Here is a 45,413-nt window from a genome sequence, read left to right on the forward strand (position 1 = left end):
ATGATGCAATTATTCAAATATTTTTCCGCAATTTCCCTTCTTTGTCTTTGTACTTGTAAGTCGACTGAAAAAGATCCGGACGATCCTCTTAAAAATTCCAAAAAATTAATCAAAGAAGGACATAGCTCTCTCTTTATGCAAGGAGCACTTCCCGTAAAAGGAACTAGTATAAAATTTATTCCTCCCGGAGAAGAAGCGGAAATATTTATTCTGGGAAGAAGAGTAGGTTTCGCCAAAGAAGAATTTTCCAAGTCGTGGAAAAGAGCTGCCGAGTCCGTTGTTATCATTAAGGACGGAACGAAGTTCAGTATATCCTTGGCAAATGACATTGATGATAAAGGTAATGAAACGATCCAACTGATTCAAAAGGAATTGACCCAGCCCGGAATTTATATTATGGAAGAGTCGGTTGCAAAGTCAAAGGGAATCACGGGGAACTCTTGGCAAAAAGGCAAACAAGCTCATGATGATATCATAAAAGAATCCACAACGCTTAGGAAAGAATGGGACGAGTGGGCGGATGAAATATTAAAGGAAGATAGCACTCCTGTGGAAAAAAATTCCGATATTTCAAAAAGGATGACAGGATATAAAAATACTTTCAAGGGAACCTTCTCCTCGTTTGTACAAGGTTATGTGGACATAGACGATTCTTTCAAATCGGCCTGGGATGAGTCTTTTACCGAAGTTAGCGGAGGAGGTTGGAAATCCGCTTTTAGCGATGTGAATGAGGTTCGTTCCAAAGTTTCGAAACAAGTGAAAAAAGCCTGGACGGAGACCGTTTTCAGTTACGGGAAGGATACAAAAGAAGGACTCCGTGACGCATCCAAGGACATCGAATCCATCGCTGACGGCGAAGGGTTTTCATTTTCTTTATTGAAGGCTTTTGCCAAAACCACAAAAGCGTTGTTTTACGATGGAATCATAGAGCCTGTCGGCAAAATTGGCGTTTTATCGATAGGATATATCGGGATAAACGGAGTAGTTTATCCCGCAACAGTTGCAACCGTAACTGCCGGCACGGGAGTTTACTTTCTTGCGGAAACGTTTACAATTGCCGGAAAAGGGATCGTATACATAGTCGCTCCAAATTTAAAACTCGCATTAGGTGCTCTTTTGGGAAGTACCGAATTCGTAACTTATGAATCTTACCATTCTTTAAAGGCGGGAGGGCAGACATCGGCTAGACTTATAAAAAAATCCTCCGGTTATTCATTGAAAGGAGCGGCCATAGTAACGGAAAAATCCGGGAAATACATTCTGGCTCCGGCCTCGCTTATGGGAGTCTCTGCATCGCAAGCATTAGTTGGCGGAGGTGTTGCTGTGGGGGGAGTTACGGCAGGAGGAGTAGTGACAACTTCTTCTTTTGCTGTGCAGACCGCTACTTTTGCAACGACCAAGACTGCGGCAATTGCAACCGGAACTACCGGAACGATAGCTTCTTTAGGAGTCGGAGGAAGTTACGGAATATATCAGGTAACAAAAGCAGTCGGTGTTCCTACAGGAGTCGCTTTGGGTAGTGGGGTTGTGATGAGCTACGAAATGACTGCCCAACTATCCGCACATTCCATCCTTGCAGTTTCGGATTGTTCTTATCTTGTGTTGTCTATGGAAGGTGGAAAATGGATTGTATATGGAGTAAAAGACGTAACCAATAAAGCTAACGGGCTTTTGGTTGGTGCTGTTGTTGATTTGGATCAAGCAAAGAAAGAAGGGAACGTGATTGTAAAAGTTCCTCTAGAGAAAGATGAGGCCGATAAAATATTCGAGCCTAAGAAAAAAAAGTAATAAGGCGAAATAATGAACAATAAAATACTAATTGTCGAAGATTCAATGTTACAAAGACAGATATTGATTCGCTGGCTAACCAAACATAGCTATATTCCGATCTCTGCAAATAATGCAAAAGAAGCACGTGAGATTATTTCTAAAGAAGATATAGAAATCGTGCTTTTGGACTGGGAACTTCCGGATGGAACCGGAATAGATCTTATCAATGAAATATTATCCTCTTCTCCTACGGGTTGGTTGCCTATCATCATGGTAACAAGCCATACGGAACCTGAAAAGATGAAGGAAGCGATTGAAGCCGGAGCAACAGATTTTATCCGAAAGCCGGCGGAAGAAATAGAATTATTGGCTCGTATTTATAGTGCGTTAAGGATCAAAACCCTCCAGGACTTGTTGCGTGACACCGCCATTAAAGATGCATTAACCGGTCTCTATAATAGACGTTATATGGACGAAAGGATAGACCAGGAATTTCAAAGATGCAAAAGGCATAATCATCCTATGTCGGTCGCTATGATAGATATAGACTATTTTAAAAAAGTAAATGATACATACGGTCACGATGTGGGAGATCTGGTTTTAAAAACTTTGGCTACCGAATTAAAAACAAAACTTCGTAAATCCGACATCTTATCAAGATACGGCGGGGAGGAGTTTGTAATTGTCTTGCCGGAAACCGGTCTTCTCGAATCTAAATATGCTTTGGATAAAGTGAGAGACCATATTTCCACTCATGCCATTCAGGACGAGACGGGCAAAACGTTTCAAATCAGTTTTAGCGGCGGAGTGGCAGGTGGAGATTTGAGTTCCGTCACCTCTCCATTTGATTTACTAAAAATTGCAGATAAAAATTTATATGATGCAAAACACCAGGGAAGAAATAGGATTATAGAATCCTAATATGCATGATGCCTCCTTTCTTAGTTTAAACCCGGATTTAATTCTTTCCTCCGTTGAAAGCATCGGCTATATTCCTACAGGTCGTTGTGTTGCTTTAAACAGCGTAGAGAACAGAGTGTTCGATATTGAAATCGAAGGAGGTGAAAGGATTATTGTAAAATTCTATCGCCCGAATCGATGGACAAAATTACAGATCCAGGAAGAACATGATTTTTTATACGAATTGAAAGAAGCGGATATTCCGGTTCTTGCTCCCATCTTGGACCGTCAGGGAAATTCTTTGCACGAATCACAGGGATTAACATTTGCTATTTGGCCATTACGAACGGGAAGAATCATCGAAGAATTATCCGAATCGGACTTACCTCAATTAGGAAGATTAATAGGCCGATTGCATCTTGTCGGCAAATCGAAGAAAACAAAATATCGTTCCTTCTTGACTGTTCCTGATTATGCAGAAAAAGCATTGGATTTGATTCTTGCCGGAGGATGGATTTCAAATGCCCATCTAACGGATCGTTACAAAAAGGCAGCTTATTTTGCATTTGATCGATTTGAAACCGTTTTGAAAACGAAACAGATTCCGTTTCATCGAATTCACGGGGATTGCCATAAAGGAAATTTGATCCGATCGGAAGAAGGATTTTCCATTCTGGACTTTGATGATTTTTTAGAGGGTCCTGTTGTGCAGGATTTTTGGATGTTACTACCGTTTGGCGAGAGGCGATCGGAAAGTGAGAGGGAACTTTTCTTTGAAGGGTATCGTGAGTTCAGCGAATTTTCATTAGGTTGGTTGGACTTGATCGAGCCTCTTCGTGCGATTCGATATGTTTATTATGCTTCTTGGATTGCAAAAAGATGGGAAGACCCGTCATTTCAAAACCTATTTCCTCATTTCGGAACGGATGAATACTGGTCTAAAGAAACCATGGACTTGGAATCGATGGCAAAAGGATTTCAAAGAGAGAGTGAAGAAGAGTCGCCGATTGCAAAGACTTCGGAAAAAGAAGAAGAACTTTCCAATAAAGATTTTTTTTGGGATTGGGAAAACTAAAATTTATAGCACCAAACGGCTGAATGCCAATGCAACTGCAAGGGAATGGGAGACATTCAAAGAATCGACTCCATCCTTCATTGGAATGTAAATCAGATGATCGCAAATATTTTTCAGTTTGAAATCGATCCCTTCCGCCTCATTTCCAAGAACTAACAGATATTTCTCTGGGAATCGGAATGTAAATATCTCCGACTCCAACTGACTTATGTTATTTGCTTTATCAGGTAAAGCGAGCCCTATGACAGGTATGTTTTCCTGTCGGTATTCTTGTATAAGGTCATAAAGGGAATCCGGTTGGAAAAAATGAAGAGGGAAACCGTTTCCCATGGAAACTCTTACGGATCTACGTAGATAAGGAGAACAGGATTGTTTATCGTAGATAATGGATTTGATTCCAAAAGCGGCCGAAGTACGAATGATAGAACCGAAATTTTCAGCATCGGAGATATTATTGCATACGACGATGGGAAATTTCAGATCTTTTTGTGAAACAGGTAGCGGCTTTCTTCCGAGAGCCATGATCCCTTGGTGAACGGAAAATCCTATCGTCTTTTCAAATATCTTTTTTTCCGCATAAAATACGTTAGTCGGCTCTATTTCTTTTTTTTGGATCAGGAATTGATGTTTCTGTATGAATCTTTCGGTGGCAAAGATACTTACTACTTCCAGATCTGATTCCAAAAGTCGAACCACGGTCTTTTCATTATCAGCAATAAAACAATCGGAAGTTTCTTCTTTGGATTTAAGAAGAGAGTAGGGGGAAACGCGAGAATCGGATGGATCTTGGATTAAAATCATTATGTCACATACGATAGAGTACCAAAGCCCCCACCCTGAATCGGGTGGAGGGGAGTGGCTCGTGGGCCTCCCCCAAAATCCCTACCACAAAACAGAAAATCTTTCCATCCGAAACATCAATCTTAGAAAAATTTCTTCCGAAAAGTTCGCCTTTTTGTCGTTTGTCGGAAGCTTTGCCCGCCTCCGACAAAAATGAAATTCTTATTTCATGTAATTTCGAGCTAGGTTTGCCCAGGTCTCCGACTGAGGGATTCCTGGTTTACGCTTACCAAACAATTGTAGAATCAAGAGTTCGTTTTCTCCGAAAAGCTCAAGTGAGGTCACATAACCATCCTTAGTCGGCTTTTCGACAACCCAAGTTTCCAAAATCAAATCAGCCCGTAAGTGCAAATTGAAAATAGGATCCAAAACGTTAAACCAAGGTCCCATCACTTCCAACTTGGAAACCGGTCCCGTATGGATTTGAATCATTCCGTCATTTCCGACAAAGATCATGATCTCTTGTCCTTGGTCACGGCATTCGGTTAATAACTTTTGAAATACATCATTATCAACTTTTTTAGTGAACTTACCTTGAGCGACTTCCAAGGCGGTTTTTCTAGACACATTGTACTTACGAAGCAAAGGAAAAAAATCGTGTGTGTCTTGTAATGCAGCCCAGTCGTTAAGAAAATCAGGAACGGAAATAGAAACAGGGGGCTGTGGTGCTGCCGGCTGTTTTTTCTCGATCGTTTCGGGAAGTGTCAAATCCGCAACTGCGAACTCTTCTTTTACTTCGGCCCAACCTTCCAAATTCGACTTGTCCGTTGTATATATCTTATGAATTGCTTCACCGTATTTATCAAAAAATTGAAAACTCTTAAGAACAGAATCTCCTTTGTTTTCTTCAGAATAAAAACCAAACTTCCATTGGCTGAGAAAGATCCTTAAATCGATATCTTCTCCCACAACAAGCCCCATCATTCCATTGACGGAAATATCTTTGTATTCCCCCTTTCTTTCATGAACGCAAGGCTCGTTTCTCGTAAGGGCCATCACATAACCGAGTTTTGGTGTCGCAGCCAAAAAACCGGCCCAATCTTTTTTGAGAAGACTTACCCCTTTTCCCAATTTAGTTGCAAGAAGCTCAGCTTCGCTCACTCCTAAAATTTTTCCCGCTTCGCGGATCCGCAAATTAGGCGTTTCTGTTTTCAACTTTTCCCATGATTCTAATAATGCTGTGCTCATTTTATTTGTCCTTCTTGATTAATTTCGGAATGATGATGTTTCCCTTCGGAGTCTTTAATACAAACATTTCGACGTCGAAAATCCGTTTGATATTCTCTTCTGTTAATACCTCGGCCGCCCCACCCGTAACAACCAATTTTCCGTCCCGTAAAAGAGAAATTTTGTCTGCAAATTGGTAAGCGGTATTGATATCGTGTAAGATCAGTAAAATCCCATAGCCTTGATCCGCCATATGACGGGTGACTTGTAATAATTTCATTTGGTTGGGCAAATCCATACTGGAAGTCGGTTCGTCCAAAAGCAAAAATTTAGGAGGGTCCCCCCAAACCTGGGAGAGAACCCGAGAGTATTGCGCCCTTTGTTTTTCTCCCCCCGATAAGGTCGAATAACTACGATTAGCAACATGAAGCGTATTCGTGATCGACATGGATTCGTCTATGATTTGTTCATTTTCCGAGTTTGTGGATTTATGAGGAGATCTTCCCAATGCAACTATTTCCCTGGTGGAAAAGGGAAATTGAAGTTCGAAATCCTGCGTGAGAACGGAACGGAATTTTGCTAAGTCTTTTTTTTTCCAAACTTCGATCGACTTGTCGTTTAAAAAAATCTCACCGTTTGTAGGAGGAATATCTCCGCATAATAATTTGAATAAAGTCGATTTGCCCGCACCGTTTTTTCCCATCAAAACATGAACTTCGCCAGGATGAATAGTCAATGATATGTCCGATAGAAGCTGGTGGGAACCAACGGAGAAACTCACTTGTTTTGCCACCAAACTCATGCTAATCTCCTTTTCCTTTGATTCAATAAGAATAAAAAAACCGGTGCTCCGATAAATGCAGTGATAATTCCGACGGGAATTTCGGCAGGAGCGATTACGGTTCGGCAAAAGCCGTCCCCGATAGTCAGCAATGCACCTCCCAGAAAAAAGGAAGAGTAAAGCAAATATTTATAATCCTGTCCGATGATCAACCTAACGATATGAGGAATGGCAAGTCCAACAAAACTTATATTTCCGGAAAGAGATACACATGCCCCGACACTCACTCCGATCAGTAGAACCAAAACCGATTTTAAAACTTCCACGGAGATTCCCAAATGCATCGCTTCTCTTTCTCCCAAAGCGAATACGTTCATGGGACCGGCAAGAAAAGGACTCGCAATCAAAGGAATCAGCAGTATCGGACCAAGCCGGAGTAGGGTAGTCCAACTTGCACCGCCCAAACTACCCATATTCCAGAGTGAAAGATTCCGTAGCTGCGCATCATTGGCAATATAACTTAAAATTCCGATACCCGCAAAACAAAGTGCATTGATGGCAATTCCGGTTAACAAAAGCGTATTGATCTCCGTCTTTCCATGGACCCTCGCCAATAGATATACCAAAAACCCGGTAGTAATTCCTCCGATAAAAGAAAGAATGATCACTCCCCAAACAGGAGGGAAATCCGGGATATTAGTACCGAGCACAATTCCTACCGATGCAAAAAAGGCGGAGCCTGCGGTAATCCCGACTAACCCGGGATCAACGATCGGATTTCGGAATAAACCTTGAGCCAATGCGCCCGACCAAGCCAAAGTACCGCCGAGCAAAGTAGCAAGTATAACACGAGGAAAACGGAGATTCCAGAATACTTCTTTTGCCAAACTACCTTTTTCACCGAAAAAAGCATCCGTCAAACTAACGGTAAACGCCCCCCAATTCGAAACAAATAAAATCGTGACGACGGAAAGAACGATTGTGAATGAAAGGAAGTATACTCTTCTTCTCCCTATTTGAGAGATTTCCATTTATTTGAAAGCTCCTCTAAGGCAGTTCCAATCCGCGGACCAAACCCAAGTAAGAGCAGATCATCCATAGCAAGATAGTTTTTCTTTTTTCCGGCAGTAGTCAATTGAATGCCTGGCAATTCCCAAAGACCTTTTTCTCCACCTAATCCTTCCAAGGAGATACTTGGGATCAAAATAATATCCGGTTGTGCTTTTACAATCGCTTCCGATGTGAGAGGTTTGAATTCAGCAAACTCGGTGATTGCATTTTCCGCACCGGAAAGTTTGATGATGGCGTCGGCAGGTGTTCCCGTACCGGAAACATACACATTGGTAGCACTGCGGGAATAAAGAAACAAAACCTTTACGGGTTTTTTGGGGCGGGTGATTTTCAATCCTGCCACTTGTTTTTTCAATTTTGCAATCATCACATCCGCTTCTTTTTCTTTGGAAAGAAATTTACCGATCAATTCGATTTTCTCGGAAGCTCCTTCAATGGTAAGTTTTTCCGGAACGATCAACATAGGAATATTCAGCAGTTTCAATTGTTCGATGGTTGCAGGAGGACCGGCATAATTGGTTCCGATGATCTTTGTGGGATTTAAAGAGAGAATGCCTTCCGTAGCAAGCGTTCGCTGATAGCCGATTTTGGCAATCGACATGGCTTCTTTCGGATAATAAGAACTGGTATCAACGCCTACGATATCAGATTGAACCCCTAATCCGAAAAGGATTTCGGTAACAGTTCCGTTCAAAGAAACGATTCTCGTTTTGTCTTGGGCATGTAAGGAAAAAGACAGTACTGATAGCAACAGGACAGGGAGTAAGTTTTTGAATCTTCTTACCCCGGAAAAGAGTATTTGAGAAATAAACATACTTACTGTTTCCGCGGGAAGGGGGCTTTTGTCAAATTATAATGAGAATGAGTCTCGGTTAATATGTTTGACAGAAATAGGCCCCATTTTCAAATGAGATTTAGACTCAATTACTTTGGAGACCAAATGAACAATCTCAAAAAAATCGGAGCAATCGCTCTCATCCTAGGACTCGCACTATCCTCTTGCAAAAAAAAAGAGGAAGATGATAATACCGGAGTATTAGCACTTCTTTATGCAGCAACTGCGACTGACCCTACTAAATGTGAAACACCAGGAGTTTCTGTTTCTGATCTTGGATCACCTTCTACAACAGCAGTTTGTACCCCAAGTGCTGGTTCCGCAAAACATTTCGTTGTGGAAGGATTGGAAGCAAGTGGGCATGTTTTTTATTTTAGCGTTGGGAACTTAGCAACTGATACTGCTGCTACAGTTACTGCCTCTTCTTTAAGCGCTACGGCAAACATTGCTCGTTTGTATCTTTATCCTTCTTTCGCTACTCCAGCTCCAATCTACGCAGTTCAGTATTCACCCAACAACGCAGCTTCTGGAACTAGATATAATATCACAGGACTTTCAAATACAGTGACTAAGACTGCCGCATCTACTATTTGTTTTGATGTAAATGACGCAGCACCTTCCAGAATTACATTATGGGCAACTGGTTTGAATGGGGCAGATTGCTCTGTTAAAACTTCTCTAACTGCTGCGAATTCAGTAATGAATAAAAAAGATTGGAATAGCACAGTGAAGTTAGATAGCCGAACTGCATTCATCTCTTTCAAAGATGGTGGAAACAGCGGAACAGCTAAATTTACAAAAGTTACAGCTTCCACTGTACTCGCGGTACAAGATTAATATACTTTCTTATCTCTTCCTGTAGCTTTGAAAATACGAGGCTACAGGAGGTTTGAAAAAACTAATCTCAATTTTTTCTTGCTTAAAAACCCTCTCATTTTTTTATGAGATTGAGTCTCATTTTTGAGGCTGCATTCAATTTATTTCTGGAGATTCCACCCATGAAACCTGCAAAACGAAATCCATCTTCCCTAGTATCGAAGAAAAATTTATCCATAGCTTTCGCTCTTCTCGCAATTGGTTTTTTAGCTCAATGTAAAAAAGCAGAAGAGGACGACAATATGCCTGCCATTATTGCACTTCTTGCAGCAAACGGAGCTACTACTTTAACAACTGCTTGTACTACCAACGTAGATGGAACGGTAGATTCTACTTTGTCCAAGTTTACAAAAGCTTCTTTCCCCATTTGCAAACCTGCTTCCGGGATTATCAAACACTATCGAATTGAAGGTTTGAAAGTTTCCCTTTCTCATTTGGCTTTATCTATTTATGCAGGGTTTCCCGCAAATTACACTGCTGCACCTTCGAATAACTCGTCAGGGACAAGCACTTTGGCAACAGGGCAATTCTCTTTCGATTTTTACTCTGGAAGTGGTAGCACCTCTCCTGTTCCCGGTTTTTCCTATGCTACCTTCGGAAGCTCTGTTAAAAATCTAACTAGCAATGGAAATACGACGACTGCAACACCTGCAGGAACAAGCTTAATCGATTTTTTTTCATCGGCAATTGATGTTTGCTTTGACCTGACTACCAGTACTCCTCCCCGTTTCACTGTTTGGGTGACTGGACAAAACGGAGCTGTTTGCAAAACAAAAACAAATCTCACTTTGGGAACCGCTGTAGTAACAGAGTCATCATGGGGATCTTCTACTTCCGCACTTGCTACGCAAAATTCTTATTTCGGGATCAGCTCCAATTCAGGGGTTACATTCACAAAAATAGTAACTTCTTCCGATTCCGTTCTCCCTTGATATTAGGATGAAGTATAAAATGAAATTTTTAAACATAATACCGATCGTTTTTTTCGGATTGTTTGCAATCAACTGTCCGAAAGAAAAAGCCGCAGACGATGGATCTGCTGCCGCATTACTATTATTAGTAAGCGATGTATCCAAATCCATACCGGGAATCACGATCAATGCCACATCTTCATCTGACTGGGCACATGTGAATTTAAAATCGGTGGATCCCAGCGTAACGGTTACAAATTCGGATGCTTGGGATGTTCGATTCAAAAGATTTGTGGTTGCAACGAATAGCGGAACGAGTGGAACCAAAAGCGGGGGTTCTTGCGAAACATCAACAACCAATTACGATGATCCTACCATTTCTTCATCCTCTTGTACAATCGCTGTAGATTCTCTTCAGTCACAGACAGGAGACGGTGGTTTCGGAAGTGCGAATGAAAATGCAAGTCCGAGTATGTTTCTTTGGTATTCTTACGATGGAAACACTCATATACTTTCCAGCAAAAAGAAAGTGTATCTGATTCGTGGTTCCGATGGAACCAGTTATTTTAAATTCCAAATGTTGGATTATTATAGTTCTGCAGGAACTTCCGGGTATCCGAAGTTTCGCTTTCAAAAACTATAATCACCTGCTTTGATATTTCCGCTAATATCCCCAACAAAGGGATGTTAGCGGGAACGACGAAAAATTCCGCCTTCACAAACACGAAACATCCTTTCTTTTCAAGATTCATTTGCTCGCAAGTTATGTCAGTTCAACTTGAGACTAAGACTCAATTGGACATTGACAAAGAACATCCAGATTAAATCCTTGGTAAACAAACACTGGCCACTCACTTCCAGTGTATTCTAAACATGAACAGAAATATCTTTGGCCAAAATTTCTCTATTTTTCTAATCATTCTGATTCTTTGTTTCTCCCAAAAGGACTTATTTTCTCAAAGAACCAAGCCAAGAAAGGAAAAAGACCCAGCTCCCATCACTACTCCTGAAACGCAAACTCAGACCCAGACGGAAAATAAAACTACTCCCACGCCACCGGTTACCAATACCGAATCCGGAAAACAACCAGAGGAAACCGCAGGCAAACACGGGGATTCGGGAGTTCAGCCCGCTGATAACAATCAAACGGATAGAAACAGCATTATCACTGTAACAGGCACTAGACGAAGAAATCTATTAAAAGATTCCACGATTACCACGGAAGTCATCACCCGAAAAGACATAGATGATATGGGAGCAAGAGATCTTTCCCAAACATTGGGAAATGTTCCCGGGATTCAAGTAAAACCGGCCGCGGCTGGTGAACGCGGTCAAACGGTTCAACTACAAGGTCTTTCGTCCCAAAGCGTACTCATTCTGGTCGACGGGCAAAGAACTACCGGTCGTTTTAGCGGTTCCATCGACTTGACAAGATTTAAAGCGGAAGATATCGAAAGGATAGAGATTGTAAAAGGCGCATCTTCCGCATTATACGGGTCAGACGCTATCGCAGGCGTTATCAATATCATTACGAAAGAAGCCAAAGAACCTCTCTACGCCGAATTCAGAACTCAAGGAGGAACCGGGAGTCCACAGTATTACGGCCCTTATATGGAGTTCAGAAATTATGCGTCCGTAGGCGTGAAACAGGAAAAGATTTCAACAATCTTTACGGTAGGATGGCATAAAGGGGAAGGTTATGATCTTACCAAAGACGCAACACAAGGACCAAGAAACGGTAGAACCGCTTCCAATGCATCCGGATACAATCCTTATCCTTACGGTACAGCATCGACTACGGCATATTTTTTAGCAACTAGAGTTCCCGGTTATACTCCTCCTTTGGAATCCACTTCAGGAAGCGCGTTCAATGATATGAACCTTTCCAATAAAACAGTTTACCGCGCGACCGATGACTTGGTGATTACAGGGCAATTTTATTATCGTTATTTGGATCAGTCCGCAGTAGACGCAACTCCACCGAGAACCGTTTACGACAGAAGAAACAAAACCCATGATTTCATGGGAGCGCTAAACATGGATTATGCGCTTACGCAAAAAGTCAATTTCAATCTAAACGCAAACTATTCCCGTTTTCAGGATTTATACACAACCGATCAACGCAAATCCGATGAATTGGATTCCCAACAAAGAACGGATAACGCGGTTTCAGAGTTCCGCTCCAGAATGGATTATAAGTTTTCGGAATCACATGTAACATCCGTTGGAGCGGAGACATTGCACGATAGAATCTCTTCAGCACGGATTTCACCGGATTGTAAAAGAAGTTTTCCGAATTTCTGTATCGATGACTTTGCTCCCGGTTTTATGCAAGGCCAAACTGTGAATGGAAACGCTGCCCGTTTCAGAAATGCATTTTATATCCAAGATGAATGGAGAATTTCGGACAAACCTAGAATTCAAATCGTTCCTGGAGTTCGTTATGATAATGACTCCATCTACGGCGGGCAAATGCTTCCTAAACTTGCCATTCGATATGATGTTTCCGACAAATTCAGATTCCGTGCTGCCAACGGATTGGGTTACCGCGCGCCTAGTTTTCAAGATTTATATTTCAACTTTCTTAACCCCGGTGTGGGATACAGAGTCGCGGGAAATCCGAATTTAAAACCTGAACTTTCCCGCAGTTATAACTTCGGTTGGGAATGGGACATCACAAAACGAATCTGGTATAGCACGAACCTATTCCATAACGATGTGGATAATTTGATCGGATTCAGAACCAACCCTGTAAGAGATCCGTCGGGTTTACAAATCTTTCAAACATCTAACTATCAGAAGGCGAGTACGCAAGGTATCGAGTCCTCAATCAATTTCAGAATTTTAGATCAACTTTCCGCAGGAACGGGTTATACATATACGGAAACCAGAGATGAATTGACCAACTTGCCTTTGGAAGGAAGAGGGCCTCATCGATGGAATTTCAATATTCGCGCCGAAGAAAAGAAAACAGGTTTGTCCTTGTCCGTGTTTGCGGTGGTTTTCGGAAAACAGGCATATTATTGTGTGAAAAATCCTTTTTGGTGTAATCCCGATCTACCGGATTCACTTTCCGGTATAGAAACTGCCATCGCAGCACAAGCAGCAGCAAACATGCAAAAGGCGCTCGGTGCAATTCCGGGTTATGTTTCGGATTATTGTACGGAAAAAAACTTATCTTATTGTACGACGAACCCTACTTACGGTTCCAGAATGGTAAATCCGCACACCAATTTAAACTTAAGAATTTCTCAAAAATTTTTCGGACATTTTCAATGGTTTATAGGTGTGGATAATATTTTAGATTCTTACGATTTGGTTTATAATCCGCAAAGACCAAGATTTTATTACTTCGGATTGGATGGAAAATTCTCCATCTCGGAGAATGATAAACCAGCAGCACCAAAAGAGCAGCCACAAACTCCTCCTCCCGGTTCCTAAATAAGATCAATCATATGAGAAGTTATATTACGATTAACCTCTCGCTATTGATTACGATCTCCCTTTATTTCTTTCTCAATCAGTCAACCTATTCCTGGACTGATTGGGAACCGGCATCTTGTATGCCAAACCATTGTTTCTGTGAAGATACAAGTGAGGCATTCATTCGCCAACCGTCAAACACCTGGTCATCGCTTAGCTTTTGTTTTGTGGGATTTTATGTGATTCTGGTCCATATCTTTCAAAAATCCAAAGGAGAGAGTAGATTCAATCGGTCCGCTTTATTTTCCTTCTTATTCGGCTTTTCTTTGATTCTGATAGGATTTGGAAGCGTATTTTTCCATGCTTCGTTATCCTTTATCGGGCAATTCTTTGATGTCACAGGGATGAATTTTCTTGCCGTCTTTATTCTATTATTTCATATCCATCGGGCTCGGGCATTTTCCAATTTCAGTTTTTTAACCGGTTATTTCATTATCAATCTTATACTTGCTTACTTATTGTATGCATATCCTTCTCTCAGACGCTATTTATTCGGAATGATTCTTTTGGCTTCCTTGGTTCCCGGATTTATCATCGGATCCACTCAGTCGAAAACCGATTCGAAATGGATCATCTATGCACTTGCGGTACAATTACTTGCCTTTCTGATCTGGGCTCTGGATTTACAGAAGATCATTTGCAATCCTCATTCCTATCTACAAGGGCATGCCGCCTGGCATATCTTAGGTGCTACTGCCAGTTATTGTTTGTATCGATTTTATCTTTCAGAAAAACGAAAAGTTTAATCGATTTTTAAAATTTCTCCATCTTGGAGGTGAACTCTCTTTTTTGCTGCTTTCGCATAGTCCATGTCATGTGTAACAAACATAATGGTCGTACCTTCCTCCTTATTGATTTTTCTGAAAATATCAATTACCTTGTCTCCATTGGATGTATCTAGGTTCCCTGTGGGTTCGTCTGCGAAAAGGAATTTAGGTTTTTGAATCAATGCTCTTGCGATCGCTACCCTTTGTTGCTCTCCGCCCGACATTTGACTGGGAAATTTATCCTTACAGTGAGAAAGAGAGAATTCTTCCATAAGATGAAGTGCATACTCTTCCGCCTGTTTATGTAGATTCCGTTTTCTAGCCGGCATAGTAATATTTTCAAGTGCACTTAATTCCGGCAAAAGATAGTGAAACTGAAAAACAAATCCGATAGCTTGATTTCGAAGTCGATGTATGGAAGCATCATCAATTGAGGTTAAATCATAGCCTCCTAAAAAATTTTTTCCATAGGTAGGATTATCCAATCCGCTAAGTATATATAATAATGTCGACTTGCCAGATCCGGATTTTCCGACCAAAGCAACGAATTCGCCCAATTCGATTTCGATCGAAATATTTTTCAATATTTGTTGGGGTGGAGTTCCGAAGGATTTAATGATATTTTCCGCAATAATTCCGTCTTTGATCATACCGCACCTCGAATGATTTCCACAGGGGAAAGATGGCTAGCCATTCTTGCGGGAATAAAACTCGCAATACTTGCACTTGTTATCGCAATTAAAAATGCTTTAATATATATGGAAACACTCCATGAAATTTGCATGGTTCGAATGACAGCCTTTATTTCACCTTTGGATGAACCGAGTGGAATACCTTCGATCATATAACAGCCAAAAGCACCCAACGCAAGACCGATAATCGCTCCTACTGTCCCTAGAATGATACCTTGAATTAAAAATAATATGATCGTATCACGGCCGTCAAATCCGATGGATCTTAATATCGCTACTTCTTTCTTTTTCTGATTCACAACCATATTCAAAATATTGTATATTCCAAAAGCAACTACGAGTATGATTGTAAAAGTAGTTGAATTCCTAACAATATCCTGCGTTTTGAAAACGGACAAAATACTCTCATTTGCCTGATCCCAACTTTCTACTTTGTCTTTACTATAGAAAGACCATTCGTCTGCAATGGAAGCTGCTTCCCGAATATCCGCAATTTTCACAACTATCTGCGAAATTTCGCCACTGGACTGGGTAATATTTTGGACAGATGCAATCGATGCATAAGACGAAACATCATCTACCAACCGGTTGCCTGTCCTCAATATTCCGACAACTCTCAACGGATTTGAAGTCCCCAAAGGGGTAATCACATTGATTGTATCTCCTACTTTTGCACCCAGTTTTGTCAGAATTCCGTCTCCAATGATTCCGAGCGAGCCTCCCGTATTTAAATCCTTTAGCTTACCTTGAACCAGATAATCTTCCAAATTTGTTACGTTCGCTTGACGAAGAGGATCAATACCAATGATTCTCGCGGGAGAAGAAGATTTACCATGAGAGTAAATAACCTCACGAGTAAGTTGCGGTGTGTAAGCAAGCACTCTCGGGTCCAGGCTTAATTTCTCCATCCACCCAGGAACATTCGTTAGACGAGAGCTGTCGGTTCTTCCGGAAGGTGGGGAAAGCCAACGAACCTGATAACCTTCAAAAAAAATATCTTCGAATGTTTTTTCAGATATGATCTCGTCTCTAGGAGAAATTTTGATCTGGCCATCAGAATTGATCAATTGTTCCGTAATCACCGTTTGGAATCCTAGCATAATTCCGGAAAACATAACATATCCTGCTGTTCCGAGCATAATCCCGATAATCGTCAGAATCGTCTGCTGTGGTCTGGAAAAGATTTGTCTAATCGCTAAAAAAACCATCTTATTTTCTGTATGCTAACACTTCATCAGCTTCAGACAGATCACCGACAATCAACTCGCCAAACTCCGAATTGATGGCTCCCAACTTAATCTCGATTTTTTCCTGTTTGCCATTTCTGATTCTGATTACCTTACCTTTATCTACTGAAATAAGCGGAACAAGAATGACATTCTCTTTCTTACTCACTTCGATAGCTACATCAGTTGTCATCTCTGCCAGAATTCCTTCCGGTAACTCGGGTGCTATAATCCTAACTAAGAATTGGCCGTGAGACGGATAAATCCTCTCCACTTCACCCTTATATACATGTCCACGCAACGATTCGAAACTCAATTGAACCTTTTGTTTTGGTTTCACTCTGAGAGCGGATTCCTGGTCAAGCGAAACCGAAATATAGGATTTTTGCATATTAATAAGATCTAAAATAGGAATCCCCGGCATAACTATCTCGTTTTTGGAAAGATTCAAATTGGTAATTGTTCCGGAAAAAGGTGCTTTAAAAATAATGCCGGAATCATTGCTAAGAAGCGGAGCTCCTTGATTCACAGTTTGCCCTTCTTCAATAAACAGCTCTCTTACAGAAGCCGCAATTCCAAATTTTAATGAATAAACTTGTCCGGGTTTGACCGTACCTAAAGCATATACAGCTTCTACGATCGAACCTCTATTGATATGAATTGTTTTTTTATTAAATGGAATTAATGAATAACCCAATAAACAAAGGATTAAAACTATTCCAAAACCAAGAGCAAAATATTTTTTCTTCTGTCTCATGCGGGAAACCTTCCTATATTGAATAAAACTGACTAGTGATTAATCAAAGGATCATCCTTACAAAACCAAGACATTTGTCAATCTCAGGTTAAGGCTTCAAAGCAAACAATCCCCACTTAAAAGGCCATAGTATAGGTTTCTGTCGATAATTCCAAAAACTATCCGAAAAATAAGTTTTTTCCAAAGCCTACGCAGGTTTTGAAGAACGGATAGGTTTTTTACGTCTTATTAAAAGTCTATGAATATTGATCCTAAAACAATCATAATCATCAATCTTATAGGATCGTTTTGTACGGGATTAGGACTTTATTTTGCTTCCAGAGGACAGCTAGGACGGCTCAAGGAAGTAAGGAACTGGGCTTTTGCAACATTAATCCAATGTGCCGGATGGTTAGTCTACGGGGTTCTCCGAAACATCCTTCCTTATCATCTGTCTCTTATTGTGGGAAATCTACTCCTAACATTTTCACTTCTCTATTATTATAATATCATATTGGTTTTTTTCAGAAAAAAATCAATATGGAAGATAAGCTTTGTAATATTACTTTTCGAATTAATTGCTCTTCTATTGCTCGTAATCGATGATTCTCCACAAAGCTACAAAGTTTCTTTAGTATCGTTGATTGGATGCGTCCCTCTTTTAGGTAGTGCCTATGAGATATTTAAAACCAAAGCCCATCGAAGCAAAAGCAATGTATATACCGGAGTACTTTTTTCAATCCTCGGGTCTTTTCTGATTTTCAGATCCATTTATTATCTAACAGGAGATATCAAGCCGGATGAAAGTATATTCTGGAAGAGTGCAATTCAGGATATTACATTTTTATTATTCTACTTAATGTCCGTTATGCTTACATTCGGGTTTATACTTATGTGTATTGATCGGTTTGTAAACGAGCAAATCAATGACGAGAAAAAATACAGATTGCTCGCTGAAAATAGTTCGGATGTTATTTGGGTGTACAATCTGAATCTAAGAAGGCTCACATATATAAGTCCTTCCGTATACCAGCTAAGAGGATTCACCGTTGAAGAAGCTATCAAAGAAACTATCGAAATAGGCCTCACAAAAGAATCGGCAGAAAGAATTAAGTCCATTTTACAAGAGAGAATCGAAAAATTCGAATCCGAGGGATTTGTATCTTCGTCTTATTTGGATGAATTCCAACAACCTTGTAAAGACGGTAGAATCATCTGGGTGGAAGCGGTCACGAGCATTCGAAAAGCGGAAGACGGATCGCTTGAAGTATTAGGAGTATCGCGCAACATAGATAAACGAAAAAAAGCGGAACAGGAAATTCAAACATATCTATCCGAATTGAAAGAATTAAATTCCACGAAGGATAAATTTTTATCCATCATTGCCCATGATCTTAAAGGTCCGGTCGGAGGAATGAATACATTCATTAAGATAATATTGGAAGAACTGGAAGTTCAACCTCTCAAAAAAACAAGAGAAGAGCTATTACTTTTGGAAGAATCGACAAAGGATGTTCTATCGCTCTTGGAAAACCTTCTAACATGGGCTAGAGCACAACAAAAGGGCGGATTGAATTTCGAACCAGAACTCCAATCTTTATATGCGACCGTTGCCACATGCCTTCAAGTCTTCACATCAATTGCGGAAAATAAAAAAATCACTTTGGAAAACAAAATATTAGCGAACGAAGTGGTATTTGCAGATGAAAAAATGCTTCAAACCATCATTCGTAATATTTTAGGCAACTCAATCAAGTATTCAAAAGAAAATGGCAATGTGACGATTTCAGCAAGAAATTTCTATGAGTTTACCGAGATTTGCATCAAAGATAACGGAATCGGCATGTCCGAAAAAACCGCATCGAAGCTTTTTAGGTTGGATGCAAAACAAGCGAGTCTTCCCGGAACAAAGGGAGAAAGAGGAACAGGCTTAGGGCTTATTTTATGCAAAGAATTAATAGACAAACATGGAGGTAGGATTCGGGTCGAAAGTGAAGAAGGCCGAGGTTCGGCATTTTATTTCACATTACCTAAAAATAGAAACTAAAACAGATTTTCTAGGGTATAATTGCAGAACACTTTAAAACAACGAGGCCGATCATGTCTTATCCCAGAATCGCTCAAAAAAGCCCCTATATGATTTCGATGAAGGAAGGTGAAAAAAAGGCATGGTGTAGTTGCGGTGCATCTTCGACACAACCTTTCTGCGACGGATCACACTCCAGAGAAAACACCGGAATGAAGCCTGTTATCTTCAAATGTCAAATGACGGAAGAAGTATTTCTTTGCGGATGCAAACAAACAAAAAATCCACCTTATTGCGATGGCACTCATAATTCATTATAAGGAGAAAATATGCAGCTCTACCTAATCGCCTACTTTTTGTTATGCGACATAATGTTGATTATGGGAAGTTGCATATTGCATCACGAAATAATCTACTTGAAACCATGGTCATTGCATCAAACGGCGAATCATAACATAGGTTTTCCGATATAAAATTAACCCTTATCTTACTTGGCATGCCCATATACATTAAAAAAGTATACCTTCGTAACGATCTGAATTAAGAAAATGAAAGCGGAATCACAAAGATACAACAAGCTCTCACGTATTCTCAATTCGAATTATTTAGCGTATTGTACAATGATCGGGCTTACAGTCGGGTTCTTAAGCTTTCTTTTTTCAGAGGAATGGTGGAATACAAGTCTGGGAGGATTTGATTGGGACCAACATTTTTTCTATCTCGAGTCCACAAGAAAACCTATTCTTGAGTTTAAAGAATTTCCTTTCTGGAATCCTTACTACGGTGGAGGCATGCCCGTTTTGGAAAATCCTCAGGTGAAGTTTTTCTCTCCGACCAATTTATTTTCTTTCTTCTTGGGTCCGATCATAGGACTTAAATTCTCCATCATATTTTATCACTTGATCGGGACTTTGGGATGCGTTTATCTATTTCACAATGTACTAAAACTTCACACGATCCCGACCCTTTTTTCTTCCATATTATTTATGTTTTGCGGCTGGCATTCGCAACATGTATTTCCCGGACATAGTCAATTTTTCTCCACTCCGATACTTCCCTTTATCATTGCATTTCTGATTCAATTCATCAAAAAACAAAAACCCATCTATTGTTTTTTGTCCTCCTTTTCCGCGGCTATGTTACTATTCGAAGGTAATATATATATTTTCTTATACTTGAATCTGTTTTTATCACTTCTTTCCGTTTACTATCTTTTTCAAAAAGAAACAAGAAACATAACTTTCCATATCTGGAAATTCCTAACTTTAACGTTATTATTGGCAAGCTATCGTTTACTTCCGGAAATGGATTATTTTTTTCAATACGGAGCTTTCTATAAAGCGGACTCTTTATCTTTAAATATCATAAACGTATTCGATATATTTACCAACTCATCCCAACACCCCTTCCTTGCTTTCCCTATCCCCAATCAGGAATACAGATGGTGGGAATATGGAAATTATATAGGATATTTGCCCTTTATTGTTTTTTTCTCTCTGGTTGGCTTTACAAAAAAAACAGACCTACCTTTTCTAATACTTCTGATTTTGAGTTTGTCTCTTATGTTTGGAAATTTCCATCCCTTCTCCCCTGCAAATATCCTCTCTCAAATTCCCGGATTTTCAAATACCAGATGTTATGCGAGATGGGGGATTGTTTTTGTTTTTATATTCTCAGTTTTAACCGGAACCTATTTGAATCGACTGATTGCGAAGCTGAGCTCTTCGGGTCTTTTCAAAAAATCAAATTATTTCAAACTATTATTTTTCATCTTTATGTGTTCACTTTGTATCTTTTTATATACGGACATCCGCAGGAAAAATGCAAAAAACTTCAAAGATATATTCATTTATCCTGCCATAACCCTCGATGTATCGGGAAAATTTGAAACCTACGCTTCCTTCCCTTCTTATGGAGCGGACTCTTCCCTACTACTTGGAATTTTTCAAAATAAATCGACAAGAGATTCTTATGAAAATCTACTAAGTAACAAAAGCCTCCCAGCTGCAGGAGATGAAAATTATAAGGGGGAATATTATCTTAGCAATGAAGGAAAAATCGAACAAACTCATTGGTCTCCGGGCGAATTACATTTTCATGCAAATCTTCCCGAAAAAAACACTCTCATCATCAATCAAAACTATAATCACCAATGGAAGACACGCTCCGATCATATTATAAAAAACGTTAACGGACTCATCGGAATCGAACTGAACAAAGGAGAAAACAATATCGAACTTTACTATAAGAGCAATTATTTCCTGTTAGGTTCTCTTTTGGGAGTCATCGGGCTTTTGTATTCTTTTTTTGGGCGCTTCGGATGCCCGTCTGATAAATAACTCCTTTCATTCCCCCGACCGTGCTCTCCGCTCCAATCTTCACGTTCCGTGAAGGATTTCCGCTTCGATCACTAGCGCGGAAACTGTAATCGATTTCACATATCCATTTAAAAAAAGCAAAAACGATCCAATTCTTTTTTCATTATCCGATAGAATGAAATCATAGGAGAAAATATGAATCCAATCAGCATTCAAAAAGGAATCATTACCAAGAAATTAGAAGAATCAAAAAAGTTTTACAGTCAGTGGTTAGGCATGGAAGTAAAGTTTGAAACCGATTGGTTTATACTTATGTGCCTTTCCAAGAAACCCGATTTCGAATTGGCTTTTATGTTACCGGACCAAAAGAACTTACGCAAAGATTACTTTCAAAGACCTTACCAAAATCAAGGGGTCTGGCTTATCTTTGAAACTGAAAATGTAAAAAATTTTTATGACGAGTGCAAAAAACAAAAAGCTCCCATCGACTTGGAATTGATCGAAGAGGAATGGGGAGATATTCATTTTACCATGTTGGATCCTAACGGAATTGGAATCGACATAGTACAATTACGCACTTAAATTCCCTTGAAATTCCCATAACCTTGCCATCCAATACACTGGATGGCGAAACAGACAAAGGACAAATTATATCCTGTTTGGGAGTATATCGAAAACAATCTGGAAGTAAAATTTGGATTGAATCAACTGGCATTTTTTAGCAATTTCTCTCCTTGGCATTTCCATCGTTTTTTCAAAAAACACCAAGGCGAAAATGTACAAAGTTACATCAAAAGGCTAAGAATAGAAAAAGCCGCTTATGAATTGAAGATATCCGATTTTCCTATCTTGGAAATCGCCATGGAAGCAGGGTACGAATCAAACGAAGCTTTCACAAGGGCATTCAAACGTTTTCTGGGAAAAACCCCTTCACAATTTAGAAACGATTCGAAACAAACAAAAACTAATAAAGGCAAAACAAAATTGCTTTTCCAATCGATAGGACTCGATGAAAGAGAATTCCGAATGAAGGAAATTCCGGAATTTCGCATTGCTTACGTTCGTCATATAGGACCTTACTCAAGTTTACCGGGACCGATTCCCGGTTCTATTGAAGTAAAATCCATCCTTCATTTTCTAAATTCGATCGGAAGTGATCCCAAAGACCATAAATGGATAGGCATCTCTTTGGATGACCCCGCCATTTCACCGGAAAATAAAATTCGTTTTGATTTGGGAGTCACGGTAGGAACGGAACATTCTCCCGAAGACAAATTAGGAATACGAACCGTATCAGGCGGAAAGTATATGCAAGTCAGATATAGAGGAAGCTATACAAACCTTCCTTTCATTTACGAATTCCTACTACAAGAATATATCCCGGCAAAGAAAATAAGGATTAGGAATATCCCCCCTTTCGAAATCTATCTGAATCCGATAGGAGGGTTATCAAAGAAAAAAATCACCGATATCTATATTCCCGTAAAAAGTTAATTATGATATTAAATATATGAACAACAATAATCCGTTACTTTCGTTACCTTAAGCTTGAATTTCTCTTTGGCAGGAACTTCAAAAACCCCTTCTCCCTGGAAATGAATCCAATCTTTGGATCCCGGCAAAAGCACTTCCAAATCGCCTGCCAATATCTCCATAATCTCTTTTACATCCGTACCGAATTCATAATCTCCAGGCATCATAATACCTAGGGTTTTTTTCTCTCCGGACGGGAAGATTACCGTTCTACTTGTAACTTTACCATCATAATAAATGTTAGCTTTCTTTAAAATTGTGACATTTTCAAATCGATCCATTGTTTTCCTTTCGTTTTAAAAAATAGTTATACTAACCAATTCACCCGGTCTTTTCCAAAGAAAAATCTTTTTTTAAAGCCTTGATAAAAATATATTTCTTACATGTTTTTCCTGGATTGTATTTTATTTTCAAATACAGCTAAAACCAATTTTTTACCCCGGGTCAAATGTTCCCTATCTTCATCTAACAAATATTCAATAATTACTCCTTGTACCAAGTATCTGAAAAGATAGGCTTCATCCTCATCATCATTTCCGGTATAACCTTTAATGATTTTCTGCTCCTGAATTACCAGAGATTCCAAACTGGACCAATTCTTTGCCAAAATCTTTTTCAATCCGACTGCGGATTCGCAATGCAAAAACAAAGAAAACAATAATTTCATTTCCTTCGAATTGGAAAACAAATGAGAGAACAGAAAGTCCACCCACCTAATGAATCTTTCACGAGGAGACTGGATAAACTGAACGGATTCGATCAAAGAAGAAAGTGCTTCTCTTTCCCGTTTGATGATTGATTCCAAAAGAGCTTCTTTTTTCGGGAAATAACGAAACACCAAAGCCTTGGAAACTCCGGTTTTTCTTGCAATATCCGCAATGGACGCGCCTTCAAATCCTTTCTCAGAAAATAAATTGAGTGCCGCTTTCTCAATGATCCTAATGGATTCCTTACGAATTTCTTCGTTTTGCTCTTTAGTCCTAGGCATAACGATAAACATGGTTTACAATAACCCTTCGGTCAACGTATAAAACAAAATAAATGCTAATATTTTAAGCAATTCCAACAGTCTAAAAAGTGTTTGATTTATGTGATTACTTACGAAACGTATCTTTCAAGTGGCAAAAGGTATTATGACAAAGGTTGATAATAAAAAGCAGATAGCTCGGGAGAAGTCAATCGAGAGGATTAGAAACTCTGCGATTCACCTATTCTCTAAAAACGGGTTTTCTGCAACCACGATGGAAATGATCGCAAAACACGCGAAAGTCTCCAAAGGCCTTGCCTATAATTACTTCAAAAGCAAAAATCAAATTTTCGAATCCATTTTAAACGATTATCTCTCCAAACAAGAGGCTTTGAACGCCGGAATTTCAACAAATCAAGCGGCAGTGGATTATCTACGGGAATTGTTTCAAAAAACACTCGAGTTCTTAGTACAAGAACGCAAAACTTTGATTTTATTAACAATTTGCAAATTTCAGCCGAATTCTTTGATTCTTTCCAAAAAAATGACTGAAAATATCGAAAAACGTTTCGCCCCTTACCACGAAGCGATGAAAGATCGATTCAAAAAATTAGGGATCGCTGATCCCGAATTGGAACTGTTATATGTAAAAACATTCTTCCACGGCCTTATTATGAGCCAGTGCACCGACAGCGACATATATCCGAAGCACCAAATCGTAGAAATCTTCCTCTCCCGCTACACAGGGAAATAAGAAAACAAAAACCCTGTTCATTCGTTTATTACCCCTTTCGGATCGGGATTTTAAATTTAATAATCTTGACTGACTAGTCAGTTATTAAATTTTAGGCAAAGAGGTACTCATGATAACTTTTTTTATCTGGGTTGTTTCTTTTTTTGCATTTTTGCCGGCTCTTGACGACCCTTCTTCCTTTTTCCCACAAGGCGACGAAATCATGCACATTCGTACAATTCGAGAGAGCCTAACAACCGGTCACTGGGTTTTGCCTCAGGTTTCCGGGTTTCCGAATCCCTACAAGCCACCGCTATTGTTTTGGTTGGGCATTGCCTCCGATCGGTTATTTGGTATTAGTTTTTTTGCCGAAAGATTGGTTTCTGCGGCATTGGGTGCTAGTTCAGCGACTTTGATTTATCTCTTATCAAAGATGTTTCATTCTTCCGGAAAGATGAGTTTGATTTTAGCGACCAGTTTTGCATTTTCTTTCGGAACTTGGAAATTCTCACGACTGGTAATGATGGAAGAAGCCATGGTATTCTTCTTTCTCCTCTATATCTATCTTTTCTTAAAATACGACTTAAGTAAAAAGTATTCCTATTTTCTTGCGGCGAATTTCATATTAGGAATCGGATATTTACTCAAAGGCCCTATTATAATCATTTACGGCGCAATTGTAATATTAAGTTTCTTTTCGGTCGACTTTTTGAGAAACCGAAAAGGTAAATTCCAATTGGAATACGCGAATTTACTTCACTACATAAAATTAATTCCCGGATTTTCATTCGCACTATTAGCGCCTACCGCTTGGACTTTCTATCTATACTTCTTCAATGAAAACGGGAAAGATCTTATTAAGTTCTTCTTTGTTGCAGAGAATGTCGGGAAATTCAATGTCGCAAATCAATCAGCTTTACGGATATTAGGCGGATGGATTTTGTATTCACTTCCCTTCACTGTAACCTTTTTATTCGGTCTTATAGAGATGGTAAAAACAAGAATCTCTTCTCCGAGACAAAGAACCGGCCGCGCATTACTCATTTCCTTATTTTTACTGAGTTTGCTCCATCTATTACCCAGTAGAAAAGACCCCTACTACGTCTTACCTTTTTTAAGTGTTCTGTTTTTTCTCCCGAGCATTTACTTCAGTTCCGAAGAATGGTTAGAAAAAATAAACTCGATTGCAAACAAATTTTTTATAGGGACGATCATAGTTCTCGCTCTATTTGCAAATTTATATTTCGGGAATATTACACTCTTCGCAATCAGCTTGGCAACATTATGCCTGATGATTTATTTTTGGAAAATTCATTCTTCACAAGGGGTCTTTTTCATAAATCTCACCATTATTCCTATGGTTGCATTTTCCATTTTACAACCGTTACAAGACCCAAGGATTGAAGATTACCTTACTGATACCTCAATCAATAAACTTTGTGTCGTAAGTGAGAACCCTTGGGCCGCCATGGAAATGGCAAATAGAATGCCAAAGATAGATGTTATCTACTCTCCTCCCAGTTCGGCAAAAACCGTCTGTGAAGAATCCGATTTCCCTCTTCTGATCTTTTCCGATTTCTTTGAACCGGAAGCGACCTATGACCAAACACATCAATGGTTCTTCTGGCAAGTTCATAGAGAGTATGAAACAAAAGAAATTTTCGAATTAATTCAAGATCCGAAATCAGTCCGTTTTAAACATCCTGTTCGATTTTTTAGGAGAAAACCTGTATGAAAAAAAATGCTTATTTGTTCATTATCCTGGCGAGTTTAATCGTTTGGAATACTTTAAAAAGCGAAGAAGGGAGCTTCGGTGGCAAAGGAGGAAGCATGGCGTTGAACCTATGTCCTCAATTTTGCAACGATATATCTTCTTGTGTGCAAGGTTTGGGAAATTCGGCAAACGATAAGATGATTGTTAAATTATCCTGCGAAACATTTTGTACGAAACAATTCAAACTGATAGAAGAATGCGGTCTCATCCAGCCTTTTTCATGCAATGCTTCTACAAAATGTTTTCAAGACAAACTAGGTTTGCAGTTTTAAGCTTCGGTTACGCCTGTTGGTATTCTTAATATCAGCAGGTTGGTAGTTGCAGTCGCCAAAAGCTTTCCTTTCTCGGTTCGCATCTCTGCTGTCATATGGATAGTGGAAAACCCTTTCGCCTCTATCTTTGCTTCCACAAAAACAGTCTGCTTCGTTTCTACTCCGCGAATATACTGAATATTCATATCGATGGTTGTAGTCGGTTTTTTAGCCACCAAATAGCTGAGAGGACCGAATGCATTATCAAATGCAGCTGCAATATATCCGCCCTGCATCATTCCCATAGGATTGGTTTGATTTTCTTTTACGGGAAAAGAAACAATGATGCTTTTGTTTTTAACATATGATTCCATCTTTCCATCCATATCGATAAAGGAAGGAGGAGGAACCGTAACCTTTCTACCGCCGGCATTGAAACCGTCACTAATCTCTTTTAAAATTTTACCGACATCTTGATTTTCGGACATCTGAATACCCTTTTTTACATGTTTCCAATAGTAACATTCAGGACAAATACTTTCTCTTCCGTTTTGGAAAATATGTTGCCACCGGTAACTTATATATTTAAGTATATCGAGTGAAAAAAGCAAACTACCATCACGGAGATTTAAAAAACAGTATTTTCAAATCCTGTCATAAATTATTACAAAAAAACAAACCTCAGGAGATCAGTTTGCGTACTGTTGCCGATATGGCAGGAGTTTCACACACTGCAATCTATCGCCATTTTAAAGACAAAGAGGAATTACTCGAAGTTATGGCGAGTTACGGTTTCGAACGACTTGCCAGAAGCCAAAAGAAAGCATTCGATCATGCCTCGAATCCCAAAAAAGGATTTGTTTCACTAGGGCTTGCATATATCAAATTCGCTTTGACCAATCCGAATTATTACCGACTTATGTTTCAAACAAAAACAGCAAACCCTTCTCAGGAATTAAGAAGATCTCAGATTCGTTCTTATTCCGTTTTGGTCAGTTCTTGCAAAAACTATCTCGAGTATAAAAATAAAAAAACAAACCATCGTGAATATGCGGTTATGGCCTGGTCCTTAGTTCATGGTTATTCCAATCTACTCATTGAAACCGATTTCCCAAAATCGGAAGCAAACTCTTTGAAAAAAAACGTTCTCGGTTTGGCCGAAGATATTCTAAACCAAGCAATTGATTCCAGTCTCTAATAACTTACCACGACTTATACTTCATATGACTAAAGAATGACTGAGGGATTCCAATAGTCGTTTGTAACGAAGCGGACTTTCTTCCCGAATCGAAACGGAATTTCCTGTAAAGTTTAGAAAGGTCATGATCTGGTCCTGAGTATTTTTAGGAAACCTTTGAATCGATTTTAACCATTTCTCTTTTAAATTATCTTTTCTATTTTCTTTTATATAAGGAAAGTTTTGTGCATGGAGAGGAGTTTTTGATTTCTCTCTTATTTGAGAGGAATTCTGAATGTGTACTTTCTTTACTTTTATTTGCACTTTTTCCTCTTGTTTGAATTCCGTAATTTGGGAATCAGAAAGAAGCTGTGGTGTTTCATATAAAGTATAGGTATCATTTTTTCCCTGACCGTTTCTCTTTACCGAAATATAACCGAGAGCTATTAATTTTTTCTTAGCTTTGATAACAGTGTTTTTTCCAAGTCCGGATCTTTTGCAAATAGTTTCGCCTTCATCCGATTGAGAGTTGCCAACACTTGGGTAACATTGATTTCCCGATCCGGAGAAACTCCATAAACTTCCGTAGACTGCCATGAGCCTTGCTCTCTCTTTCGGTAGTATCCTTTTGTCTCCCATAAAATAAGTGGGGATGCGGATGTACGTTCCTTGCATAATCATCACCTGGTTTTTTATTTTCTAAAATTCCATGGCGAGCCAATTCCAATCTTAAATACAAACCTTCGGTATCGTCCCCTACTCTATATTTTGGAACGAACATTTTGATATGAATCTGTCTTTTCGGTTGGAACCGAAATCTCGCGTGACCCCTTATTGTCGGAGAAGGGATTATGTCACTTTAGAATAACTGGTACAATAACCCCCTGGGGTACCTGTCAAATAAAAAATTATGTCTCTTTTTTTGGGATTTCGATGGAAAGGATTTTTGCAAATTTTGGGAAGGGAAAAGTCCAAGGAGAGACTCCGACATCTCTCCTTGGTTTGCGAGATTCCGTGAGGAACGTACAAATTCAATATGCATCTTCTTCTTTAAAGTACAAGAATTTTTTATTAGGTTGTTTATTTTTTTTACAAACGATTTCTAAAAAAAGAGAATTGGTTTACCTCTGATAACCTAATATTAATTCTTTCTTTATGAAAATAATCACCATTGCCTCTTTGAAAGGTGGCGTTGGAAAAACTACGATCGCAGCTTTTCTTGGACAGGCAATCCGCAAACGTAAAAAAATTCTCGTTTGCGATATCGATCCGAACAATAATCTCACCGACTTTTTTTTAAGAGATGTGGACATCAAAGAACTCCAATCCAGAAATATTTATCATAGCCTCACCGGTAGAAAAGAACTATCGGATTGTATTTTCAAAACCGGTTTTGATATCGATTGTGTACCTGCGACGCCTGAGCTTGCTATGGTGGGAAGTGAGTTGATGAATGATTTCGGCTCAGTGCTTCGTTTCGAATCCGATTTGAAATCATTGAAGTATGACTTGATATTGATTGACACTCCTCCTTCTCTTACTTATGAATTGCAGGCTTCCATTTACGTTTCCGATTTGATACTTTGTCCTATTTCTTATAATCGATGGACGGTTCACGGATATCAGCTTTTGGAAAACCAAGTATTGAAACAGAAAAAAGCGGGTAAAAAAATCAAACTTCTCGGTGTTCCTTCGATGGTAACTGCTAAAAAATCGGAGGCATTAAGCGATGTAGATGAGATCCCTTTGACCAAGACCCATATTTTAAAGAGCGAAGCTTTGGAAAATGCGATCATTCTCGGAACTGCATTGAAAGAATCTTCGAATGCGTGGGTTCAATTTGATTCTTTGGCGAAGGAAGTGATATGAAAGATAAAAAACGCAGTTCGATTTTTGCCGCAAGAACCGGTCTTGATACAAATCAACCGAAGGAAAGCCTTATAGCAAAAGACGATACTGCGGAAAAGATCAATCGTTTGCAAGAGTCGATCGAAACTTCCGCAAAGAATATGGTGAAGACCGCGATTATCATCGGCGATCTTTTGAATGCTAAAAAATCAGAACTAAAACATGGCGATTTTTTACCTTGGATAGAATCAAATCTTACCATCTCCAGGTTTACTGCTTCCCGATACATGAAACTGTATGAAAACAGGGATCGTCTAAATGTTGCACGGGTGCAACATTTGAGAGAAGCACTTGCGCTATTGTCCGAAAGCAAAATTGAAAAAGAAATCAATCCTGATAAGACCGTCAATGCAGCTATCGTATATAGGGAATGGAAAACTACAAAGCGCAGACTTACCAATTCGGAAAGGCAGTCGCTCCAGGATTTGATCGAAAAGAAACTAGGTTTGGAAAAAAGAAAGATAACAAATCTACAAAGAGATCTTTCAGAGCTTAAGAAAAATTAATCACACGACTCTAAAAATGCTTGTACTTTTCCCATGTAAGGGATAGTTTAGTATTACCTATCCTGAATAAGGATCAGGCCTTCTTCCCAAAGCTCTAGGAGAGAGTGAGACCTCTTCTAGAGCATTTTCCTCCCAGCTTGTATCAATCATCATTACCGACTTCAATGCAAGAGCGGGAGCTTCTGTTTGCGCATACCTTCTAGCACTTGAAAATTATGTCACATTAGACTTGACAAAATATCCCCCTGTGCTTAGCATAGGAAGGGTTAAATTCAAAGAATTTGACTTCGGCTGTCTCACATTTGCCGAATTGGAAGAAGGCTAATATCTGTTAGATGCTAGTCTGTTTGGACGCTTTTTGCTTCCTGCTAATTGCAAGACCGTAGGTTTGTCCTCAGGTATTTTGCAGAAGAAAGATTGGGATTCATGGAATCCTGTATCTTGGCGGTAGCTGTTTTAAAAAGGTAGGGTAGGGATGAAACGAACCTTAAGGTTGCCTGTTTGGGTCCAGGATTTGGATCTGTCAATGACGGCAAAAATACTATTGGCTGAGATAGAATCATTGCATAGAAACAAAGGATGTTTTGCTTCGAATTCTTATTTGGCGGAACTTCTTGGAATTGAAACAAATACGGTTGCTAAAAATTTGAGCGTACTTCGTAAAAAAGGGTTCTTGCAGACTGTTTCTTTCGACGGAAGGAAAAGAGTGATGGTTCCCGTTGGAGTAGGGGAGACTCATATCTCCGGGAACGAAAGGTTTGTAAAAACATCCAAGGCAGACTGGGAAAAAAATCCACTTCCTATATTCTTAAATAAGAATAGTACAAAAAAACATATAAGAGAAAAAGAATCCAAACCCTTAGTCTCATTGGAAAATCAAATATCCCGCTTTTCCCCCAGCACGAGAAAAATGATATTTGATAACTTGAGCTTGGCGGAGAACGGATCTTGGAAATTACGAGACGGTCTTTCCGAAAGAATGACTGTAATTTTAGAATCCATATTGAGTAATAAGGGGTAAAAGGAACTGCAATGAAAAATGATTTTGAAGATTCTTTTTCACTTGAGATTTTGCAATCGGAAGTAAGGCGTGCAACTGCGCTCGTCATTATTTTTTTTGTAGGATCTTTATCATTTCTGATTTTGCCTTTGTTGTTTCCGGTTTTATTCAATTATCTGGAGTCGACCGGATTTCCCATTTGGGTTCCGCCCGGATATTTTTTATTTAATATGTTATATGGTTTGGGACTCAGATACTATTTTCTCCATTCCATTCATGCGGAAAAAAAACTAAACAGATGGGTTCGTTACGGGACTGCTTTCTATGAGTCCACAATTCCTACGATCGCTATTTTGTTCTTAGGTAGTTATTATAATTATTCAGTAGAGTCGTTGAATACTCCTCCGAGTTATGCTTACTTTTTCTTTATCATACTCGCTACTTTGCGCTTGGAAGAGAGAATGGCGATCTTTTCCGGGACCGTTGCATCCGTTCAGTATCTAGTTCTTTTTCTGTATTTTCAGACTTTCAATATTTATGCATCCGCCATTGAAAAAATGGACGCACAAATATTTTATCTCGGGAAGTCGGGAATTTTATTCGGCTCGGGAATGATTGCCGGTTTCGTTACAAGGCAGATTAAAATCGCATTTCGGAAATCGTTTCAAAGCGAGATAGATAAAAACCAAATCCGTGCCTTATTCGGACAGCATGTTTCGCCTCAAGTCGTCAATCAGTTGTTAGCCCAAAAAGAGGATTGGGAGGGTGAACTCAAACATGTATGTATGATGTTCTTTGATATTCGCAACTTCACTCAATTCTCAGAAACTCAAACACCGAATCAATTGATACAGTTTTTAAATATTGTATTTTCACATACAATTGAGGCTGTGAATCGAAACGGAGGGATCATTAATAAATTTTTAGGTGATGGATTTATGGCCGTATTCGGAGCTCCTGTTTCCGCAGGAAAGGATGTGGAGAACGGTTTTAATGCTGCGATGGAAATTCGGTCGGTCATTCACAAATTAATAGAAGAGGGCGCCCTTCCGAGGATTGGTATCGGGATCGGACTCCATTGCGGAGAGGCGGTTACCGGGAATGTAGGTTCTAAGGAGAGAAAGGAATACACGATCATAGGTGATGTTGTCAATCTGGCTTCACGGATCGAACAATTGAACAAACAATTTCAAACTGAGATCCTGGTTTCCGAAGATGTATACTTTTTGATGGGAGATAGAAAGAACGAATTTCGATTTTTGGAAGAGACGCAGGTAAAAGGTAAAGCTGCTCCGGTCAAAGTTTATACAATCGAATAGAATAATTCGATTGACTGTGATACATTTTTGTAATACATTAGATTTATGATTAGTTTAAGGATTCCCCAGGAGCTAGAGAGAAAGTTGGATTCTCTTGCGAAATCGAAAGGTAAAAACCGATCGGAAATCATTAAGGATTCTATTCTTGAATATATTAAAAACCACAGTTCTGAAAAAACCCCTTTTGATTTGGGACAGGATTTATTTGGTAAATATTCAGCGGGTGATCGGAACTTAGCAAAAAATAGAAAAGATCTTTTAAAGGAAAAAATCGGACGTAAAAATGAAAAACGACGTTCTAATTGATTCGGGACCGATCATCGCTTTATTCAACTCTTCCGATTCGTTTCATAAACCTATTCTCAAACTTTTCAAATCCTTCAAAGGTACATTGATTACAACATGGCCGGTCGTAACGGAAGTGGTTTATCTGCTTTCCTTTTCAGTGAATGCGCAAACTGATTTTTTGGAATGGATCGAAAGAGGAAGTATCAATGTTCAGGAATTGAATGTCGCCGATTTGAAATATATAAAACAAAGAATGCAAAAGTATTCCGATCTTCCTATGGACTTGGCGGATGCTTCGCTAATGTGTGTTGCGGAAAGGGAAGGAATTCAAAAGATCATTAGCATTGATTCCGACTTTTCCATTTATAAAACGTTAAAAGGAAAATTTTTGAATAATCTTTTTAACGGATAATAACCCTTAGTCTTGTTTGATGTGTTCCTTTAGAATCCGAATTACTTCCTGGATTGCCAAAGGATTTCTATGTACGGAATGATTCCCTCTTAACACCAAATTACTTTCCGCTCCTTCCAAAAAAGAACTCTTATAATCCACGACCGAGTCGGACCAACCAAGAGAACTTTCCCATTCCGTTCGATCAAACATATATAATACTTTTTTTCTGGAAAGTAGCGGAAGGTTCTCCGAAACTCCATGAATGGAGTGAAAAGAAACATCCTTTGGAAATGTTTTGTTTCGTGTAACGGAAATAAATGTACTATCCGGTCGAAGGGATTCTACCCCGGTCGGAATGGATCGAGTTTGGATTTCAGAGAGGGAAAGTTTATAAGTCAAATCGTTTAGAATTCTTTGTATCCCTCCCCATGCTTTTTCCGGGAATCGAATGAAACTGTTAAATGCTTTTGCCCACCATTTTTCCGCGAGTTTGGAACCTCCGTGGGGAACTGCGATAAAGATAAATTTTTTGGCAAACGCCAGCGGTTCGAAATGAAGCATATTTTTTAATAGTTCGCGATCTTCTTTTTTCAATTTCTCCAGATCTTTTACATTTACAATGATGGATTGCAGCCATTCCGCTTCATTAATGCTAAGGGCTGTTAGTTTTGATACCAATCCCCCCATACTATGGGATACGATTACCATTTCCTTGAAATTGGGGTTTGTCTTTATTGGATCGTATTTATTTTGTATGGCGAGAAGAGTTTCTTTGAAACGATAACCGGAATAATAAATAGGATTGCCTGTGGGATACCAGTAAATCCAGAATTGGTATTTTTTGCGAACCTCCGGAATCCCATAAAGGTAATTGATCATATCAATCCAAGTATAGGGGGAGGAAAACAAACCATGGACAAATACGACAGGGATTTTGTCTTTTTGGTATGCTTCTAACATGTAAAGTCCCTGGTCTTGGTCCAATACTTGAGCATTCAATGTAGCCGCAATTCCACTTACTTTTTCCCTATCGTACATCAAAAGAGCAAATGGAGTGGAGAAGTCCGTTTCCAAAGGAACGGAATGATTTCCAACTGTGATGGTATTTATCTTTAAGCTATCGAATACATCCGCTTTGGCATAAAAATCAGCGATGGATTCGGAAGAGGGGATCTTTTTTTTATCCGGAGCGATTTCAATAAACAGAGTGGCGGGAACCGCGTCCTCATATATGTTTTTTAATTCCAAAATCTCGGAAGTATCTTTGTTTTTGGATGTGAGTACAATCGGTACCCCTAGACCGTATTCACTCTGATAGGTGGAGAGTCCTCCTACTTTATAATCGTAAGTGCTGTGAACATTTTCGAAGTTTTTAGGAAAATAATTGAGATTCGGTTTTTTCCATTCAACATGTATATTTCCCTGGATCATAGGAATTTCCAAAGAATCGATGTCAGTGCTTAATTTTCTGGCCCGGAGGGAGTTTACTATATTGGAAAGCGACCTGTTATAATAATCACAGGCCCGCCTGTAATCAGGCAGGAATTGAGGGGATCCGGTCCTATGGGAAAAAAACAAATATGCATAAGAATAATAAAATGCGGTTCCATTGTACTGCAAAGACCGAAGGTTATAATCCTTTTCTTTTTGAGAGAGATGATAGGATAATTCCGCAATGATCAAAGCTAATTTTTGGAGTCTGCTTTTTTGATATTCCAGTTGTAAGTCTTGGATGACCAAGTTCGGTTCCGATTGAAAATCTTCCCATTCCTCTTTTTCCACAAGGTATTGAATCGCAGTATAGGATAATTCCCCCGATATCAGAGTGTGATTGGAAATAGTTCTATACTGTTCGTCATTCTTCCATTTGGAAATGGTAAGACTCGAAGAACAGTAATTGAGTATAAGTAGGAAACTAAGACAGAAAATTATTTGATAAGACATTCTTAACGAATATTTTCGAGATCCGCTTTGAATTTTTTCCTACCTCCCGGATAAGTAATGGAAAACAAACATTGGCAGGACTCCCATTCCGAACTTCCGAATAAAGATTCGACCGGAACGGATTGACATTCTTCTATAGCGGGAGTTATGTTATATGAGGAGACGATTTTTGTAAGTGATTGCAATTCGGATTCGGTGAGAGAAGTTTTTTCCGATTCTACAAGATACCTGGTCAATCTTGCTGATGTGGAAAGCAACTTGGACGCATCCACGCAAGTGGTTCGTTTCATCGCAAGACTATCTTGCGTGATTGCTTTTTCGCTCGCCTTGGCATTGATTGCTGCAAGGAAGATTTCCGAATCTTTGGAAAGTTTCCATTCTGTACGGTAAGGTTGAAAATTCGTGCAATAGAATCCGAATAGAATTAGGAATGGAATGAAAAACTTCATGCCGTGAATTTTCTTTTTTTCTTAAGAACTGTCAATTGATATAGATCAGAAAGAATTCTAATGATGAGACATAATTTATTATCCAATTTAACGAATTAATTTCCAAAATAACGGAATTGTGCTGGTAGGAAAATCTATCACTTCCATGCTGTGAATATGCAAGTTACCGCGGAACCAAGCTTAAGCTATGTGCCCTATTTTCAGCCCATCTTTTCCGTGGAAGATCAAACAGTCGTTGCGCATGAGTCTTTAGGAAGAGGCATTTCATCGAATGGTGATGTGTATGGCATCCCTATCTTTTTGCAAACCCCTCAAACGGAAGAAGAGCAGGATCAATTGCTTCGGATTGATTCTTTGCTGACTGAAAAAGCTTTTTTGCAATTCGCCAATACGAAACAGAAAGGTTATTTGTTTTTGAATATGACCCCCGACCGGATTTTGCATGAAGTGGAACATTCCGATGGAATCAACTTTCCTATTGTTCAAAAAGCCAAACATTACGGAATAGATACATCCAGGATTTATCTGGAAATAACGGAAAGGACCAGCAAACGGGGAATAGATGCCCTCACCACTGCGGTTGAGTTTTTAAAAGAACAAGGTTTTTTGATCGCATTGGATGATGTAGGATCGGAATCCTCCAACTTGGAACGGTTAGGCGCCTTAAAGCCGGATATGATCAAAGTGGATTTAAATCTTTTAAAGAGATCGATTAAATCCCGTGAATTCCAGTCGATATTGGAATATTTGAAGGATATTTCTTTGGGACTTGGCTCGGATTTATTATTCGAAGGGATTGAAAACGAAGAGGAATTGCATCGGGCTGTGGATTCCGGAGCAAGGTTTTTGCAAGGTTATTTTTTGGGAAGACCGAAGCCTCATTTTTTAAATCCTAATGATTCTGACGGATTATTAAAACCTCATTTGGACAGTTTTCATCAAATGAAGAGAAAACAGATCTCTTCGGATCTGGTGTTTGAAGATTCCATCAAAAATATATTGGAAAAATTGGTCATCCCCACGAAGACGATCGGTAAGCGGGTGTTAATTGATGCAAATTCGATTTTTAAACAATCTTCTTCCATCCAAAGGGTTTATATCACCGATTGGGACGGAACTCAAGTTTCTTCTTATTATGAAAGAAACGGGGAATCTTCCTTTCGGGAAAACAATTCCAATCTGCATAAAAACTGGTCTTATCTTCCGTTTTTTTACAAACATGTAAAACAAGCATTCCGAAACTCTTCGGCTTGGCAGGTAAGCGAGCCTTATTGGGACAAAAGTATGAATCAAAAGTTGGTTGTATTTTCAAAAATACTTGAGGGGCAATTATCCATATTTATTGATGTATCTATCCCCAAAACATGAGTTCCTTCAAACCACTTCCTTTTTTCTCAGGGCCAATGGTACAATCCTTGTTTGCTTCCTGGAAGTCCAAACAAGATAAATCCTATCCATTCTTAAAAAAGAGTCGGTGGCATTTGGTCAAAACAGATGGAAATGTTTCTTTGCTTTCCTCCTTAAACGAAGTTGAAGACTCAAAAGGAACATTGATATTATTGCATGGTTGGGAAGGCAGCATTCATTCCAGCTATATTGTCCGTACTGCGAATCATTTTTTTCAAAAAGGATTTTCCATATTTCGGCTCAATCTGAGAGATCATGGAGATACTCATCATTTGAATGAAGGAATCTTTAATGGAAGTTTGTTTGAAGAAACATACGAAGCCGTGCGCATTTTATCTCTTAAGGCCAATAAGACAAAACCGGTATATTTGATCGGATTTTCTTTAGGAGGGAATTTTGTTTTGCGGATTTTGCATCGTCATTCTTCGGAGAAAAAATCAAAACAGATTCAGAATCTAAAATATTCTTTTTCCATTAGCCCGGCTATCGATCCCTATGAAGCAACTTTGAAAATGGATGAACATCCGATTTTAAAAAAATATTTTCTGAGAGCTTGGGCAAGATCTTTAAAAAAGAAGGCTACATTATTCCCGTTTCTTTATGAATTTGGAAATATGAACCGGCATAAGTCGGTAATGGATCTTACGGAAAAGATGATTTCCGATCATTCCGAGTTTGCAAATGTAGCGGAGTATTTTTCCACTTACACTTTGAAACCTGATTTTTTTAGTAAAATTAAAACTCCGGTCACTGTCTTAACATCCGCGGATGATCCTGTTATACCTGTTTCTCATTTCTATGAGATACCAAGAAACCCCTATTTGGAAGTGGTTGTGGAAAGCAGAGGAGGGCATTGCGGATTTATTGAAGATGGAAAACGCAGCGCTTATTACTGGAAGATCATGGAAAGAAAAATGAATTAGAGGGAAAGGCTTGGCCAGTGTTCTTTCCAATAAGGAGCCATTTCCGATTGTGGTGTGGTCCAGATCTGAAAATGCAATTTTTGGATTGCATCCGCGTTCGTTAGAATAGCAGCTAGCGTTTGTTTATCGATTGTTTCCGGCCCTTCTTCAATCAATTTGACCATTGACGATTTTATTTTTATGGAAAGAGAAGGATGCGCTTCCTTCTTCCCTTGCATTTGTCTATGTATTTGAAAATATCTAGGATGAACCAAACCTAAAAACAGGCCCGGGATGTTTTCGTTTTTGAGCTCATCTTTAAATCTTTTTTTGCATTCGGAGAGTTCGGTAATTTCCCAGGTAGGATCGTTTTCTTCTTTGGTTTGGAAGAGCCATTTTAGAATCCGATTGGAAGGTGAAAAAGTAAAACTGGAAAAATAAACTACAGGAACGGACAAAATCCAACCCAGCCAGATCGGTAAAGTGGAGTAGAATAGAATTTCGGAAACTCCGTTTAGAAAAAAGGCAACTGAAATTCCTAGCAAAGTCAAACCTGAAAACGATTGAGCGATGGAACGTAAGGAATAGAGTTTTTTAGCGTCTCGATTTTGAGGAGCCCATTCTATTTTTTTATTAAATAGAGTGAAGAATATAAAAATAGTATAATATATTAAATATATCGGAGCTAAAAGAATCGAGAATACGGTCTCCAGAATGAAACTGATGGTCAACCCGAAGAATCCTCCGTGTGATTTTCTAACTTCCGAATTCAATAATCCGTCAATCCAACCGAGGATTCTCGGCAAAAACAACAAAGTGATCGAGAGAGCCAAAAGTTCAAAATAAAGAGGGAAGTAGATTTGTTTGATAAAAAATTCAAATTCTTCAGGAAGTAAAGAGAAACTTAAAAATCGAAAATCATTCCAATAATTCCACATACTGAGTATGATGTAAATCGCCCAAATAGGAGCGCTTGCATAAGAAAAGATTCCAAGGATAATATGAAGTCTGTTGAGCAGAGGAATTTTCTTCGCAAATAGAAACCAAAGATGTTGTAAATTTCCCTGACACCATCTGTTATCTCTTTTTAAGGAATCTAAAATGTTGGGAGGACTTTCTTCATAACTTCCTTCCAGATCATAGGCAACGCTTACAGAAAAACCGGCACGTCTCATTAATGCGGATTCTATAGTGTCGTGGCTGAGAATCTTACCGCCTATCGCACCGTATTCGGGAAGATGCGGAAGAGCACAATGTTCCATAAAAGGTTTGATCCGAACGAGAGCGTTATGCCCCCAGTAGGAACCTGCATTCAGTTGCCAATAGTTGGCTCCTGCTTGGAATATAGGAGAAAATAAGGAAGAGGAAAATTGATTTAGCTTTTGGAAAATCGTTTTTGCATCAAAAAGTTTGGGAGTGGATTGTAAAATACCGATCGTGCTGTCTTTTTCCATAATCGCAATCATCTTTGCAATACAAGAAGAACTCATTAAACTGTCCGCATCTAAAACCAACATATACCGATAAAGTTTTCCCCAACGTCTGCAAAAGTCCGCCAAATTGCCGCTTTTTCCGTTGAGATTAATTTTCCTTCTACGATAGAATATTTTATCGAAACTATCGAGTCTTTCGCATAACTCAAAATAAGCGAGCTCTTCCTTGATCCAAAGATCCGGATCTCGTGTGTCGCTTAAGATAAAAATATCGGTGTTTTGAAGAATACCTCCTCGTTTGAGAGAATTGAATAAAACTTCTATCCGAGCGATCGTCCCTCCTATCTCCTCTCCGTAGATAGGCATTACAGCTGCTGTCGGTGCAGATTGGACGGTTGATAGAAAATTTTCATCGGGAGGAATCAAAGAAGAAATTCGTAAAAGATCTCCACCTTTCTTTCTTCTCTGGATAAAACCGAAAATGGAAACGGAAGCCCCATAAGCGAGCAATGGAAACAGTAAAATAAAAGTGATACTTTGGTAATATTCACTGAATCCTACGTCGTTGAAGTAAGCGATTCTGAAAAATACGGTAATCCCCCAGAAAACAGGAATTAGGCTGGCAGATGCGAAAACGATTCTACGGAAACGGAAGATAAATTGATCTGTTTTGAAATTGAAAAAATTCATAGTAACTTAAAAATTAAAAAATAATAAATCATACTCCAGAAGAGTGCGGATAGAATGAAGAAAAAAGGTTTAACCGTTCCGGGGAGTTTCGGATTCTTCGCAGCGGGTGGGAAGTCCAAATTTCTCGGAACCATGGAAGTGAGTTTCCACTCTTTATTTAAAGTATTGAAAGGGAGGTCTGTTTTTTGAGAAGATTGGATTTCTTTTAACCAAATTTTCCATGCCGATGCAACGGATATAAGATCAGGGTTTTGTTCCTGAATGGATTTTTCGAAAGCCACAAGAATTTTCGCAATTTCAAATTCATTGTTTATTCCCAGAGCGAGCAAGTAGGTCCTTGCATTGGTCGCTAGAAATCTTTTCAACGAATTATCTGGAGAGTCCGTCTTCATATATCCATGTCTCACTAATGGTCTGATCGTCTTTTTCCAAATGGACTTTCCATTCCAAGGGAGATTCGAAACTTGCTTCCTCTTTCGGGTATTGGATCACCAATCTCCATTGGCTCATCTCTGAGATTTTTTCAATCGTATAATGTATATCCGGATTTATCTTTCGGTTTGTTTGGATGATTGGCTTCGGCGGATTGTTCCTATCTAATTTTTTTATGTCGTCACCGGTGAAATACAAAGTGAGGGTTGTTACATTCGGGAATAAAGGATCTTGTCCGCGAAATACTGCGGAAACTTTTGCTAACGTATGTTCTTCGGGGGAACGTTCGTTTAGAAAAAGGGAATAGTTGATGGAAAAAGGTTCGAGGGGTTGCGGATGCGTTTCCGGCTCCCAAAATGCTCCCATATTATCATCCGAATCCAATTGAGTTGCAATCTCTAATAAATGTAAGTTGCCCTTTCCCCAATCATTTTCAGGAACGATCCAAGCGCTCGGCCTGAGATGATATTTCATCTTATCATCTTGATAACTTTTGAATTTCCGATCTCTTTGAATGAGTCCGTAACCTTTGAATGAATTTGCGGGTATTTTGGTGATAGTGGTTTTTTTGGGATTGATCAGCGGTCTCCATTCCCAAACATCCTTTTCGGTTAATAAAAGTAAACCGTCCGAATCATGTACTTCGGGATGAATGTTCTGATTGATGGGAATATCCGTTTCTCCGTATAGAAACATAGAAGTAAGAGGAGCAAAGCCCAATCGTTTGACTTTCTTTCTAAGATAAATTTTCGATCTTACTTTGACTTCGCTGATTTTTCCCGGCAGGAAGGTAAGATGATAAGATCCGACCGCACTTTCACTATTGAGGAGCGCGAAAATCTCAATGGTTTGATCGAACTTTTCAGGTCTTTTGATATAAAATTCTTCGAAGATGGGAAATTCCTCTTTTTCAGGAAGTCCCGTATTGATGGCAAGTCCTCTTGCGGATAATCCGTATACCTGGCCTTCCGATATAACCCGGAAATAGCTTGCTCCTTGGAATACGGCAAATTCCTCCAAGCTATTACTGTTGTTAAGCGGGAAGTGGATTCTAAAACCGGTATAGAGTAATCCTTTGGAAAGACTCGCAAAATGATCCGGTAATTTCAGATTTCCGAAGTCGAAACGGGAAGCATCGTATTTGATTTCTGAAGGTTCATTGTCCACTAATTCGTAGATATGAACTCCGGTGGAATAAATATGACCTGGGTGAAAGAATTGAAGTTGGAAAGGGAGACCTAAGTTTTTCCAGATGGCGATTTCGGGCTTATAAGCGATTTGCCTGTAATCTTCGTAATTGATTCCATCCAGAGAAGGAACTTTAACCAATGTTGGTCGAACATAGTCTTTTTTTAAAAGTTTTTTTGCTTTTCGATCCAAATGGTCCAGACCGAAAGGCTGGTTTTCATTGCTGAATATATCTGTTAAGGAATGAAGAGAAACGGAATCTTCGTTTTTCAAAAAAGAAAACCCGGCAAGAACGATCGCAATCAAAGCAAAGAAAAAGTTTAATTTTTTCATTACTCATACCATTGTAATGAGTAATGAAATATCTGACCATTCCTTTTAAAATCTAAAAAGTTTTGTGCTGTGATGTAACGATGCGGAGACTTCTTCCAGATTTTGCATTGCTCCGATGATGGAATGAATAGATGCGGATTGTTCTTCCGAAGTAGCGGCCAATTCACTCACAACACTATTGTTTTCCGTATTTCTATGCATGATCACTTCCAGCTCTTGATTGAGCTTCTGTGATAATTGATCGATATTGGATGCAATTCTAATCAATTCTTGGATGGCCGCTTTTTCCTTTTCAGAGTGTGTGAATATTTCCTGAAATGAGGATTCTATTTTTATAATATCATTTGCACCGTTTTGAAGTTCAACTAGTCTGGATTTGTTATCATCCGTTACAAATAATAACTCGGATCGGAAACCGGATATAGACTGATGAATTTCTTTCGCGGACCTAGAAGACTGTTCCGCCAATTTTTTAATTTCTTCCGCAACCACCGCAAATCCGGCGCCTGCTTCTCCCGCGCGTGATGCTTCGATTGCGGCGTTTAATGAAAGTAAGTTGGTTCTATCCGCTACATAAGTAATAGAGCTTAGAATATTTGCAATTTCATTGGATTTGAGAGCGAGAGCTTCCAATCTTTTTGTACCTGAATCCACGGATACGCTGAATGCGTTCATCTGAGAAGAAAGATCTTTGGATACGGAAAAGGAATTATCTATCACATTCCTAGTATCAGCGATCGTTTTGGAAAGGGAAGAGGCTTGGTTGTTTATGGAAACGATGGATTGGGTGAGCGCTATAATTTGGTCGCCAGCCTGAGACGAACTCTCCTGAGTTACGCTTACGCTATCGGAAAGAGTATTGAGCGATTTTGATAATTCTTGTACGGAAACATCGATTTGTTTGATGGAATTATTTGCCATGCTGGAATGAACTTCCACAAATTCGGAGTTGGAATATAGTTGTGAGACCAATCCTTTCATTTCCACTTTCAAATCGCTCAATTTTTGGAATGCAGTATAAAAAGTATTGGAGTCATCCGGAATCTGGATATTTGTTTTTAAGTCCCGTTCGGCCAACCCTTGGATTTGGGTTTCCAATTTTTTCAATTCGTTTTTAAAGAAAATTTCCTGGAAAATGTAGCCGAGAACAAATGCCAAGCTGGAAGCTCCCAGAAAAAATAAACCTAACTCTAGTTTGTTTGCGAACAAAGTGAAATAAAAACCGGCAACTCCGACCGGAATCGGTAAACCTAGGAAAAAAATATTTTTGTGATTGGAAATCCATCGTGTACCCGATTGTAGTAAAAGATGCCATAAGGTTTTTTGGCTTTTTCTCATTCCAAATAGAATCTCTGCGGCTTCGATTTGTTCAGGCGAAGCATGGGTCCGAACTGACATGTATCCGATCGGGTGGTCTCCTTGGAAAAGGGGGGAAATGTTTGCATCTACCCAGTAATGATCTCCGTTCTTACAACGATTGATAACGACGCCGTTCCAGGATTTATTTTGGTTCAGGGTATTCCACATATCTGCAAAGACTTCCCTGGGAACTGATGGATGACGGACGATATTTTGAGGTTTGCCTAGTAGTTCTTCTTCTGAAAATCCGCTGATTTCACAAAACTCCGCATTTACGAACTGGATAATACCTTTCAGGTCTGTTTTTGAGATGATATTTTGACCTGGCAAAAATTTTCTTTCGGTGTTGGTTACAGGGCCGTTATTTTTCATTGGACTTAGAATTAATTTAAACCTATTATCAGTAAAATTGCCAGATGATTTACGAGCAATCAGATTCTAAAAACGGACCGCAATTTTCAGTTATCATTATTATGAAAAAATATTCAGCATTTTTTAACAAATTATTCATCGTGTTTTTTCTATTGTCTTGCGCCAACCCCGAGAAAACAAACAAAATCATCGGTGAATCTGTTACAGGTACTAAGGAAAAACCCTTATCCTTCCAAAAAATCGCCCCGCTAACAACAAACGCATTGGGCGCAAGAAAAAATATTCACGAAAAAGGTTGGTTGTTTATACCTTCTTCAAAACAATCCATCGAATCCGTCGTCGAATCAGGTAGAATGAGCTCCAGAGTTGCGAAATCGTTATTATTTGTGAAATGGAAAAAGAGAGCCTCCGATTACCCTGGTAGTTTGAAAACAACGATGGAGAAGATCGAAACTTTTAGCGAAAAAACACGTTCTTCCGGAACCGCTTTGTCTTCCGATATCTTTCAATTCTCTTTGCAGCTAACGGCCGATGAGTGGAAGCTTGCGAAAAAAATGGGGAATACTGCGGGAGAAAGGTTGATCAACGGTTATCTCTTTCTTGATGACAAAGTGGAAGAAGATACGGAGCAAGTATTGAAGGCGTATTCCGATTTGAATGAAAAAAGATCCGGTGTAACCAAGTCGTTGAATGAATTGTTTTTCGATACCACTTCCAAAAACGGAAAAAAACTTACTTCTGCGTGGAAGGGTAGTTATGCGAAAACTACGAAAGCATTTTTGGATGAATATGAAGAATCGGGAAGCCGGGATAATACGTTAACGGCTCTTTGGGATATTTTTCAAGGATATACGTTCGCTTTGAAGGAATTGGTAGTTCCTGCCGCAGAGACTACGGCATCCGTTGGAGAAACGATCGTGGTGGGAGGTGTATTTGTTCCTGTCTCTCATTTGCTTACGGTATCCGGGCAAACAGTTGTAACGACAGGTATGGTTTTATACTATTCGACTAAAGTCGGTTATAGGGTAATCAGCCCCAGTTTGGAAGCGGGATTATTCAGTACAATGGGAATCGCTTCCGCTTCTTCCACCGTACCAACTCTTGTAACGGGAGGAGGGATCTCCGCATTTAATCAGGTAACAACTGTCATAGGATCAAGAGTAGGGGAGGGCGCAGCAAAGGGAGGCGCGGTAGTAGGCGAAACGACGACACTTGCAACCGGAGTTGTTTATGATTTTACCGTTGATTCGGCCAAGTCCTCCATCTATCCTTTAAAATCTGGATTGATACTTGGTTATACCGCATTGACAGCACTGCCTGTACATTTAGTGACAGCAATTCCGGATGGGACCATTTTCCTGACTTACGACGGCCCGAGAGTTGTGATTGCCGTAGTGCGTGGAAATTATGCAGGGTTTGAAGATCTGCCTACAGGAACGATCGTAGATTTGGAAGAGGCGAAGAAGTCGGGGAGAGTTGAAATACTTACAAGCGATCCTGCAATTATCAAAAAAGTATTGGATGCGGAAATCAGCGAAAAAGAAAAAGAACATACCAAAGCAAATAAAGGTAAAAATTAA

General features: G+C 39.3%; 44 protein-coding genes. 26 read left to right on the forward strand and 18 right to left on the reverse strand.

The window, feature by feature from the left end:
- Genes DI077_RS19535 through DI077_RS19545 form a run of 3 tightly spaced genes read left to right on the forward strand, consistent with a single transcriptional unit; the run spans position 1 to position 3,745 of the window.
- The gene (locus DI077_RS19535) at positions 1 to 1,788 is read left to right on the forward strand and encodes a hypothetical protein (protein ID WP_242935474.1); all 1,788 of its coding nucleotides are present in this window, start codon (positions 1 to 3) and stop codon (positions 1,786 to 1,788) included.
- Between the two features lie 12 nt (positions 1,789 to 1,800).
- Positions 1,801 to 2,691: a diguanylate cyclase DgcR gene (gene dgcR, locus DI077_RS19540; protein ID WP_109022492.1), complete on the forward strand. Its 891-nt coding sequence runs from the start codon at positions 1,801 to 1,803 to the stop codon at positions 2,689 to 2,691.
- Between the two features lies 1 nt (position 2,692).
- A complete protein-coding gene (locus DI077_RS19545) occupies positions 2,693 to 3,745 on the forward strand; it encodes a serine/threonine protein kinase (RefSeq protein ID WP_109022491.1) in 1,053 nt (350 codons plus the stop codon).
- A gap of 3 nt (positions 3,746 to 3,748) precedes the next feature.
- On the opposite strand, the gene DI077_RS19550 is transcribed toward DI077_RS19545, so the two are convergent.
- From DI077_RS19550 to DI077_RS19570, 5 genes are all read right to left on the reverse strand, one after another.
- Complete coding sequence (locus DI077_RS19550; protein ID WP_109022490.1) at positions 3,749 to 4,546, reverse strand: TrmH family RNA methyltransferase; 798 nt, start codon at positions 4,544 to 4,546, stop codon at positions 3,749 to 3,751.
- A gap of 201 nt (positions 4,547 to 4,747) precedes the next feature.
- Positions 4,748 to 5,773 carry a hemin-degrading factor gene (locus DI077_RS19555; protein ID WP_109022488.1) on the reverse strand — a complete coding sequence of 342 codons (1,026 nt, stop codon included), beginning with the start codon at positions 5,771 to 5,773 and terminating at the stop codon, positions 4,748 to 4,750.
- 1 nt (position 5,774) lies between these two features.
- On the reverse strand, positions 5,775 to 6,554 hold the full coding sequence (locus tag DI077_RS19560; RefSeq protein ID WP_109022487.1) for a heme ABC transporter ATP-binding protein: 780 nt from the start codon (positions 6,552 to 6,554) through the stop codon (positions 5,775 to 5,777).
- Positions 6,551 to 7,564, reverse strand: coding sequence for a FecCD family ABC transporter permease (locus tag DI077_RS19565; RefSeq protein WP_109022486.1), 1,014 nt, complete (start codon positions 7,562 to 7,564; stop codon positions 6,551 to 6,553). The genes DI077_RS19560 and DI077_RS19565 overlap by 4 nt, the downstream gene beginning before the upstream one ends.
- Positions 7,546 to 8,418, reverse strand: coding sequence for a heme/hemin ABC transporter substrate-binding protein (locus DI077_RS19570; RefSeq protein ID WP_109022485.1), 873 nt, complete (start codon positions 8,416 to 8,418; stop codon positions 7,546 to 7,548). The genes DI077_RS19565 and DI077_RS19570 overlap by 19 nt, the downstream gene beginning before the upstream one ends.
- Positions 8,419 to 8,544: 126 nt before the next feature.
- On the opposite strand from DI077_RS19570, the gene DI077_RS19575 reads away from it, so the two are divergent.
- The 5 genes from DI077_RS19575 to DI077_RS19595 all read left to right on the forward strand — a co-directional run bounded on the left by DI077_RS19575 (position 8,545) and on the right by DI077_RS19595 (position 14,455).
- On the forward strand, positions 8,545 to 9,276 hold the full coding sequence (locus DI077_RS19575) for a hypothetical protein (protein ID WP_109022484.1): 732 nt from the start codon (positions 8,545 to 8,547) through the stop codon (positions 9,274 to 9,276).
- 161 nt (positions 9,277 to 9,437) lie between these two features.
- Positions 9,438 to 10,247 carry a hypothetical protein gene (locus tag DI077_RS19580; protein WP_135354945.1) on the forward strand — a complete coding sequence of 270 codons (810 nt, stop codon included), beginning with the start codon at positions 9,438 to 9,440 and terminating at the stop codon, positions 10,245 to 10,247.
- Between the two features lie 19 nt (positions 10,248 to 10,266).
- A complete protein-coding gene (locus tag DI077_RS19585; RefSeq protein ID WP_167837233.1) occupies positions 10,267 to 10,869 on the forward strand; it encodes an HmuY family protein in 603 nt (200 codons plus the stop codon).
- Positions 10,870 to 11,099: 230 nt separating this feature from the next.
- Positions 11,100 to 13,667, forward strand: a complete 2,568-nt coding sequence (locus DI077_RS19590; protein ID WP_109022481.1) for a TonB-dependent receptor plug domain-containing protein — start codon at positions 11,100 to 11,102, stop codon at positions 13,665 to 13,667.
- A 14-nt stretch (positions 13,668 to 13,681) separates the two neighbouring features.
- The gene (locus DI077_RS19595; RefSeq protein ID WP_109022480.1) at positions 13,682 to 14,455 is read left to right on the forward strand and encodes a ceramidase domain-containing protein; all 774 of its coding nucleotides are present in this window, start codon (positions 13,682 to 13,684) and stop codon (positions 14,453 to 14,455) included.
- Here the strand turns inward: DI077_RS19595 and DI077_RS19600 are convergent.
- Genes DI077_RS19600 through DI077_RS19610 form a run of 3 tightly spaced genes read right to left on the reverse strand, consistent with a single transcriptional unit; the run spans position 14,452 to position 17,091 of the window.
- Complete coding sequence (locus tag DI077_RS19600) at positions 14,452 to 15,126, reverse strand: ABC transporter ATP-binding protein (RefSeq protein WP_242935475.1); 675 nt, start codon at positions 15,124 to 15,126, stop codon at positions 14,452 to 14,454. The genes DI077_RS19595 and DI077_RS19600 overlap by 4 nt on opposite strands.
- On the reverse strand, positions 15,123 to 16,376 hold the full coding sequence (locus tag DI077_RS19605) for an ABC transporter permease (RefSeq protein ID WP_109022521.1): 1,254 nt from the start codon (positions 16,374 to 16,376) through the stop codon (positions 15,123 to 15,125). Before DI077_RS19605 ends, DI077_RS19600 begins: the two co-directional genes overlap by 4 nt.
- Position 16,377: 1 nt before the next feature.
- The gene (locus DI077_RS19610) at positions 16,378 to 17,091 is read right to left on the reverse strand and encodes an efflux RND transporter periplasmic adaptor subunit (RefSeq protein WP_242935476.1); all 714 of its coding nucleotides are present in this window, start codon (positions 17,089 to 17,091) and stop codon (positions 16,378 to 16,380) included.
- Between the two features lie 298 nt (positions 17,092 to 17,389).
- Here DI077_RS19610 and DI077_RS19615 point away from each other — a divergent pair, with 298 nt between their 5' ends.
- The 5 genes from DI077_RS19615 (at position 17,390) to DI077_RS19635 (ending at position 22,968) form a co-directional block, all read left to right on the forward strand.
- Positions 17,390 to 19,177 (forward strand): PAS domain-containing sensor histidine kinase, encoded by a 1,788-nt coding sequence (locus DI077_RS19615; RefSeq protein ID WP_109022519.1) that lies wholly within the window; start codon positions 17,390 to 17,392, stop codon positions 19,175 to 19,177.
- Between the two features lie 53 nt (positions 19,178 to 19,230).
- Complete coding sequence (locus DI077_RS19620) at positions 19,231 to 19,476, forward strand: CDGSH iron-sulfur domain-containing protein (protein ID WP_109022518.1); 246 nt, start codon at positions 19,231 to 19,233, stop codon at positions 19,474 to 19,476.
- A gap of 228 nt (positions 19,477 to 19,704) precedes the next feature.
- Entirely contained in the window at positions 19,705 to 21,495 is a 1,791-nt protein-coding gene (locus DI077_RS19625; RefSeq protein ID WP_135354947.1) for a hypothetical protein, read from the forward strand.
- A gap of 174 nt (positions 21,496 to 21,669) precedes the next feature.
- Positions 21,670 to 22,056 (forward strand): VOC family protein, encoded by a 387-nt coding sequence (locus tag DI077_RS19630; RefSeq protein WP_109022516.1) that lies wholly within the window; start codon positions 21,670 to 21,672, stop codon positions 22,054 to 22,056.
- 42 nt (positions 22,057 to 22,098) lie between these two features.
- Complete coding sequence (locus DI077_RS19635; protein WP_109022515.1) at positions 22,099 to 22,968, forward strand: AraC family transcriptional regulator; 870 nt, start codon at positions 22,099 to 22,101, stop codon at positions 22,966 to 22,968.
- A gap of 8 nt (positions 22,969 to 22,976) precedes the next feature.
- Here the strand turns inward: DI077_RS19635 and ppnP are convergent, their stop codons facing one another.
- Together ppnP and DI077_RS19645 are read right to left on the reverse strand one after the other, a co-directional pair.
- On the reverse strand, positions 22,977 to 23,288 hold the full coding sequence (gene ppnP / locus DI077_RS19640) for a pyrimidine/purine nucleoside phosphorylase (RefSeq protein ID WP_109022514.1): 312 nt from the start codon (positions 23,286 to 23,288) through the stop codon (positions 22,977 to 22,979).
- 98 nt (positions 23,289 to 23,386) lie between these two features.
- Positions 23,387 to 23,995 (reverse strand): TetR/AcrR family transcriptional regulator, encoded by a 609-nt coding sequence (locus DI077_RS19645; protein WP_167837235.1) that lies wholly within the window; start codon positions 23,993 to 23,995, stop codon positions 23,387 to 23,389.
- A 145-nt stretch (positions 23,996 to 24,140) separates the two neighbouring features.
- Between DI077_RS19645 and DI077_RS19650 the strand changes: the two genes are divergently transcribed.
- The 3 genes from DI077_RS19650 (at position 24,141) to DI077_RS19660 (ending at position 26,753) form a co-directional block, all read left to right on the forward strand.
- Complete coding sequence (locus DI077_RS19650) at positions 24,141 to 24,728, forward strand: TetR/AcrR family transcriptional regulator (protein ID WP_109022512.1); 588 nt, start codon at positions 24,141 to 24,143, stop codon at positions 24,726 to 24,728.
- Positions 24,729 to 24,837: 109 nt separating this feature from the next.
- Positions 24,838 to 26,442 (forward strand): ArnT family glycosyltransferase, encoded by a 1,605-nt coding sequence (locus DI077_RS19655; RefSeq protein WP_109022511.1) that lies wholly within the window; start codon positions 24,838 to 24,840, stop codon positions 26,440 to 26,442.
- Entirely contained in the window at positions 26,439 to 26,753 is a 315-nt protein-coding gene (locus tag DI077_RS19660; RefSeq protein WP_109022510.1) for a hypothetical protein, read from the forward strand. The genes DI077_RS19655 and DI077_RS19660 overlap by 4 nt, the downstream gene beginning before the upstream one ends.
- On the opposite strand, the gene DI077_RS19665 is transcribed toward DI077_RS19660, so the two are convergent.
- On the reverse strand, positions 26,750 to 27,220 hold the full coding sequence (locus tag DI077_RS19665) for a PaaI family thioesterase (RefSeq protein WP_109022524.1): 471 nt from the start codon (positions 27,218 to 27,220) through the stop codon (positions 26,750 to 26,752). The two genes, DI077_RS19660 and DI077_RS19665, sit on opposite strands and share 4 nt — an antisense overlap.
- Positions 27,221 to 27,330: 110 nt before the next feature.
- Here DI077_RS19665 and DI077_RS19670 point away from each other — a divergent pair, with 110 nt between their 5' ends.
- On the forward strand, positions 27,331 to 27,930 hold the full coding sequence (locus tag DI077_RS19670; protein WP_109022509.1) for a TetR/AcrR family transcriptional regulator: 600 nt from the start codon (positions 27,331 to 27,333) through the stop codon (positions 27,928 to 27,930).
- Positions 27,931 to 27,951: 21 nt separating this feature from the next.
- On the opposite strand, the gene DI077_RS19675 is transcribed toward DI077_RS19670, so the two are convergent.
- Positions 27,952 to 28,584 carry a helix-turn-helix domain-containing protein gene (locus tag DI077_RS19675; protein ID WP_167837234.1) on the reverse strand — a complete coding sequence of 211 codons (633 nt, stop codon included), beginning with the start codon at positions 28,582 to 28,584 and terminating at the stop codon, positions 27,952 to 27,954.
- A 480-nt stretch (positions 28,585 to 29,064) separates the two neighbouring features.
- Between DI077_RS19675 and DI077_RS19680 the strand changes: the two genes are divergently transcribed.
- From DI077_RS19680 to DI077_RS19705, 6 genes are all read left to right on the forward strand, one after another.
- On the forward strand, positions 29,065 to 29,778 hold the full coding sequence (locus tag DI077_RS19680) for a ParA family protein (RefSeq protein ID WP_109022506.1): 714 nt from the start codon (positions 29,065 to 29,067) through the stop codon (positions 29,776 to 29,778).
- Positions 29,775 to 30,323, forward strand: a complete 549-nt coding sequence (locus DI077_RS19685) for a DUF3102 domain-containing protein (protein ID WP_109022505.1) — start codon at positions 29,775 to 29,777, stop codon at positions 30,321 to 30,323. Before DI077_RS19680 ends, DI077_RS19685 begins: the two co-directional genes overlap by 4 nt.
- A 475-nt stretch (positions 30,324 to 30,798) precedes the next feature.
- Positions 30,799 to 31,344, forward strand: a complete 546-nt coding sequence (locus DI077_RS19690; RefSeq protein ID WP_109022504.1) for a helix-turn-helix domain-containing protein — start codon at positions 30,799 to 30,801, stop codon at positions 31,342 to 31,344.
- 11 nt (positions 31,345 to 31,355) lie between these two features.
- Positions 31,356 to 32,642 carry an adenylate/guanylate cyclase domain-containing protein gene (locus DI077_RS19695; protein WP_109022503.1) on the forward strand — a complete coding sequence of 429 codons (1,287 nt, stop codon included), beginning with the start codon at positions 31,356 to 31,358 and terminating at the stop codon, positions 32,640 to 32,642.
- 45 nt (positions 32,643 to 32,687) lie between these two features.
- Complete coding sequence (locus DI077_RS19700; protein WP_109022502.1) at positions 32,688 to 32,948, forward strand: ribbon-helix-helix domain-containing protein; 261 nt, start codon at positions 32,688 to 32,690, stop codon at positions 32,946 to 32,948.
- Positions 32,926 to 33,342 carry a type II toxin-antitoxin system VapC family toxin gene (locus DI077_RS19705; protein WP_109022501.1) on the forward strand — a complete coding sequence of 139 codons (417 nt, stop codon included), beginning with the start codon at positions 32,926 to 32,928 and terminating at the stop codon, positions 33,340 to 33,342. The genes DI077_RS19700 and DI077_RS19705 overlap by 23 nt, the downstream gene beginning before the upstream one ends.
- A 6-nt stretch (positions 33,343 to 33,348) precedes the next feature.
- On the opposite strand, the gene DI077_RS19710 is transcribed toward DI077_RS19705, so the two are convergent.
- Together DI077_RS19710 and DI077_RS19715 are read right to left on the reverse strand one after the other, a co-directional pair.
- Positions 33,349 to 35,268: a lipase family alpha/beta hydrolase gene (locus DI077_RS19710; protein WP_109022500.1), complete on the reverse strand. Its 1,920-nt coding sequence runs from the start codon at positions 35,266 to 35,268 to the stop codon at positions 33,349 to 33,351.
- 2 nt (positions 35,269 to 35,270) lie between these two features.
- Complete coding sequence (locus DI077_RS19715; protein WP_109022499.1) at positions 35,271 to 35,717, reverse strand: hypothetical protein; 447 nt, start codon at positions 35,715 to 35,717, stop codon at positions 35,271 to 35,273.
- Positions 35,718 to 35,906: 189 nt separating this feature from the next.
- On the opposite strand from DI077_RS19715, the gene DI077_RS19720 reads away from it, so the two are divergent.
- On the forward strand, positions 35,907 to 37,085 hold the full coding sequence (locus DI077_RS19720) for an EAL domain-containing protein (protein ID WP_242935473.1): 1,179 nt from the start codon (positions 35,907 to 35,909) through the stop codon (positions 37,083 to 37,085).
- Positions 37,082 to 38,047 carry a YheT family hydrolase gene (locus DI077_RS19725; RefSeq protein WP_109022497.1) on the forward strand — a complete coding sequence of 322 codons (966 nt, stop codon included), beginning with the start codon at positions 37,082 to 37,084 and terminating at the stop codon, positions 38,045 to 38,047. The genes DI077_RS19720 and DI077_RS19725 overlap by 4 nt, the downstream gene beginning before the upstream one ends.
- Here the strand turns inward: DI077_RS19725 and mdoH are convergent.
- Genes mdoH through DI077_RS19745 form a run of 4 tightly spaced genes read right to left on the reverse strand, consistent with a single transcriptional unit; the run spans position 38,044 to position 43,833 of the window.
- The gene (gene mdoH / locus DI077_RS19730; protein ID WP_109022496.1) at positions 38,044 to 40,149 is read right to left on the reverse strand and encodes a glucans biosynthesis glucosyltransferase MdoH; all 2,106 of its coding nucleotides are present in this window, start codon (positions 40,147 to 40,149) and stop codon (positions 38,044 to 38,046) included. The two genes, DI077_RS19725 and mdoH, sit on opposite strands and share 4 nt — an antisense overlap.
- Positions 40,146 to 40,514 (reverse strand): hypothetical protein, encoded by a 369-nt coding sequence (locus DI077_RS19735; protein WP_135354946.1) that lies wholly within the window; start codon positions 40,512 to 40,514, stop codon positions 40,146 to 40,148. The genes mdoH and DI077_RS19735 overlap by 4 nt, the downstream gene beginning before the upstream one ends.
- Before the next feature lie 4 nt (positions 40,515 to 40,518).
- Positions 40,519 to 42,102 carry an OpgD/OpgG family glucan biosynthesis protein gene (locus DI077_RS19740; protein ID WP_109022494.1) on the reverse strand — a complete coding sequence of 528 codons (1,584 nt, stop codon included), beginning with the start codon at positions 42,100 to 42,102 and terminating at the stop codon, positions 40,519 to 40,521.
- A 45-nt stretch (positions 42,103 to 42,147) separates the two neighbouring features.
- Positions 42,148 to 43,833, reverse strand: a complete 1,686-nt coding sequence (locus DI077_RS19745; RefSeq protein ID WP_109022493.1) for a methyl-accepting chemotaxis protein — start codon at positions 43,831 to 43,833, stop codon at positions 42,148 to 42,150.
- 101 nt (positions 43,834 to 43,934) lie between these two features.
- Between DI077_RS19745 and DI077_RS19750 the strand changes: the two genes are divergently transcribed.
- Positions 43,935 to 45,413 (forward strand): hypothetical protein, encoded by a 1,479-nt coding sequence (locus DI077_RS19750; protein ID WP_109022523.1) that lies wholly within the window; start codon positions 43,935 to 43,937, stop codon positions 45,411 to 45,413.

This window comes from Leptospira kobayashii, from assembly GCF_003114835.2.
GTDB classification, from domain to species: Bacteria; Spirochaetota; Leptospiria; order Leptospirales; family Leptospiraceae; genus Leptospira_A; species Leptospira_A kobayashii.

Excerpts from the sequence above, each read along its gene's own strand:
- DI077_RS19715 (WP_109022499.1), bottom strand. The coding sequence starts at position 35,717 with ATGAAGTTTTTCATTCCATTCCTAATTCTATTCGGATTCTATTGCACG.
- DI077_RS19645 (WP_167837235.1), bottom strand. The coding sequence starts at position 23,995 with ATGCCTAGGACTAAAGAGCAAAACGAAGAAATTCGTAAGGAATCCATT.
- DI077_RS19695 (WP_109022503.1), top strand. The coding sequence starts at position 31,356 with ATGAAAAATGATTTTGAAGATTCTTTTTCACTTGAGATTTTGCAATCG.
- DI077_RS19590 (WP_109022481.1), top strand. The coding sequence starts at position 11,100 with ATGAACAGAAATATCTTTGGCCAAAATTTCTCTATTTTTCTAATCATT.
- DI077_RS19660 (WP_109022510.1), top strand. The coding sequence starts at position 26,439 with ATGAAAAAAAATGCTTATTTGTTCATTATCCTGGCGAGTTTAATCGTT.
- DI077_RS19745 (WP_109022493.1), bottom strand. The coding sequence starts at position 43,833 with ATGAAAAATAACGGCCCTGTAACCAACACCGAAAGAAAATTTTTGCCA.
- DI077_RS19585 (WP_167837233.1), top strand. The coding sequence starts at position 10,267 with ATGAAATTTTTAAACATAATACCGATCGTTTTTTTCGGATTGTTTGCA.
- DI077_RS19750 (WP_109022523.1), top strand. The coding sequence starts at position 43,935 with ATGAAAAAATATTCAGCATTTTTTAACAAATTATTCATCGTGTTTTTT.
- DI077_RS19635 (WP_109022515.1), top strand. The coding sequence starts at position 22,099 with ATGGCGAAACAGACAAAGGACAAATTATATCCTGTTTGGGAGTATATC.
- DI077_RS19605 (WP_109022521.1), bottom strand. The coding sequence starts at position 16,376 with ATGGTTTTTTTAGCGATTAGACAAATCTTTTCCAGACCACAGCAGACG.
- DI077_RS19725 (WP_109022497.1), top strand. The coding sequence starts at position 37,082 with ATGAGTTCCTTCAAACCACTTCCTTTTTTCTCAGGGCCAATGGTACAA.
- DI077_RS19555 (WP_109022488.1), bottom strand. The coding sequence starts at position 5,773 with ATGAGCACAGCATTATTAGAATCATGGGAAAAGTTGAAAACAGAAACG.
- DI077_RS19700 (WP_109022502.1), top strand. The coding sequence starts at position 32,688 with ATGATTAGTTTAAGGATTCCCCAGGAGCTAGAGAGAAAGTTGGATTCT.
- DI077_RS19595 (WP_109022480.1), top strand. The coding sequence starts at position 13,682 with ATGAGAAGTTATATTACGATTAACCTCTCGCTATTGATTACGATCTCC.
- dgcR (WP_109022492.1), top strand. The coding sequence starts at position 1,801 with ATGAACAATAAAATACTAATTGTCGAAGATTCAATGTTACAAAGACAG.
- DI077_RS19620 (WP_109022518.1), top strand. The coding sequence starts at position 19,231 with ATGTCTTATCCCAGAATCGCTCAAAAAAGCCCCTATATGATTTCGATG.
- DI077_RS19690 (WP_109022504.1), top strand. The coding sequence starts at position 30,799 with ATGAAACGAACCTTAAGGTTGCCTGTTTGGGTCCAGGATTTGGATCTG.
- mdoH (WP_109022496.1), bottom strand. The coding sequence starts at position 40,149 with ATGAATTTTTTCAATTTCAAAACAGATCAATTTATCTTCCGTTTCCGT.
- DI077_RS19650 (WP_109022512.1), top strand. The coding sequence starts at position 24,141 with ATGACAAAGGTTGATAATAAAAAGCAGATAGCTCGGGAGAAGTCAATC.
- DI077_RS19655 (WP_109022511.1), top strand. The coding sequence starts at position 24,838 with ATGATAACTTTTTTTATCTGGGTTGTTTCTTTTTTTGCATTTTTGCCG.
- DI077_RS19665 (WP_109022524.1), bottom strand. The coding sequence starts at position 27,220 with ATGTCCGAAAATCAAGATGTCGGTAAAATTTTAAAAGAGATTAGTGAC.
- DI077_RS19600 (WP_242935475.1), bottom strand. The coding sequence starts at position 15,126 with ATGATCAAAGACGGAATTATTGCGGAAAATATCATTAAATCCTTCGGA.
- DI077_RS19705 (WP_109022501.1), top strand. The coding sequence starts at position 32,926 with ATGAAAAACGACGTTCTAATTGATTCGGGACCGATCATCGCTTTATTC.
- DI077_RS19560 (WP_109022487.1), bottom strand. The coding sequence starts at position 6,554 with ATGAGTTTGGTGGCAAAACAAGTGAGTTTCTCCGTTGGTTCCCACCAG.
- DI077_RS19535 (WP_242935474.1), top strand. The coding sequence starts at position 1 with ATGATGCAATTATTCAAATATTTTTCCGCAATTTCCCTTCTTTGTCTT.
- DI077_RS19580 (WP_135354945.1), top strand. The coding sequence starts at position 9,438 with ATGAAACCTGCAAAACGAAATCCATCTTCCCTAGTATCGAAGAAAAAT.
- DI077_RS19570 (WP_109022485.1), bottom strand. The coding sequence starts at position 8,418 with ATGTTTATTTCTCAAATACTCTTTTCCGGGGTAAGAAGATTCAAAAAC.
- DI077_RS19680 (WP_109022506.1), top strand. The coding sequence starts at position 29,065 with ATGAAAATAATCACCATTGCCTCTTTGAAAGGTGGCGTTGGAAAAACT.
- DI077_RS19740 (WP_109022494.1), bottom strand. The coding sequence starts at position 42,102 with ATGAAAAAATTAAACTTTTTCTTTGCTTTGATTGCGATCGTTCTTGCC.
- DI077_RS19675 (WP_167837234.1), bottom strand. The coding sequence starts at position 28,584 with ATGCAAGGAACGTACATCCGCATCCCCACTTATTTTATGGGAGACAAA.
- DI077_RS19685 (WP_109022505.1), top strand. The coding sequence starts at position 29,775 with ATGAAAGATAAAAAACGCAGTTCGATTTTTGCCGCAAGAACCGGTCTT.
- DI077_RS19630 (WP_109022516.1), top strand. The coding sequence starts at position 21,670 with ATGAATCCAATCAGCATTCAAAAAGGAATCATTACCAAGAAATTAGAA.
- ppnP (WP_109022514.1), bottom strand. The coding sequence starts at position 23,288 with ATGGATCGATTTGAAAATGTCACAATTTTAAAGAAAGCTAACATTTAT.
- DI077_RS19550 (WP_109022490.1), bottom strand. The coding sequence starts at position 4,546 with ATGATTTTAATCCAAGATCCATCCGATTCTCGCGTTTCCCCCTACTCT.
- DI077_RS19565 (WP_109022486.1), bottom strand. The coding sequence starts at position 7,564 with ATGGAAATCTCTCAAATAGGGAGAAGAAGAGTATACTTCCTTTCATTC.
- DI077_RS19545 (WP_109022491.1), top strand. The coding sequence starts at position 2,693 with ATGCATGATGCCTCCTTTCTTAGTTTAAACCCGGATTTAATTCTTTCC.
- DI077_RS19575 (WP_109022484.1), top strand. The coding sequence starts at position 8,545 with ATGAACAATCTCAAAAAAATCGGAGCAATCGCTCTCATCCTAGGACTC.
- DI077_RS19615 (WP_109022519.1), top strand. The coding sequence starts at position 17,390 with ATGAATATTGATCCTAAAACAATCATAATCATCAATCTTATAGGATCG.
- DI077_RS19625 (WP_135354947.1), top strand. The coding sequence starts at position 19,705 with ATGAAAGCGGAATCACAAAGATACAACAAGCTCTCACGTATTCTCAAT.
- DI077_RS19710 (WP_109022500.1), bottom strand. The coding sequence starts at position 35,268 with ATGTCTTATCAAATAATTTTCTGTCTTAGTTTCCTACTTATACTCAAT.